This window comes from Pseudomonas sp. M5A4_2d (genome assembly GCF_053345295.1).
In genome coordinates, this window is sequence record NZ_JBKEZW010000006.1 from 1 (window position 1) to 57,671 (window position 57,671).

45 protein-coding genes and 1 pseudogene (1 of these 46 running past the window's edge) are annotated in these 57,671 nt (G+C 60.5%); 27 read left to right on the top strand and 19 right to left on the bottom strand.

Translation table 11 applies throughout. From position 1 onward, the window contains the following. Window positions 1–410 precede the first annotated feature (410 nt). Genes ACLBW8_RS15295 through ACLBW8_RS15310 form a run of 4 tightly spaced genes read left to right on the top strand, consistent with a single transcriptional unit; the run spans window position 411 to window position 5,073 of the window. Complete coding sequence (locus tag ACLBW8_RS15295) at window positions 411–884, top strand: MarR family winged helix-turn-helix transcriptional regulator (protein ID WP_053256909.1); 474 nt, start codon at window positions 411–413, stop codon at window positions 882–884. After that, window positions 881–2,332 carry an efflux transporter outer membrane subunit gene (locus ACLBW8_RS15300; protein ID WP_064452967.1) on the top strand — a complete coding sequence of 484 codons (1,452 nt, stop codon included), beginning with the start codon at window positions 881–883 and terminating at the stop codon, window positions 2,330–2,332. The genes ACLBW8_RS15295 and ACLBW8_RS15300 overlap by 4 nt, the downstream gene beginning before the upstream one ends. 15 nt (window positions 2,333–2,347) lie before the next feature. Continuing rightward, entirely contained in the window at window positions 2,348–3,544 is a 1,197-nt protein-coding gene (locus ACLBW8_RS15305; protein ID WP_064452966.1) for an efflux RND transporter periplasmic adaptor subunit, read from the top strand. Next, window positions 3,544–5,073, top strand: coding sequence for a DHA2 family efflux MFS transporter permease subunit (locus ACLBW8_RS15310; RefSeq protein WP_064452965.1), 1,530 nt, complete (start codon window positions 3,544–3,546; stop codon window positions 5,071–5,073). Before ACLBW8_RS15305 ends, ACLBW8_RS15310 begins: the two co-directional genes overlap by 1 nt. 156 nt (window positions 5,074–5,229) lie before the next feature. On the opposite strand, the gene lpxH is transcribed toward ACLBW8_RS15310, so the two are convergent. After that, window positions 5,230–5,979, bottom strand: a complete 750-nt coding sequence (lpxH, locus tag ACLBW8_RS15315; protein ID WP_064452964.1) for a UDP-2,3-diacylglucosamine diphosphatase — start codon at window positions 5,977–5,979, stop codon at window positions 5,230–5,232. Further along, on the bottom strand, window positions 5,976–6,479 hold the full coding sequence (locus ACLBW8_RS15320) for a peptidylprolyl isomerase (protein WP_043205556.1): 504 nt from the start codon (window positions 6,477–6,479) through the stop codon (window positions 5,976–5,978). The genes lpxH and ACLBW8_RS15320 overlap by 4 nt, the downstream gene beginning before the upstream one ends. 259 nt (window positions 6,480–6,738) lie before the next feature. On the opposite strand from ACLBW8_RS15320, the gene ACLBW8_RS15325 reads away from it, so the two are divergent. After that, window positions 6,739–8,439 (top strand): glutamine--tRNA ligase/YqeY domain fusion protein, encoded by a 1,701-nt coding sequence (locus tag ACLBW8_RS15325; protein ID WP_447805731.1) that lies wholly within the window; start codon window positions 6,739–6,741, stop codon window positions 8,437–8,439. 21 nt (window positions 8,440–8,460) lie between these two features. Beyond that, complete coding sequence (gene cysS / locus ACLBW8_RS15330; RefSeq protein ID WP_064452962.1) at window positions 8,461–9,849, top strand: cysteine--tRNA ligase; 1,389 nt, start codon at window positions 8,461–8,463, stop codon at window positions 9,847–9,849. Window positions 9,850–10,062: 213 nt separating this feature from the next. On the opposite strand, the gene ACLBW8_RS15335 is transcribed toward cysS, so the two are convergent. Next, window positions 10,063–10,398: a DUF6124 family protein gene (locus ACLBW8_RS15335; RefSeq protein WP_447805732.1), complete on the bottom strand. Its 336-nt coding sequence runs from the start codon at window positions 10,396–10,398 to the stop codon at window positions 10,063–10,065. Window positions 10,399–10,730: 332 nt separating this feature from the next. Beyond that, window positions 10,731–11,281 (bottom strand): annotated as a pseudogene (locus tag ACLBW8_RS15340) (dihydrofolate reductase family protein). 238 nt (window positions 11,282–11,519) lie between these two features. Here ACLBW8_RS15340 and ACLBW8_RS15345 point away from each other — a divergent pair. Beyond that, window positions 11,520–11,978, top strand: coding sequence for an HIT family protein (locus ACLBW8_RS15345; protein ID WP_447805733.1), 459 nt, complete (start codon window positions 11,520–11,522; stop codon window positions 11,976–11,978). Between the two features lie 481 nt (window positions 11,979–12,459). After that, window positions 12,460–16,020 (top strand): hypothetical protein, encoded by a 3,561-nt coding sequence (locus ACLBW8_RS15350; RefSeq protein ID WP_447805734.1) that lies wholly within the window; start codon window positions 12,460–12,462, stop codon window positions 16,018–16,020. A 27-nt stretch (window positions 16,021–16,047) separates the two neighbouring features. On the opposite strand, the gene ACLBW8_RS15355 is transcribed toward ACLBW8_RS15350, so the two are convergent. From ACLBW8_RS15355 to ACLBW8_RS15385, 7 genes are all read right to left on the bottom strand, one after another. Next, the gene (locus ACLBW8_RS15355) at window positions 16,048–16,392 is read right to left on the bottom strand and encodes a Na+/H+ antiporter subunit G (protein ID WP_447805735.1); all 345 of its coding nucleotides are present in this window, start codon (window positions 16,390–16,392) and stop codon (window positions 16,048–16,050) included. Further along, complete coding sequence (locus tag ACLBW8_RS15360; RefSeq protein ID WP_128587936.1) at window positions 16,389–16,667, bottom strand: K+/H+ antiporter subunit F; 279 nt, start codon at window positions 16,665–16,667, stop codon at window positions 16,389–16,391. Before ACLBW8_RS15360 ends, ACLBW8_RS15355 begins: the two co-directional genes overlap by 4 nt. Beyond that, the gene (locus ACLBW8_RS15365) at window positions 16,664–17,152 is read right to left on the bottom strand and encodes a Na+/H+ antiporter subunit E (protein WP_064452954.1); all 489 of its coding nucleotides are present in this window, start codon (window positions 17,150–17,152) and stop codon (window positions 16,664–16,666) included. The genes ACLBW8_RS15360 and ACLBW8_RS15365 overlap by 4 nt, the downstream gene beginning before the upstream one ends. After that, window positions 17,149–18,831 (bottom strand): monovalent cation/H+ antiporter subunit D, encoded by a 1,683-nt coding sequence (locus ACLBW8_RS15370; RefSeq protein ID WP_064452953.1) that lies wholly within the window; start codon window positions 18,829–18,831, stop codon window positions 17,149–17,151. The genes ACLBW8_RS15365 and ACLBW8_RS15370 overlap by 4 nt, the downstream gene beginning before the upstream one ends. Then, window positions 18,828–19,172, bottom strand: coding sequence for a Na+/H+ antiporter subunit C (locus ACLBW8_RS15375; RefSeq protein WP_007986256.1), 345 nt, complete (start codon window positions 19,170–19,172; stop codon window positions 18,828–18,830). The genes ACLBW8_RS15370 and ACLBW8_RS15375 overlap by 4 nt, the downstream gene beginning before the upstream one ends. Continuing rightward, complete coding sequence (locus ACLBW8_RS15380; RefSeq protein ID WP_447805736.1) at window positions 19,172–22,093, bottom strand: monovalent cation/H+ antiporter subunit A; 2,922 nt, start codon at window positions 22,091–22,093, stop codon at window positions 19,172–19,174. Before ACLBW8_RS15380 ends, ACLBW8_RS15375 begins: the two co-directional genes overlap by 1 nt. A 211-nt stretch (window positions 22,094–22,304) precedes the next feature. Continuing rightward, window positions 22,305–23,234 (bottom strand): DMT family transporter, encoded by a 930-nt coding sequence (locus ACLBW8_RS15385; protein WP_447805737.1) that lies wholly within the window; start codon window positions 23,232–23,234, stop codon window positions 22,305–22,307. Window positions 23,235–23,326: 92 nt separating this feature from the next. Between ACLBW8_RS15385 and ACLBW8_RS15390 the strand changes: the two genes are divergently transcribed. From ACLBW8_RS15390 to ACLBW8_RS15440, 11 genes are all read left to right on the top strand, one after another. Continuing rightward, window positions 23,327–23,890: a helix-turn-helix domain-containing protein gene (locus ACLBW8_RS15390; RefSeq protein WP_064452950.1), complete on the top strand. Its 564-nt coding sequence runs from the start codon at window positions 23,327–23,329 to the stop codon at window positions 23,888–23,890. 154 nt (window positions 23,891–24,044) lie between these two features. Continuing rightward, window positions 24,045–25,241 (top strand): SfnB family sulfur acquisition oxidoreductase, encoded by a 1,197-nt coding sequence (locus ACLBW8_RS15395; protein ID WP_447805738.1) that lies wholly within the window; start codon window positions 24,045–24,047, stop codon window positions 25,239–25,241. 12 nt (window positions 25,242–25,253) lie between these two features. Next, window positions 25,254–25,616, top strand: a complete 363-nt coding sequence (locus ACLBW8_RS15400; protein WP_447805739.1) for an acyl-CoA dehydrogenase — start codon at window positions 25,254–25,256, stop codon at window positions 25,614–25,616. After that, entirely contained in the window at window positions 25,616–27,031 is a 1,416-nt protein-coding gene (locus ACLBW8_RS15405) for an LLM class flavin-dependent oxidoreductase (RefSeq protein ID WP_447805740.1), read from the top strand. Before ACLBW8_RS15400 ends, ACLBW8_RS15405 begins: the two co-directional genes overlap by 1 nt. A 133-nt stretch (window positions 27,032–27,164) precedes the next feature. Then, on the top strand, window positions 27,165–28,076 hold the full coding sequence (locus ACLBW8_RS15410) for an AMP-binding protein (RefSeq protein ID WP_447805741.1): 912 nt from the start codon (window positions 27,165–27,167) through the stop codon (window positions 28,074–28,076). After that, window positions 28,073–28,843 (top strand): ABC transporter ATP-binding protein, encoded by a 771-nt coding sequence (locus tag ACLBW8_RS15415; protein ID WP_447805742.1) that lies wholly within the window; start codon window positions 28,073–28,075, stop codon window positions 28,841–28,843. Before ACLBW8_RS15410 ends, ACLBW8_RS15415 begins: the two co-directional genes overlap by 4 nt. Next, window positions 28,843–29,724, top strand: coding sequence for a branched-chain amino acid ABC transporter permease (locus ACLBW8_RS15420; RefSeq protein WP_064452944.1), 882 nt, complete (start codon window positions 28,843–28,845; stop codon window positions 29,722–29,724). Before ACLBW8_RS15415 ends, ACLBW8_RS15420 begins: the two co-directional genes overlap by 1 nt. Window positions 29,725–29,728: 4 nt before the next feature. Then, on the top strand, window positions 29,729–30,778 hold the full coding sequence (locus tag ACLBW8_RS15425) for a branched-chain amino acid ABC transporter permease (protein WP_064452943.1): 1,050 nt from the start codon (window positions 29,729–29,731) through the stop codon (window positions 30,776–30,778). 22 nt (window positions 30,779–30,800) lie between these two features. After that, window positions 30,801–32,141 carry an ABC transporter substrate-binding protein gene (locus ACLBW8_RS15430; protein ID WP_221295101.1) on the top strand — a complete coding sequence of 447 codons (1,341 nt, stop codon included), beginning with the start codon at window positions 30,801–30,803 and terminating at the stop codon, window positions 32,139–32,141. 3 nt (window positions 32,142–32,144) lie between these two features. Beyond that, window positions 32,145–32,912: an ABC transporter ATP-binding protein gene (locus tag ACLBW8_RS15435; protein WP_447805743.1), complete on the top strand. Its 768-nt coding sequence runs from the start codon at window positions 32,145–32,147 to the stop codon at window positions 32,910–32,912. 12 nt (window positions 32,913–32,924) lie between these two features. Then, window positions 32,925–34,319 (top strand): FAD/NAD(P)-binding protein, encoded by a 1,395-nt coding sequence (locus ACLBW8_RS15440; RefSeq protein ID WP_447805744.1) that lies wholly within the window; start codon window positions 32,925–32,927, stop codon window positions 34,317–34,319. Window positions 34,320–34,440: 121 nt separating this feature from the next. Here ACLBW8_RS15440 and ACLBW8_RS15445 read toward each other — a convergent pair whose 3' ends face one another. Genes ACLBW8_RS15445 through ACLBW8_RS15460 form a run of 4 tightly spaced genes read right to left on the bottom strand, consistent with a single transcriptional unit; the run spans window position 34,441 to window position 39,088 of the window. Beyond that, window positions 34,441–35,697, bottom strand: a complete 1,257-nt coding sequence (locus ACLBW8_RS15445; protein ID WP_447805745.1) for an efflux RND transporter periplasmic adaptor subunit — start codon at window positions 35,695–35,697, stop codon at window positions 34,441–34,443. Beyond that, entirely contained in the window at window positions 35,687–37,174 is a 1,488-nt protein-coding gene (locus ACLBW8_RS15450) for a TolC family protein (RefSeq protein ID WP_447805746.1), read from the bottom strand. The genes ACLBW8_RS15445 and ACLBW8_RS15450 overlap by 11 nt, the downstream gene beginning before the upstream one ends. After that, window positions 37,167–38,384 carry an ABC transporter permease gene (locus tag ACLBW8_RS15455; protein WP_064452937.1) on the bottom strand — a complete coding sequence of 406 codons (1,218 nt, stop codon included), beginning with the start codon at window positions 38,382–38,384 and terminating at the stop codon, window positions 37,167–37,169. Before ACLBW8_RS15455 ends, ACLBW8_RS15450 begins: the two co-directional genes overlap by 8 nt. After that, window positions 38,381–39,088: an ABC transporter ATP-binding protein gene (locus ACLBW8_RS15460; RefSeq protein ID WP_064452936.1), complete on the bottom strand. Its 708-nt coding sequence runs from the start codon at window positions 39,086–39,088 to the stop codon at window positions 38,381–38,383. Before ACLBW8_RS15460 ends, ACLBW8_RS15455 begins: the two co-directional genes overlap by 4 nt. Window positions 39,089–39,456: 368 nt before the next feature. On the opposite strand from ACLBW8_RS15460, the gene ACLBW8_RS15465 reads away from it, so the two are divergent. Beyond that, the gene (locus ACLBW8_RS15465; protein ID WP_128587953.1) at window positions 39,457–40,209 is read left to right on the top strand and encodes a TetR/AcrR family transcriptional regulator; all 753 of its coding nucleotides are present in this window, start codon (window positions 39,457–39,459) and stop codon (window positions 40,207–40,209) included. Between the two features lie 297 nt (window positions 40,210–40,506). Further along, window positions 40,507–44,622, top strand: a complete 4,116-nt coding sequence (locus ACLBW8_RS15470; RefSeq protein WP_447805747.1) for a YncE family protein — start codon at window positions 40,507–40,509, stop codon at window positions 44,620–44,622. Window positions 44,623–44,714: 92 nt separating this feature from the next. On the opposite strand, the gene ACLBW8_RS15475 is transcribed toward ACLBW8_RS15470, so the two are convergent. Together ACLBW8_RS15475 and ACLBW8_RS15480 are read right to left on the bottom strand one after the other, a co-directional pair. Further along, a complete protein-coding gene (locus ACLBW8_RS15475) occupies window positions 44,715–45,776 on the bottom strand; it encodes an FUSC family protein (protein WP_447805907.1) in 1,062 nt (353 codons plus the stop codon). A 158-nt stretch (window positions 45,777–45,934) separates the two neighbouring features. Next, window positions 45,935–47,551, bottom strand: coding sequence for an NADP-dependent glyceraldehyde-3-phosphate dehydrogenase (locus ACLBW8_RS15480; protein WP_447805748.1), 1,617 nt, complete (start codon window positions 47,549–47,551; stop codon window positions 45,935–45,937). Window positions 47,552–47,699: 148 nt separating this feature from the next. Here ACLBW8_RS15480 and ACLBW8_RS15485 point away from each other — a divergent pair, with 148 nt between their 5' ends. Next, a complete protein-coding gene (locus ACLBW8_RS15485; RefSeq protein ID WP_447805749.1) occupies window positions 47,700–48,575 on the top strand; it encodes a Dyp-type peroxidase in 876 nt (291 codons plus the stop codon). 1,009 nt (window positions 48,576–49,584) lie between these two features. Here ACLBW8_RS15485 and ACLBW8_RS15490 read toward each other — a convergent pair. Then, window positions 49,585–50,046: a winged helix-turn-helix domain-containing protein gene (locus ACLBW8_RS15490; protein ID WP_447805750.1), complete on the bottom strand. Its 462-nt coding sequence runs from the start codon at window positions 50,044–50,046 to the stop codon at window positions 49,585–49,587. A 70-nt stretch (window positions 50,047–50,116) separates the two neighbouring features. Further along, on the bottom strand, window positions 50,117–53,332 hold the full coding sequence (locus tag ACLBW8_RS15495; protein WP_447805751.1) for a type III effector HrpK domain-containing protein: 3,216 nt from the start codon (window positions 53,330–53,332) through the stop codon (window positions 50,117–50,119). A gap of 609 nt (window positions 53,333–53,941) precedes the next feature. On the opposite strand from ACLBW8_RS15495, the gene ACLBW8_RS15500 reads away from it, so the two are divergent. The 5 genes from ACLBW8_RS15500 to sctV form a co-directional block, all read left to right on the top strand. Further along, the gene (locus ACLBW8_RS15500) at window positions 53,942–54,103 is read left to right on the top strand and encodes a hypothetical protein (protein WP_016969018.1); all 162 of its coding nucleotides are present in this window, start codon (window positions 53,942–53,944) and stop codon (window positions 54,101–54,103) included. Between the two features lie 100 nt (window positions 54,104–54,203). Next, on the top strand, window positions 54,204–55,088 hold the full coding sequence (locus ACLBW8_RS15505) for a SctD/MshK family protein (protein ID WP_447805752.1): 885 nt from the start codon (window positions 54,204–54,206) through the stop codon (window positions 55,086–55,088). Window positions 55,089–55,227: 139 nt separating this feature from the next. Continuing rightward, a complete protein-coding gene (locus ACLBW8_RS15510) occupies window positions 55,228–55,584 on the top strand; it encodes a hypothetical protein (RefSeq protein WP_064452929.1) in 357 nt (118 codons plus the stop codon). Further along, window positions 55,584–55,919 (top strand): tetratricopeptide repeat protein, encoded by a 336-nt coding sequence (locus ACLBW8_RS15515; RefSeq protein ID WP_447805753.1) that lies wholly within the window; start codon window positions 55,584–55,586, stop codon window positions 55,917–55,919. The genes ACLBW8_RS15510 and ACLBW8_RS15515 overlap by 1 nt, the downstream gene beginning before the upstream one ends. Further along, window positions 55,916–57,671 carry the 5' portion of a type III secretion system export apparatus subunit SctV gene (sctV, locus tag ACLBW8_RS15520; RefSeq protein WP_447805754.1) on the top strand. 383 nt of this gene lie beyond the right edge of the window, so 1,756 of the gene's 2,139 nt are visible here — the first part of the coding sequence; the start codon lies at window positions 55,916–55,918; its stop codon lies beyond the right edge, outside the window. Before ACLBW8_RS15515 ends, sctV begins: the two co-directional genes overlap by 4 nt.

Sequence of the window (57,671 nt, forward strand, 5' to 3'; positions counted from 1 at the left end):
CGGTCCAAAGCCTTCGTTCTGGCACACCGAGCCTAGGCGAGGTGCCGAGTGGTGGGGCAAGAGCCCTTTGGTTACTTTGGGGCTTTTCCAAAGTGACCCGCCGTAAGGGCGGAACCTATTTCGGCCGTGACCCAAACAACGGATATGTACTCAGCGCGCCCCGCGACAACCACAGCACTCAACCCGTAAAAAATGTGTAGATACCAATGCTGCGATAGCGGTACATCAGTCGATGAATTATTGACTGACACGCCGCCATCCCAGGCAAGCCAGCTCCCACATGTGTTTGCATTGCAGCCCACCTGTCGTGAAATTAGCAAGCAAGCTAATAATTCCATTTGACATTCGCTGCCTAAGCAGTAACATCTTGTCATACATTCACTGCCTAGGCAGTAATAAGGTGACTTTCGATGACCCACTTCACCCCTGACAGCTTTCGCAACTGCCACCTCGGTTTGTTGCTGGGCCGGGCGGCGCTGCTCAAGGACCGCATTATCGACACCCACATGGAACCTCACGGCGTGACGGCCGCGCAGTTCAAGGTGTTGATCATCATTGCCCAGTTTGATGTGGATACCCCGGCCGAGCTGTGCCGCAACTTGTCGCTGGACAGCGGTTCCATGACCCGCATGCTCGATCGTCTGGAGCAAAAGGGCCTGCTGGCGCGCAAGCGTTCCGAACAGGACCGGCGCCAGGTGCAGCTGGTGCTCACCGAAGACGGCCAGCGCCTGGCCGACATGCTCCCGCACATCGGCGCCCAGTCAATGAATGAACTGGCCGGTGCCCTCGAGCCCGGTGAGTTGCAGACCCTGGAAGCCATCCTCACAAAAATTCTGGTAGCTGCCGGTGACGCCATCGTCATCCAGCGGGTAGGTAATAAATGAACACACGTGCACTTAGCCTGGTGCTGGTGGCGATGAGCATGGCCGGTTGCGCCAACTTCAGCGGCCTCGACACCCAAGGCCAACGCCTCGACGCCAACACCTTGCAAACCGGCAAATCCCTCAGCGGCGTGACCCTGTCCACTGCCGCATGGCCGAGTGCCGATTGGTGGAAAAGCCTGGGCGACCCACAGCTCGACGGCTTGATCCATGAAGCCCTGCAAAACAGCCCCGACATGCAGGTCGCCAGCGCCCGTGCCCACCAGGCACAAGCAGCTGCCTATGCCGCCGACGCGGCACGCATGCCGACCCTGGATGCCAGCGCTGGCGTGAGCCGTTCGCGCCTGGCCAAGGACCAGGACCCGCGCGGCGAGGGCGATGCCTACGCCACCGTGCGTAATATTGGCGCCAGCTTCAATTACAACTTCGACCTCTGGGGTGGCCAGCGCGCCGCCTGGGAAGCCGCCTTGGGCCAGGCGCGTGCCGCCGAAGTCGATCAACAAGCCGCACGCCTGACCTTGGCCGCCAACGTGGCCAAGGCCTACAGCGACCTGGGCCAGGCCCATATCGTGCGTGACCTGGCCAATGACGACCTCAAGCGTACCCGCCAGATGCTCGACTTGAGCAAGCGCCGCCTCAGCTCCGGCATCGACAGCCAGTACCAGTACCAACAGACCGAAAGCCTGGAAGCCAGCTCCCAGTCGCAATTGATCGATGCGGAAAAACAACTGCAAAGCGCCAAGATAGCCCTCGCCGTATTGCTCGGCAAAGGCCCGGACCGTGGCAGTGAGCTGGTGCGCCCGAACGTGTTGAAACCCAGCGTCGTTGCCGTGCCTTCAGTCTTGCCGGCCGAACTGCTCGGCCGTCGCCCGGACCTGATCGCCGCGCGCTGGCGGGTGGAGGCGGCGAGCAAGAACGTGGCCGCGAGCAAAACCCGTTTCTATCCCAACCTCAACCTGAGCGCGAGCGCCGGGGCCGAGTCGTTGTTGGGGGATGCGATGTTTGGCTCAGCCAGTCGTTTCTTCAGCATTGCGCCGACGATCTCGTTGCCGATCTTTGACGGTGGCCGCTTGCGTGCCGACCTGGATGCCCGCGACGCCGATTACGACCTGGCGGTGGCTCAGTACAACAAAACCCTGGTGCAAGCCTTGGGCGATATTGGTAACACCCTGATGCAGTTGCGCGAAACCGGGCGGCAGATCCAGGCACAGCAACATGCCGCGGACATTGCCCAGCAGTCTTACGACACCGGGGTGCAGCGTTACAGCTCAGGCATCGGTAATTACCTGGATGTGCTCAGCATCGAGCAGCAATTGCTGCAGGCCCAGCGTCAGCTGGCGACCCTGAATGCTGCGCAGATCGATCTGTCGATTCAATTGATGCAGGCCCTGGGTGGCGGGTTCAACGCCGATAACGTGGCCGCGACCACCCCAGCCACACGCACGGAATAATTTGAGGTATTTGTCATGGCCACTGCCGACAGCAACAACGTCACTGAAAAACCGGATAACAACCCACGCAAACGCAAAATCATGCTGATCGGCCTGGCGCTGATCGTCATCCTCGGCGTGCTGGGCGTGTGGGGTTGGTATGAGTTCTACGGTCGCTTCAACGAAAGCACCGACGACGCCTACGTGAATGGCAACGTGGTGGAAATCACCCCGCTGGTCACCGGCACGGTAGTCAGCATCGGCGCCGACGATGGCGACCTGGTCCACGAGGGCCAGGTGCTGATCAATTTTGACCCGAATGACGCCGCTGTCGGCCTGCAAAGTGCGCAGGCCAACCTGGCGCGCACCGTGCGTCAGGTGCGTGGCCTCTACAGCAACGTCGATGGCATGAAAGCCCAAGTGCTGGCCCAGCAGGCCAACGTGCAAAAGGCTCAGGACAACTACAATCGCCGTAAGAATCTGGCTGCCGGCGGCGCGATTTCCCAGGAAGAACTGTCCCATGCACGTGACGACCTGACCTCGGCGCAAAATGCCCTGGCCAACGTGCAGCAACAATTCAAGACCAGCAGCGCGCTGGTGGATGACACGGTGATTTCGTCCCACCCGGACGTGCAGGCTGCCGCCGCGCAGTTGCGTCAGGCTTACCTGACCAACGCTCGCAGCACCTTGATCGCCCCCGTCACCGGCTACGTTGCCAAGCGCACCGTGCAACTGGGCCAGCGCGTGCAGCCGGGGACTGCGTTGATGGCGGTGATCCCGCTGAACCAACTGTGGATCGACGCCAACTTCAAGGAAACCCAACTGCGCGATATGCGTATTGGGCAGCCGGTGGACATCGAGTCCGACATCTACGGCAGTGACGTGAAGTTCAGCGGCACCGTGGATAGCCTGGGCGCCGGTACCGGCAGCGCGTTCGCCCTGCTGCCGGCGCAAAACGCCACCGGTAACTGGATCAAGATCGTGCAACGGGTGCCCGTGCGTATCCATATCAACGCCGATGAGCTGGCCCAGCACCCGCTGCGGGTGGGCCTGAGCACCGTGGTCAACGTGGACCTGCACGATACGAGCGGCCCGGTACTGGCGCAACAGGCGCCGCAAAAGGCCTCGTTCACCACCAACGTGTATGACCGCCAACTGGCCGAAGCCGACGCCATGATCAGCCAACTGATCCATGACAACAGCCTCGCCGCACCCAAGGCTGTGCAACGCTGATGAGCAATAACGCCTCCTTCACGCCACCCAGCCTGTTGATGGCCACTATTGGCCTGTCGCTGGCGACCTTTATGCAGGTGCTCGACACCACCATCGCCAACGTGGCGTTGCCGACCATCTCCGGCAACCTGGGTGTGAGCTCGGAGCAGGGCACCTGGGTGATCACTTCGTTTGCGGTGAGCAACGCGATTGCCTTGCCGCTCACCGGCTGGCTGAGCCGGCGCTTTGGCGAGGTGAAGCTGTTTTTGTGGGCGACCATCCTCTTTGTGCTGGCGTCGTTCCTCTGTGGTATTTCCACTTCGATGCCCGAGCTGATTGGTTTTCGGGTGCTGCAAGGCCTGGTCGCGGGGCCGTTGTACCCGATGACCCAAACCTTGCTGATTGCGGTCTACCCGCCGGCCAGGCGCGGCATGGCCCTGGCGTTATTGGCGATGGTCACGGTGGTGGCGCCGATTGCCGGGCCGATCCTCGGCGGCTGGATCACCGACAGCTACAGCTGGCCCTGGATCTTCTTTATCAACGTGCCCATCGGCATCTTTGCGGTGATGGTGGTGCGTTCGCAACTGAAGAAGCGTCCGGTGGTGACCAGCTACCAGCCGATGGATTACGTCGGGTTGCTGAGCTTGATCGTCGGTGTCGGCGCCTTGCAGATCATCCTCGACAAGGGCAACGACCTGGACTGGTTCGAGTCCAACTTCATCATCATCGGTGCGGCGATCTCAGCCGTCGCCCTGGCGGTGTTCGTCATCTGGGAACTCACCGACAAACATCCGGTGGTCAACCTGCGGCTGTTTGCCTACCGCAACTTCCGCATCGGCACCATTGTGTTGGTGCTGGGGTATGCCGGGTTCTTCGGGATCAACCTGATCCTGCCCCAATGGCTGCAAACCCAAATGGGCTACACCGCCACCTGGGCAGGCCTGGCGGTGGCGCCGATCGGGATTCTGCCGGTACTGATGTCGCCGTTTGTGGGCAAATACGCGCACAAGTTCGACCTGCGCTTGCTGGCCGGCCTGGCATTTCTGGCGATTGGCTTGAGCTGCTTTATGCGGGCGGGCTTCACCAATGAGGTGGACTTCCAGCACATCGCCCTGGTGCAACTGTTCATGGGTATTGGTGTGGCACTGTTCTTTATGCCGACCTTGAGCATCTTGATGTCCGATTTGCCGCCGGCACAAATCGCCGATGGCGCGGGCCTTGCGACGTTCCTGCGGACCCTGGGCGGCAGTTTTGCGGCATCGCTGACCACCTGGATCTGGATTCGCCGCGCGGATCAGCACCATGCGTACATGAGCGAGAACATGACCACCTATGACTCGGCGACCCGCGACGCGCTGCAGGCGCTTGGCGGGGCAGGGCATAAGGCGTATGCGCAGTTGGACCAGATCCTCACCAGCCAGGCGTACATGATGTCCACCGTGGATTACTTCACGTTGCTGGGGTGGATGTTCATGGGCTTGATCGTGATTGTGTGGCTGGCGAAACCGCCGTTTGCGGCGAAGGCAGGGCCGGAGGCTTCCGGCCACTGATCTGTAAAGGTTGGAATGCAATCAAGTGTGGGAGCGGGCTTGCTCGCGAAGGCGGTGGTTCAGTCAGTATCTGTGTTGACTGGCACACCGCCTTCGCGAGCAAGCCCGCTCCCACATTTGGCTCTCTTTTCACAAGAGATCGGTGGTGTCGGGAGGTCAGGCGCCAGGCAACGCCAGTTGCGGATTGACGAAGTCAAACGCCGCCAACTGAAACCCTTGCTCATCCACCTGCAGGGCCCAGCCCTGCTTGTCCCAATCCCCCAGCACAATGCGCTTGGCCGCCTGGTCACCAATCTGCAACTTATGAATGGCGGGGCGGTGCGTATGGCCGTGGACCAGGGTGCGCACGCCGAACTGCTGCATCACCCGCGGCACTTCCTCGGGCGTCACATCGACAATGTCGTTGGCTTTCATGCGTACCTGGGCGCTGCTCTCGCTGCGCAGCTTGCGCGCCAGCTTGTGCCGGGTACGTAAGGGCAGGTGGCGCAGGATAAACAGCACAATCGGATTACGCAGGATGCGCCGCAGCTTCATATAGCCGACGTCGCGGGTGCAGAGGCTGTCGCCGTGCATCAACAGCACAGGCTCGCCATAGAACTGCACGACACTGGGGTCCTTGAGCAAGGTGGCGCCTGCCGCTTTGCAGAATGCCTTGCCGATCAGGAAGTCCCGGTTGCCATGCATGATAAAAATCGGGGTGCCACTGTCGCTCAGCTCACGCAGAGCCTCGCAAATCGAGCGCTGGAACGGAGTCATCCCATCGTCGCCAATCCAGGCTTCAAAGAAGTCCCCCAGAATGTACAACGCCTGGGCGCCACGGGCGCGGCCGTGGAGCAAATCCAGAAACGCCCGGGTGATGTCCGGACGCTCCTCTTCCAGATGCAAATCTGAAATCAGCAATATCACCCAACGATCTCGGCTTTCTCGACGATCACGTCTTCTACCGGAACATCCTGGTGACCGGCTTTACCGGTGGTTTGCACGCCTTTGATCTTGTCGACGACGTCCTGGCCTTCGGTCACTTTACCGAATACCGCGTAACCCCAACCCTGCACGTTCTTGCCGCTATGGTTCAGGAAGGCGTTGTCGGCCACGTTGATGAAGAACTGCGCGGAGGCCGAATGCGGCTCCATGGTACGGGCCATGGCGACGGTGTACTTGTCGTTGGAGAGGCCGTTGTCAGCTTCGTTCTGGATGCTTGGGCGCTTGTCTTTCTTTTCTTTCATGCCAGGCTCGAAACCGCCGCCCTGGACCATGAAGTTGCCGATCACACGGTGGAAAACGGTGTTTTCGTAGTGGCCGGCTTTAACGTATTCGATGAAGTTGGCGACGGTGATCGGCGCTTTCTCGGCGTTCAGCTCGATGACGATGTCACCGTGGTTGGTGGTCAGTTTGACTTGAGTCATGTTCACTACTCTTTTCAGGGAATTCGTGGGTTTGGACGCCGGGGCGTCTTACCTGTCTGGCTAAACGAGGGCCAAGGCGCGCAGTTTAGCGTGCCCGGCGGGAATTTCGAGGTGGTTTTTTATCGCCCCGGTCATTAAAAGAGGAATTAAACAGCAGTTTTTGGTCCCAGCCTGTCAGTGTCTTGACTGCTTCGGCTATTATGAGCCCTTTGTTTTATCTGGCCCCACCTGGCCACGAACCTGTCTGTTCAAGGATCCTATGAGCAAGCCCACTGTCGACCCTACCTCGAATTCCAAGGCCGGACCTGCCGTCCCGGTCAATTTCCTGCGCCCGATCATCCAGGCGGACCTGGATTCGGGCAAGCATACGCAGATCGTCACCCGTTTCCCGCCAGAGCCCAACGGCTACCTGCACATCGGTCACGCCAAGTCGATTTGTGTGAACTTCGGCCTGGCCCAGGAGTTCGGTGGCGTTACGCACCTGCGTTTCGACGACACCAACCCGGCCAAGGAAGACCAGGAATACATCGACGCCATCGAAAGCGACATCAAGTGGCTGGGCTTCGAATGGTCCGGTGAAGTGCGCTATGCATCCAAGTATTTCGACCAGTTGTTCGACTGGGCCGTCGAGTTGATCAAGGCCGGCAAGGCCTACGTTGACGACCTGACCCCCGAGCAAGCCAAAGAATACCGTGGAAGCCTGACCGAGCCTGGCAAGAACAGCCCGTTCCGCGACCGTTCGGTGGAAGAGAACCTGGACTGGTTCAACCGCATGCGCGCCGGTGAGTTCCCGGACGGCGCCCGCGTGCTGCGCGCCAAGATCGACATGGCCTCGCCGAACATGAACCTGCGCGACCCGATCATGTACCGCATTCGCCATGCCCACCATCACCAGACCGGTGACAAGTGGTGCATCTACCCGAACTACGACTTCACCCACGGCCAGTCGGACGCCATCGAAGGCATCACCCACTCCATTTGCACCCTGGAGTTCGAGAGCCACCGTCCACTGTACGAATGGTTCCTCGACAGCCTGCCGGTACCGGCGCACCCGCGTCAGTACGAATTCAGCCGCCTGAACCTGAACTACACCATCACCAGCAAGCGCAAGCTCAAGCAACTGGTCGATGAAAAGCACGTGCATGGCTGGGACGACCCGCGCATGTCGACCCTCTCGGGTTTCCGTCGTCGTGGCTACACCCCTGCGTCGATCCGCAATTTCTGCGACATGGTCGGCACCAACCGTTCTGACGGTGTGGTCGATTACGGCATGCTTGAGTTCAGCATCCGTCAGGATCTGGACGCGAACGCTCCGCGCGCCATGTGCGTGCTGCGTCCGTTGAAGGTGGTAATCACCAACTATCCGCAAGACCAGGTCGAAAACCTCGAACTGCCACGTCATCCGCAGAAAGAAGAACTGGGCGTGCGCAAGCTGCCGTTCGCTCGCGAAATCTACATCGACCGTGATGACTTCATGGAAGAGCCGCCAAAAGGCTACAAGCGCCTGGAGCCGAACGGCGAAGTGCGCCTGCGCGGCAGCTACGTGATCCGTGCCGACGAAGCCATCAAGGACGCCGATGGCAACATCGTCGAACTGCATTGCTCCTACGACCCGGAAACCCTGGGCAAGAACCCGGAAGGCCGCAAGGTCAAAGGCGTCGTGCACTGGGTGCCGGCCGCTGCGAGCATTGAATGCGAAGTGCGCCTGTACGATCGCCTGTTCCGTTCGGCCAACCCTGAGAAGGCCGAAGACAGCGCGAGTTTCCTCGACAACATCAACCCTGACTCGCTGCAAGTGCTTACAGGTTGTCGTGCCGAGCCATCGCTTGGCGACGCACAGCCGGAAGACCGTTTCCAGTTCGAGCGCGAAGGTTACTTCTGCGCGGATATCAAGGACTCGAAACCCGGTGCTCCGGTATTCAACCGTACCGTGACCTTGCGTGATTCGTGGGGCCAGTGATCAAGTCTTAAGGGATACGTCGTGCTAACGATCTACAACACACTCAGCAAAACCAAAGAAGTCTTCAAGCCGCTGGATGGCAACAAGGTGCGCATGTATGTGTGCGGCATGACCGTGTACGACTACTGCCACATCGGCCACGGCCGCAGCATGGTTGCCTTCGACCTGGTGACGCGCTGGTTGCGTTTCAGCGGCTATGACTTGACGTATGTGCGCAACATCACGGACATCGACGACAAGATCATCAACCGCGCCAACGAAAACGGCGAGTCGTTCGACGCGCTGACCGAGCGCATGATCGCTGCCATGCATGAGGACGAGGCACGCCTCAACATCCTCAAGCCGGACATGGAACCGCGCGCCACGGACCACATCCCCGGCATGCACGCGATGATCCAGACCCTGATCGACAAGGGTTACGCCTACGCCCCGGGCAATGGCGACGTGTATTACCGCGTCGCCAAGTTCATGGGCTACGGCAAGCTGTCGCGCAAGAAAATCGAAGACCTGCGCATCGGCGCGCGCATCGAAGTCGACGAAGCCAAGCAAGACCCGCTCGACTTCGTGCTGTGGAAAGGCACCAAGCCCGGCGAGCCGAGCTGGGAGTCGCCATGGGGCGCCGGACGTCCGGGCTGGCACATCGAATGCTCGGTGATGTCCACCTGCTGCCTGGGCGAGACCTTCGACATTCATGGCGGCGGCAGCGACCTCGAGTTCCCGCACCACGAAAACGAAATCGCCCAAAGCGAAGCGGCTACCGGCAAGACCTACGCCAACGCCTGGATGCACTGCGGCATGATCCGCATCAATGGCGAGAAGATGTCCAAGTCCTTGAACAACTTCTTCACCATTCGCGACGTGCTGGAAAAGTACCCTCCTGAGGTTGTGCGTTATTTGCTGGTGTCCAGCCACTACCGCAGCGCCATCAACTATTCGGAAGACAACCTCAAGGACGCCAAAGGCGCTCTGGAGCGTTTCTACCACGCGTTGAAAGGCCTGCCAGCCGTGGCGCCGGCTGGCGGCGAAGCATTCGTGGCACGGTTCACCGAAGTCATGAACGACGACTTCGGCACGCCGGAAGCCTGCGCGGTGTTGTTTGAGATGGTGCGGGAGATCAACCGCCTGCGCGAGACTGATCTCGACGCGGCGGCAGGGCTTGCTGCGCGCCTGAAAGAGCTGGCCAGCGTGCTGGGTGTTCTGCAGATGGAGGCCGACGACTTCCTGCAAGCCGGCGCCGAAGGGCGTGTGGATGCGGCTGAAGTGGACGCGTTGATTCAGGCGCGTTTGGCTGCCCGGGCTAATAAAGACTGGGCGGAATCCGACCGTATTCGTGACCAACTGACCGCGATGGGTGTGGTGTTGGAAGACGGCAAGGGCGGGACAACATGGCGGTTGGCCGATCAGGCCTGATCGGTAAACGCTGAATAAAAAACGCCCCGACTGGTTCGGGGCGTTTTTTTTGCCGGTGTTATTTCAGCGACCTACTCAACCCAAATGTCGGAGCGGGCTTGCTCGCGAATGCGGTGGATCAGTTAAAGATGTATCAACTGACACTCCGTCTTCGCGAGCAAGCCCGCTCCCACATTTTACCGTGCTCGCTCTGCATGCCCGCTGTTGTTGAATTTATCCCAGCGTTGGGCTGGAATTGAGGCTGAGTATTTTTTCCACCATCAACTGGATTCCCTCCAGCATCCGGCAAATTCCGAGCACCACGCTGCGGGGATTGCCGTCTACCTCAAACGCCAAATGGCTTGCCAGCGCTTGAACTGACGCAAGATCCTCCGAAGCATTGACCAGCAGCGTCTCGACGTCTAATCCTTCGCGCACGGTAAACACACCAGGGCTTTCAGCAGACGGCTCTGGTTTCTCGGAAGGATTCAGATAATGGTTAATTGCTCGATGAGCAGCAGCGTGAAACACGGTTGAATCTGACGGCGGGTTTGGACTGTCTTTAATCATGGCGAAGCGCCTAGAGTACTGGCGTCACCACCCATCGTTGCGAAACGTTATGTGGGTGGCAGCTGTACGCAGGTTCGCAGACCGGGACTCTAGGCACCCGGCATACCCGAAGGTATCCCGCGCACAGCCGCCATAACATCAGGCATAAAAAAGCGCCCGCTATCTTGAGGTGGACGCTGTGCGTCTAGAGTTTAACCGGGCTGCGAAACCCGGTCGCTGAATTTGCAGCGACCCCGGAAGATTAGGCAGCCATCTTCCGGGGGACAACCCTAAAAAGCTGTCGGAAACTTCCGAGTGTTGGCATGGCGGTTAACCGCATCGCTATCGGAGCGTCAGGCTGCTTCAACGACCCGATACGTACTCTGAACAAACCCATTCTGCGACACATACGTGTCGACATGGCGCAGTTCACGCTCACTGCCGATCTGGCTGAACAGGGGAACCCCTTTGCCCAACAGAACCGGAATACGGGTGATGATCAACTCATCGATCAGTCCTGCTTCAAGAAACGCCTGGATCGTTTGGCCCCCATCGATATACAGGTGTTTCATGCCGCGCTCGGCTAGCTGTTTGACGAGGGTGGTGACGTCTGCCGACATCACCTCAACCTTGCCCTGCACATGGATGGGTAGCGCTAATGATTGGTGCGAGAGGGCGATGACAGGCGTGCCTTTATAGGGCCACTCCGGGAAGGACACGACTTTTTCCAGGGTTTGCGGCCCATCACCAGCGCATCGACTGTGGCGATAAAACTGTCGTAGGTCAGGCCATTCAGTTGAGCGGTTTCGTACTCTGGCCGGTGCAGCCACTCGATATCACCGTCTGGCCGAGCGATGAAACCGTCGACGCTGGCCGCGATGAAGACGGAGCATTTGATATCCATTAAAAGTAAATCTCCTTGAACACATAGTCCTCTACAGTTTTGCACCAACCGCCCGTATCCCAAAGCCCGCAATACTCGCCAACTGCTCAACCGTCGCACCGCCTTTGCTGGCGATTCATACCGCTTAGGCGGCTTTTGTCGAGGAACTTTGTGGAAATACATTTTTTGACGCCCGCCGAATCATGGTTTTATAGGGCGGCGACGACCAAACTCATGAAGAAACCGGTGGATATCCAAGATGGATTGTATTTTTTGCAGCATTGTCCGAAGGGCCTCTCCCGCCCACATTCTGTGGGAGGACGAACACCATATGGCGTTCTTGTCGATTTTCCCCAACACGCCGGGTTTCAGTGTGGTGATCCCCAAGCAGCATTACGGCAGCTATGCGTTTGCGCAGTCAGATGCCGTGCTGGCTGATTTAGTCGTGGCGGCGAAGAAAACCGCGCTGCAGATTGATCGGGCGTTTCCTGACGTGGCGCGCACGGGGATGATGCTGGAAGGGTACGGCGTGGATCATCTGCACGCGAAGCTGTTCCCCATGCATGGCACGGGTCAGGACAGCGCATTCAAGCCCATCAGTTCCAAAGTGGATAAATTTTTTGAAGCCTATGAGGGCTATATCTCGTCCCACGATTTTGTGCGGGCAGATGATGCCGAATTGGCGCAGTTGGCGGCGCGCATCCGCTCGTTTGCTTAAGGATTATCTGGCGCTCTCCCCCCATCCAAATGTGGGGGCAGGCCTGAGAAATATAAAGAACGGTGAGGGGGCTTCGGTTGCCTGGATTTTTCAATGGGAGGATCAGAATTCTCCTATAGAGGGGGCGGTTTTTTTTTCCTAGTTTGGCTGCAACGGTTCTTAGGACGAGGACACTTTTCAGTGGCTCTGTTGCAGAGGATTGATTATGCCAATTTCCCTTATCCCGCACGCCAATTCTCAAAGTGGGCCTCCATCGCCCGCGGATAATTCACCTTTCACATTCACTTCATCCTCCGAGTCTGCCCAACCTGCACGCCCAAGCCTGGGCGGTTTTGCGCCGCCTGCACCGGCAGACGATCAAAAACAATTGCCCGTTTTCCCGCCCATCGAAACACGCGGAGGCCTGAGATCGCCCGGGCGATTCGGGCAACTTTCCGAGGGTACCGACCCTGTCGCTGTACGGCGCGAGAAACGCGCGCTTGTGCAGACGCCTGACAAACCTGCGCACAACACGTTGGGCCTGTTGGCGGGTCCGCACTCTCACTCCGCCGATGCAGATGAAACCCTTCAGGCGCAGTTAATTGCGCAGATGGGCAGTGTGCCGGATGCGCTGGTGACCGTGCCCGTGCGGTCGCTGATTTCTCAGCCGTTCGACATCTACAAGCGCGTGCTGAATCAGCCCGAGGTTTTAGCCTGGTTGAGGGGCAAGGGTTTTTCCCTGGACTCAGTGACGATCGGCAAAAACGCTGTATCGGGCCTTGTTACCCATAATGGCGTGACCTCTCGTCAGGCATACACCCTGCAAGACACCTCCGGTTGGTGGCAGGTATCGGCGCGTGTGATGCACGCGCTTGAGGCGTTAGACCCCACGCACCAGGGTGTGCCTTATGTCTCTATGAACAGCCAGCAAATTTCGCGGAATGTGGCGAGCTTGTTTTATGGCGTCAGTCCGCCACATACCGCCGAGCAAGCGAATGCGCTTGTGACAAGCCTGGAGGCAGGCTGGCCTGCGCTGTCTGCAGCGGAAACACACAATCACCCACTCCGGTCTGAATGGTCAACGCGTGCTATCAATGAGCTCGATGATCGAGAAAACCTCGCCGACGCGCTGGAACGCACGGCGCTGGGCGTTGCCGACAGTGGGCCATTATCGTTATCGGGTACCGAGTTTGAGGTCTCTCGAACAAACCCGTTGAAACGTGATGGTGAGGCCCGCACGCGCCTGGCCGAGCTGGTTGCACTCCCTGAGATGCAGGGTGTTCTGGCGGATCTGGAGCAAACCTTGCCGGACCAGGCGGTTCGTATCAGCGAAGGCCGTCTGCAAGTGCTGCAACCGACCCTGAATCAGTGGCTGGATGTACCTGTCAGTGATAGTTGGAGCCAGCCGTTGAAAGACGCATTAGCGGCGGTTGTCGCGTTGAGCGAGCAGACGGGTAACGCGCTCTACTCAGACGATCGCCACGATCTGCGGCAGGTCGCGAGGTCGATGGGCCTGGGTGCACTCGTTACCGCAGGGCAGGCTCGCGCCGCCGCCAAATGGTTGCGGACCCACTTCCCTCCGACTGCGCCCGTCGGCAATTATGCGAAGTTACTGCCTCAGGCGTGGGCTGCGGGCACCTTGTCGGCGAGCGACAAAACTACGTTGATTTCGCTGGCGACGGATCAAAAGTATGGCGCCAATACCATAGGGATCGCATGGGGGCGTCAGATCGTGACGCAAGTCGACCCGCAGGAAACAGCAGCCAGGGCAGACCAGATCTGGGACGAACTACTCAACACCCCGCAGGCCCAGCAGTGGGGTCGGGAACTCGCCCAGGCGTTGGGTTGGTATAAGGGGGAGGGTGATGACGATATCGATGCCGCGCAACGCAAAAGTCTGCTGACCGCCGCCATCATGCTCAGTGTCGAGCCTAATGTTCCCGCCGCCCAGGGAAGCGCCGCCGGTTATCAATTTTACACTCCGGCCAATATGGGCCGTGAGATGGGCGCTGTACGCAAAGACTTTGAAAAACACTTGATCGAGAAAAAAGGCGTGAGCGCACGTGCTGCGCCGTTGGTGGCTCATCTGTTCCTGGCACACGCCGCCCCGGAGTTTCTGGTGAAACCTGACCAGCAGGAGTCAACAAAGCTCCCTGAACCGCTACGTCTGTCTCCAGACAAAATACGCGTAGGCAGCCCGGCGTGGATGACGGTTAGCCTGGGCAGTGCATTGGCCGAAGTGTGGGGCGGTGCTGGAGCCAGTCGCGGCATGAGCCTGAATGAGCTTGGAGCACTGACCACCCTGGAAGCCGTCCAGCCGCAACAGCAAGCCCTGGCTATAGCACTGGGTGCAAAGCGGGTGCTCGATGTGGGAATCATGACCGGTACTGTGCCCCGGCGTAGCGACGGTAACTATACGCCCGGCGATTATCAGTTGGCTTCTGACGGCATTACTCGTCGTTCCGAGGCGGTCGAGCAATCCATAGTCACCCTGGGGACGGCACCGCCCACCCGTAGCAGCCTGGCAATCAAGGCGCTGAAACAAGCGTTCCCGGAGTTGACTGACAGTGAGATAGAAACAATCACAGTGAGAAAACCCGCCACTCAACACAGCCTCTCAGGTGTCGGCATTAATACGAAGTGGCCGACGTTGGTTGAGGCGTATGCAACGGGGGATCTTCATAAGAGTTGGTTTTCCTTCAGCCATCCTCGGATTACACAAGCGCAATTTGACGCCCGGATAAAGACACTTCCTCTTATTGCCAATCAGGTCAAGGGTGCCGTCGATCAATATCTGAGTGATGTCAAGGGGGCGATGCCCTCGCTTATGAAGATGAGTCTTGCAGACTTGCCGCTTGACGTTCGGCAGGCTATGGAATGGGGCGAGGTCCAGGTCTATAGGCTGCGTCGGGAAACCGGTGAAACGCAGCCCGAAGACGCCGGCAGGGGAAGTAAAGTCGCCGAGAATCGGGGTTGGCACGGGGTGCTGCTGCACAGCAAATACGAGGGAAAAAATCGGCTGCTCGAGTTTTTCCCCACGTCCGGGACGCTTATTGATCGCACGGCCAGTTTGGCGGGGAAAAGATGGAATATGAATGAGGGCGTCATCGAAGAAGAGACCGTGCCCAGATGGCGAAGTGGCACGAAGACACTTCGGTATTTGCGGGGCACTCAAGCACCTTTTGATTTCAACGCATACCTCACGGGGGAGGCGCCTCGTGACAATACCTCGTCGAAGGTCATCATTTCCAAAGTAGGGGCTTCCATGGCGGGGGCTGCGTCGAAAGGGTCGGGTGACAACCGCAATGAGTGGGTGCCTGACACCTTTGGCTCCGCCAAAAGCCAGGCGATTATCGACGTTATACTTTCGGGTAATTACATAGGCAACTATAGCGGGCATCGCCAGGCATTCATTGATCATGCGAATGCAGTGCTGCCCAGCGAAGATAACGTTCGGGGCTACGTCAATCGTCTGATGAGCAAAGAAAATGGTCGCGCGCTGGTGTCGATGATTTCGTTCATCGGCCCATTGGTTGACATCTATGAGGGCAATATCAAGGACGGCTTGAAAGGCTTGGCAATTGATACGTTGCTGTTTATTGGCGCGGGAGGATTACAGGCCACCCGCAAAGCATGGAACGCGATCAGGTTTGCATCACGGCTGAACAAGCAGGCATTTCGTGTCTCTGTTCTCAAGGAAGGCACTGCATTGCTGCGTGGGATATTTAATCCGAGTGAAGGCTTTTTTGGTCTGCCGAACCAGCCGAGTCGACTGGGAGATTTTCTAAGACGTGCGCGCAAGGGCGTTCCCGTCAGGATCGGGATGGGGGTGTACGTACCCGTTGATCTTTTCGCAAAGGCTCGCTTTACCAATGATGCTGCTCCCACCGTATCCGAGATGCTCAAGAAGGCGAACGCCAAGCCGATGACGCCCGTACAGGGCACGGTTAACCAGGTAACGCTGAAGGCCATCAAGGAGCAGGAAAAATGGTATGCGATCGATCCCGATAACGGTGTGCCGTTCGGCTCGCCCCTTCAAGGCTTTACCCCTCAAACCCCCTAGTGCCGACGGGCTGATGGAGTCGCTCGGCTAATTGGCTCGGCGACTACTCACCTCGGCGGGCACATCATCGCCGGCCATGCGCTTACGGAACAGCGCCGTCCTCGCCAATAGCAGCGTGGTCACCGGCACCGTGATCGACAACAAAATCGGAATCAACCACCCGTGCAATACCGGCCCGGACTTGAGTACCGAAAAGTAGATAATCGACGCCAACGCCACACACCACGCGCCCAGCGTCGAGGCCAGCGCGGGTGGGTGCATGCGCTGGAAAAAGTCCTTCATGCGCAGCAACCCGATTGCGCCGATCAACGCAAACAGGCTGCTCAGCACCAGCAATAGCGCCACGCTCACTTCAACCCATAACGGCATCATTCAATCACCTCGCCACGCAGCAGGAATTTGGCCAGGGCGAACGACCCGACAAAGCCAAACAGCGCAATCAGCAGCGCCGCTTCAAAGTAGGTGTCACTGGCATAGCGAATGCCGAGCACCAGCATCATCAGCATCGCCAGGATGTACAGATAATCCAGCGCCAGGACCCGGTCCTGCGCGGAAGGGCCTTTGAACAGGCGTAACAGCGTCAGCACCATCGCCAGGGAAAACAGGAACAGGCTGAACAGGATCGCATTGGAGAGCAGGGCGCTCATTCGAAGATCTCCATCAGGGGCCGCTCGTAGGCGTGTTTGAAGTGCTGGATAAACTGCGCTTCGTCATCCAGGTCGAACACGTGGATCAGCAAAATACTGCGGTCCAGCGCCAGTTCCGACCAGACGGTGCCGGGCGTGACGCTGGTGATCATCGACAGCACGGCCAGACCGTTGGCGTCGCGCAGGTCCAGCGAGATTTTCACAAACCGCGAGCGCGGTGGCCGCGAGCCGCAGACCAACACGCCCCATGCCACATGCAGATTGGAAACGATCACGTCGCGCCCCACCCGAAAAAACAGGCGGATGATCACGCCTGGGCGGCGGATGCGGATCGGCAACGGGCGCAGCGGTGCCATCAGCAGCGGCGCGAGAAAACCCAGCAGCGCGCCCAGCAACAGGTTGCCGGGGCTGATCGACAAGTTCAGCACCAGCCACAACACCCACAACGCCAGCGACAACCACGGGGCAGGCAACAGACGCTTCATGGCTGCACCTCCAACGCCGCGGTTTTGGCTTCAGGGCTCGGTATCGGACGCGTCGCCATCACCGCCATCACATAGTGTTCCGGGTTGTTCAGGCTCTCGGCGGTGGCTTGGGTGTAGCGCATCAACGGTTCGGCCTTGAAGGTCAGAATGATGCTCAGGCCGAGCAGGAAGAAGATCGGCAAGCACTCGTAGCGACGCAGCAGGGGCGATGGACGCTCTTCCGGGGTCCAGAAGCGCTGGATGCCCAGGCGGGCGAAGGCGATCAGCGAAGCCAGGCCGGACAGGATCAGGAGCGCCACCAGGCCCCAGGCGGCCGGCCGGATCGGTTCATCCACCGCGTTACCCAGGCCCATTGGGTTGACCAGCGCACTCAACAAGCTGAGCTTGCCGATAAACCCGGACAACGGCGGCATGCCGATAATCAGCAGCGCACAGGCGACAAAGCTCAAGCCGAGGAAGGCCATGGTCCAGGGAATCACCTGGCCGACCACGGCTTTCTGCTCATCGTCCAGGTTCACGCCGGGACGCGGATGCAGAGATTCCATGGCTTTGGGCAGGGCATCGATTTCTTCATCCAACGGCAGGTCATTGGCCGAGCGCGAACGCTCGATCAACTCAGCCAGCAGGAACAGCGCGCTCAAGGCCAGGGTTGAGCTGACCAGATAGAACAACGCGCCGGCGGTCAGGCTTGGCTGGGCAAAACCCACGGCCGACAACAGGATTCCGGCCGACACCAGAATGCTCAAACTCGCCATGCGCTCAAGCCGTTGCGCTGCCAACATCGCCAGCGCCGCGCAGATAATGGTCGCCATGCCGCCGTACACCAGCCAGTCGCCCCCAAACAGCGCCGAAGCACCAGCCTGGCCGGAGAACAGCAGGGTCCACAGGCGCAGCACGGTATACACGCCAACTTTGGTCATGATCGCAAACATCGCCGCCACCGGTGCGCTGGCCGAGGAATAGGCGGGCGCCAACCAGAAGTTCAACGGCCACATGCCGGCTTTAGCCAGGAATGCCGTCGCCAGAATCGCCGCACCTGCATGCAACAGGCCGCGATCCGCCTCCGGCACCAGCGGGATTTTCAGTGCCAGGTCAGCAAAGTTCAGCGTGCCGGTCACGCCGTAGATCATCGCCGCGCCAATCAGGAACAGCGACGACGCCAGCAGGTTGATCGCGATGTAATGCAACCCCGACGACACCCGCGCGCGGCCCGAGCCGTGCAACATCAAGCCGTAGGACGCGGCCAGCAGCACCTCGAAAAACACGAACAGGTTGAACAAATCCGCCGTGAGAAAGGCGCCGTACAGGCCCATCATCTGGATCTGGAACAGCGCATGAAAACTGGTACCGGCACGGTCCCAGCGGGCCATGGCGAACAGCAGCGCACTCACGCCGATAATGCCGGTGAGCACCAGCATCAATGCCGAGAGTTGATCCACCACCAGTACGATGCCGAACGGCACCTGCCAGTTGCCCGGCAGGTACACGCCGATTGAGCCCGGGCCGCCTTGTTGCGTCCAGTACAGCAGCAGAATGGCAATGCCCAGGCCGACAATGCTGGAGAACAGGTTGATTTTTGCCTTCAGCGGGCGACGTTTTTCGCCCAACATCAGCATCAGTGCGGCCGTCAGCAGTGGCAGCAGGATCGGCGCGACGATCATTTGGTTGACCCAATTCATTCCTTGGGCTCCCGGCCGTCCACATGGTCCGTACCGGTCAGGCCCCGGGAAGCCAGCAGCACCACCAGGAACAAGGCGGTCATGGCGAAGCTGATCACGATCGCCGTCAGCACCAGGGCTTGTGGCAGGGGATCGGTGTAGTGCAGCAGGTCTTGCGGCACGCCGTCCTTGATGATCGGCTCCTTGCCGATAAACAGGCTGCCCATGCTGAAAATGAACAGGTTGACCCCGTACGACAGCAGGCACAGGCCCATCACCACCTGGAACGTCCGTGGTCGCAGGATCAACCAGACGCCGGAGGCCGCCAGGACTCCAATGGCAATTGCGATGACTTCTTCCATCAGGCGGCTCCTTCCGTTGCGGCAACGGCTTTCGCCTGGTTGCTCGGTTTATGGGCCCGCACGGATTGGTGACCGAGGGCGGTGAGCATCAACAGCGTCGAACCGACGACCATGGCGTACACGCCGATGTCGAAGAACAGTGCGCTGGCAATATGGATATCGCCCAGCACCGGCAGGCTGAAATGCCAGGTGTGGGTCGTGAGGAAGGGGTACCCGGCAAACAATGCGCCAAGCCCGGTCAATGTTGCAGAGAGCAGGCCGAAGCCCATCCAGCGCATCGGCCGCAGGCTCATCTGTGCCTCGACCCACTGGGTGCCGGCCACCATGTATTGAAGGATAAACGCCACCGACATCACCAGGCCTGCGACGAACCCGCCACCCGGCTGGTTGTGGCCGCGCATAAACAGATAGAACGACACCACCAGCGCAATCGGCAGCAGCAGGCGCACGAGCACCGCCGGCACCATCATGAAGCCCAGGGCGGTGTCGCTGGCCTGGCGCGGGTTGACCAGGTCGGTGGCCACGTCCGGCGCCAACTGGCGCTGTTGTGCGGGCAGTTGCATGCTTTCTTTCGAGGGGCGGAACCGACGCAGCAGGGCATAGACCGTCAGCGCCACGGCGCCGAGTACGGTGATTTCGCCCAGGGTGTCGAAGCCACGGAAGTCCACCAGCATCACGTTCACCACATTGCTGCCGCCGCCTTCGGGAAGGGCGCGGCTGAGGTAGAACGAGGAGATGTCGTTGGGCGTCTGGCGGGTCAGCATCGCGTAGGACAACAGCGCCATGCCGCCGCCCACCACGGTGGACAGCAGGAAGTCACGCAGGCGACGGATGCGTGCCTTGCGCAGCGAACTGGGCAATGGCGACACCTCTTCGATGCGTCGTGGCAGCCAGCGCAGGCCCAGCAGGATCAGCACGGTGGTCACCACTTCGACCACCAGCTGCGTGAGCGCCAGGTCCGGCGCCGAGAACCACACGAAGGTGATGCACGTCATCATGCCGCACACGCTGACCATGGTCAGGGCTGCCAGCCGGTGATACTTGGCTTGCCAGGCGGCGCCCAAAGCGCAAGCGATTGCCAGCAGCCATAGGGTGACGAATACGACGGAACCCGGGATCTTCGGCCGGTCGCCCCAGCTGAGGCCACTGTTGAGCATTGGGATCAGCCCGGCCACCACCGCCGCCAATACCAGCAGGAATAGCTGGGTCTGCAGGCGCTTGGTGCTGATGCGTTTTTCGATTTTGCGCACGCCGCGCATCATCACTACCAGGCTGCGCTCGAACATGCGCTTGCCGTTGAAGTAGCTGATGACGGGCGGGTACTTGAAGCGACCGCGCTTGAGTTGCTTGCGCAGCAGCAGGTACAGCACCACGCCGCCGGACATGGCCACCAGGCTCATGATCATCGGTGCATTCCAGCCGTGCCAGATGGCCAGGCTGTACTCGGGCAGTACACCGCCGACAACCGGCAGTGCGGCGGCGGCGAGGATCGAACCGACTACCTGAGCCGGGAAAATCCCCACCAGCAGGCACGTGAATACCAGCAACTCAACCGGTGCGCGCATCCAGCGCGGCGGTTCATGAGGCGTGTGGGGCAGGTCGGTTGCGGGCGGGCCGAAGAACACGTCGACTGTGAAGCGCAGCGCATACGCCACGCTGAAGGTGCCGGCAATGGTCGCGATCATCGGCAGCGCGATTTCCACCCAGGCGGTCGATGAAACAAACACGGTTTCGGCGAAGAACATTTCTTTGGACAGGAAGCCATTGAGCAACGGCACGCCGGCCATGGATGCGCTGGCCACCATTGCCAGGGTCGCGGTAAACGGGATCAGCCGCACCAGGCCACTGAGCTTGCGGATATCCCGCGTGCCGCTTTCATGGTCGATGATGCCCGCCGCCATGAACAGCGAGGCCTTGAAGGTAGCGTGGTTGAGGATATGGAACACCGCAGCGACGGCGGCCAGCGGGCTGTTGAGGCCCAGCAGCAGGGTGATCAGCCCGAGGTGGCTGATGGTGGAATAGGCCAGCAGGCCCTTGAGGTCATTCTGAAACATGGCGCAGTAAGCGCCGAGGAGAAGGGTGATCGCGCCGGCGCCGCCGACGATCCAGAACCATTCTTCGCTGCCGGACAGCGACGGCCACAGGCGGGCCAGCAGGAACACGCCGGCCTTCACCATCGTCGCCGAGTGCAAATAGGCAGAAACCGGAGTCGGTGCCGCCATCGCGTGGGGCAGCCAGAAGTGGAAGGGGAACTGGGCGCTTTTGCTCAAGGCGCCGATCAGCACCAGGGCCAGCATCACCGGGTACAGCGAGTGCGCACGAATCTGATCGCCCGCCGCCAGCACCTGGTCCAGGTCATAGCTGCCGACGATATGCCCCAGCAGCATCACGCCGGCCAGCAGGCACAAACCGCCCGCGCCGGTGACCATCAAGGCCATATAAGCCCCGCGCCTGGCGTCGGCGCGGTGGTGCCAGTAGCCGATCAGCAGGAACGAGAACAGGCTGGTCAGTTCCCAGAAGAACACGATCTGGATCAGGTTGCCGGAAATCACCAGGCCGAGCATGGCGCCCATAAAGGCCAGGAAAAATGCGAAGAAACGCGGCACCGGGTCGTCCGGCGACATGTAGTAGCGCGCATACAGCGACACCAGCGTGCCGATACCCAGCACCAGCATCGAGAACAGCCAGGCAAACCCGTCCATGCGCAACACGAAGTTCAGCCCAAGGCTGGGCAACCACATGAATTCTTCGCGGATCACGCCACCGTGGGCGATCTGGGGGTAGAGCAGGGCGACTTGAATAGTGCCGACCAAGGCCACAAGGCCGGCCAGCAGGGATTCGGTGTTACGTGCATTATGCGGCAGCAAGGCCGCCAGACAGCTGCCGATAAAAGGCAGCAGCAGTAGAACTATCAGGGACATAGGCTTCTAATCTGCGGGAGTTTGGGATGCATCATACGTGCCGCTTTCTCGATCACCAAACGGCAAGGTGTGGCAGGATCCTACAAGGTAGGCCGAAAACCCCGGTTTAGCATTGTTTCAGGTGAACCCATTCCAGCAAGCGACACCCTACACTGTGGGAGCCGGGCTTGCCCGCGATGGCGATCTGACAGCCACCACCAGCAGTCTGACCCTACCCTTGCTGTTCCTGTTCCCTTTCATCGCGTAGTTCGAGCGCCTTCTGCCCCTTCGTCTTCAACTCACTCACAATCACGGCCGCCACAATCAACGCCGCCCCGACCATCGCAATCGGCGGGAAGCGCTCACCGGCAATTCGCCCGATCACGCCTGCCCACACCGGTTCACCGGCATAGATCAGGGTGGCGCGTGTCGGCGATACACTTTGCTGCGCCCAGTTCATGGCGACCTGGATCACTGCACTGGTCAAACCCAGGCCCACGGCGCTGAACAGCAGCAGCCAGGAGAACCCGGGCAAGGCTTCACCCATCGGCACCACCATCAAAAACGACAACAGCGATGCCGTGGCCAATTGCACGACGGTCACCCGACGCACATCCACCTGCCCGGCAAACGCGCTGATCAGAATGATTTCGGCCGCCACTGCCACGGCGCAGATTAACGTGGCAATTTCGCCAGGGCTGAAGTTCAGCGAGGCGCCGGCCGGGCCGGTGAGCAGCATCAACCCGGTAAACGCCAGCATGATGCCGATGGCCGGCATCAGCCCCGGCCGGCGCCCCAGCACCAGCCACTGCAGCAGTGGGACAAACGGCACATACAGCGCAGTAATGAATGCCGATTGGCTGCTCGGAATGGTCTGTAACCCGATGGTTTGCATGCCGTAGCCGAACATGATCGACGTGCCAATGAAGGCGCCGGCTTTCAATTCAAACAGGGTCAGGCCGCGCAGGGTGCGCAATGAAAAGAAGCCCACCACGATGGCCGCCGCTGCAAATCGCAGGCCGACAAAAAACATCGGGCCGCTGACGGTCATGGCGTGTTGCACGAGCAAAAACGTGCCGCCCCAAATCATGGTGATGACCACCAGGATGCATTCGGCTTTGCTGAAACGGTTGAAACGTGTGGAAACGTTCGGGGCAGTCATGGCGGCTCGGTCTTGCAAGGGAAAGGCACGGACCGCACAATGCGCCGCACGCTGGGCAGTATACTGCGCACACCTACCTATTGAGCAATATAGTGCACAAAGAAAATCCACAACGGGCCTCGGTCCTGCAACACGTCAGCCAGAACGTTCGTCGTCTGCGGCATGCTGCCGACTTGAGCCAAACCGCGCTATCGGAGAAGTCCGGGGTCAGCCGACGCATGCTGGTGGCTATCGAGGCGGGCGAGAAAAACGTCAGCCTGTCCACTCTGGACCGTGTGGCCGAAGCGTTGGACGTGGCCTTCAGCGACCTGATCCAGGCCCCGGATGCGGGTGACCACAGCCGCATCAACGAGCTGGCCTGGGCCGGTGACATTCCCGGCAGTAAAGCCGTATTGCTGGCCAAAGCCACCGCCCGCCGCGAAGTGGAATTGTGGGAGATGCGCCTGGAACCAGGTGATCGTTACAACCCTGAGCCAGACCCGGAAGGCTGGAGCGTGCAGCTGTTCGTCTTCGAAGGCCGCCTGACGCTGATTCTGGATGGCGAAGAACAGCACGTCGCCGCCGGCGAGTTCTACATGTTCGCCAGCCGTCAGGCCCACGGCTATCGCAATGACGGTGAGGTGGCCGTGCGCTTTGTGCGCAACGTGGTGATCTAACTGTTTACCAGGCAACAGTAGATGCACACTTTGCTGGTTTGACGCGTGGTCAATCGCCGTGTTTTACCAGCAACTCACTGATTTTATTGCTGATTAAATTCAGGCACGACTCCTGCAATCACCTAGGTATCTCATCGGAGCCTGGAGTCGGCCCATGTCAGCCCATCCTCAACACCCTGCCCATATCATCCGCTCGGATGCCGAAGCCATTGAGGTCGCCACTCGGTTGGCCGCCCGCTTTGCCGTCGACGCCAGCGTGCGCGACCGCGAGAGGCGCCTGCCCGTCGACGAGCTTGACGAATTTTCTGCCAGCGGCCTGTGGGGTATCACCATTCCCAAGGCCTACGGCGGCGCCGAGGTGTCCTATGTAACCGTGGCCGAGGTGATCAAGTTGATATCCGCCGCCGACCCGTCCCTGGGGCAAATCCCGCAAAATCACCTGGGCGTGGTGGACATCCTGCTGCAAACCGCCAGCGAGGAACAAAAGCGTCACTACTTCGGCAAGGTCCTGGCGGGCTACCGATTCGGCAACGCCTTCTCTGAGGCCAAGAGCAAAAACGCCGGCACGTTTGACACCCAGATCCGTTTCGAGGGCGACACCGCGCAAATCAACGGCGAAAAGTTTTACTGCACCGGCGCGCTGTTCGCCCATCTCGTGCCCACCGTCGGCAACGACGAAAACGGCCAGGCCTTCATTGCGTTCGTCGAACGTGATGCGCCGGGCCTCACGGTCGTCGACAGCTGGGACGGCTTCGGCCAGCGCACCACTGCCAGTGGCGGCGTGACGCTGGATGGCGTCAGTGTGCCGCTGAGTGCGGTCATCCCCGCACACCTGGCCTTCGACCAACCCACCGCCAACGGCCCGATCTCGCAGATTATCCAGGCAGCCGTCGATACCGGTATCGCCCTGGGCGCGCTGGAACAGGCGAAATCGTATGCGCGCCAGGCACGCCCGTGGATCGACAGCCAGCAGGATCACGGCTGGCAAGACCCGTTCACGATTGCGGCCATTGGCGACCTGGAGTGGCGCGTGCACGGCACCGAAGCCATCCTCGCCAAAGCCGGCAAGGCGGTTGACCTGGCCCTGGCCGAGCCGAATGCAGACACCGTGGCCAACGCCTCGCTGGTGGTCGCCCAGGCCAAAGTCCTGTCGGCTGAAACCGCTTTGCTCGCCAGCAGCAAACTCTTCGAACTGGCCGGCACCCGCTCGGTCACGGGCAAGCACAACCTCGATCGCTTCTGGCGCAACGCGCGCACCCACACCCTGCACGACCCGGCACGCTGGAAATACCACTTGATCGGCAACTTTGTGCTCAACGGCGTGAAGCCTGCACGCCACGCCTGGAACTGAGGAGCCTGACCCATGACCGCACTCAACGAAGCACTGAGCCACACACTGAACCACCCACTGCATCAGGCGCGCCAACTGTTGGAGAACAGTCGGCGCTTTGTCCAGGCCAGCGATGACCCCTATGTGATCAGCCGCTTCGGCGATGTACAGATTCGCATCGACGTGGCCGCCGCGCTGCTGGAACGCGCCGACACCCATCCCAGCCCCGTGGCCTTGACCGAAGCGCAAATCGCCGCCGCCGAAGCCCTCATTGCTGCCAGCAATGCTGAATTCGAACTGACCGGCCAACGCACCGCGCTGCCGTCGACCCTCGACGACCCGCTGCGCCGCAAATACCAGGCTGTCGGCAACTACCACCTCAACGGAGTGCTTTGATGTCCCGTGAAATCCGTTTGAATGCCTTCGACATGAACTGTGTCGGCCACCAATCCCCCGGCTTGTGGGCGCATCCGCGTGACCGCTCGTGGCAGTACAAGGACCTGGAATATTGGACCGATCTGGCGAAAATCCTTGAACGCGGCAAATTCGACGGGCTGTTTATCGCCGACGTGCTGGGCATCTACGACGTGTACAACGGCAACGGTGACGCGGCGATTCGCCAGGCCGCGCAAGTGCCGGTCAACGATCCCTTGTCGCTGATTGCGCCGATGGCCCTGGTCACCGAACACCTGGGCTTTGGCCTCACCGCATCGTTGTCCTTCGAGCATCCGTACCCGTTTGCCCGCAGGCTTTCCACCCTTGATCACCTGACCAAGGGCCGCGTTGGCTGGAACATTGTCACGTCGTACCTGGAAAGCGGCGCCAAGAACCTCGGCCAGAAAGCCCAGACCGAACACGACGCGCGCTATGACTATGCCGAGGAATACCTGGAAGTTTGCTACAAACTCTGGGAAGGCAGTTGGGAAGAGGGCGCCGTACTGCGTGACCGCGAACGGCGGATTTTCAGCGACCCGAGCAAGATCCACGAGATCCGCCACGTTGGCAAACACTTCCAGGTGCCCGGTATTCACCTGTGCGAGCCATCGCCGCAGCGCACGCCGGTGCTCTACCAGGCCGGTGCGTCCAGCCGTGGCAAGCAGTTCGCCGCCGAACAGGCCGAGTGCGTGTTCGTCGCCGCGCCATCCAAGGTGCTGCTGAAAAAGACCGTCGCCGACATCCGCCGCCGCGCCGCTGAGGCGGGGCGTGATCCGAAGAAAATCCTGATCTTCAACTTGCAGACGGTGATCGTCGGCGAGACCGACGCCAAGGCGAAAGCCAAGTTCGAGGAGTACAAATCCTACGTCAGTTACGAAGGTGCAATGGCGCTGATCTCCGGCTGGACCGGCATTGATTTCAGCCAGTTCAAACCGGATGAGCCGCTCAAGCATGTGCACACCAATGCCATTCAATCGGCCGTGGAAGCCTTCTCCACGGCGGACCCGAACAAGGTCTGGACACCCAACGAGCTGGCCGATTGGGTTGGCATTGGCGGCTTTGGCCCGCTGTTTGTCGGTGGCCCCGAGACCGTGGCTGACCTGTTGCAGGAGTGGGTCGAAGAGACCGATGTGGACGGCTTCAACCTGGCCTACGCGCTGACCCACGAAACCTTTATCGACGCCGTGGACTTGCTGGTGCCGGAGTTGCAAAAACGCGGCGTGTACAAGACCGAATACGCCCAGGGCACCTTGCGCGAAAAGCTGTTCGGCGAGGGCGCGCGGCTGGCGTCGAACCATCCGGGTGCCGGCTATCGCGATTTGTCGGGTTCACACAAAACCACTGTGGGAGCGGGCTTGCTCGCGAATGCGGACTGACATTCAACATCAATGTTGACTGAACCGGCGCTTTCGCGAGCAAGCCCGCTCCCACAGGTTGATCTTCATTGTTTGATCTAATTCAGCCAGCGGACCACCGCACGCTTAACCACCCAATAGGAGTATTACCCCTATGAGCGTGTACGAACTCAAACGTCCGCAGGTGCTGGAATGGCCCGCTGAACGGCTCGACCATTTACCCAGAGCCCAGGCGCAATTGCACCACTGGGCGCAGATTACCCCGCTGCACATCGCCTTGCGGCACAAGCGCCAGGGCCAGTGGTATGCGTGGCGCTGGATCGATGCCTTGCGCGATGTGGAGCGCCTGGCCGACGGCCTGCGCCAGCAGGGTTTCGGTGAGCAATCGCGGCTGGCCCTCAGCGGTGCTTTCGAGCCCAACCTGTTGCTGTTGGCGCTGGCCGCACAGTCCATCGGCGGGCACGTATTGACCCTGGCCGATGACTTGGAGCCCGAAGCCCTGTACCAGCAGCTATGGCGCATTCATCCCACTCATTCTTATGCGCAGGGGCGTCAGCAGGTGCGGCATTGGCAGTCCGCCAACCTGTTGGATTTTAACCAACTGCTCGGCCCGGTAGACCCGGCGCAACATCTGCATCGCTGGTGGCAATCAAGCGGTGAAACCGTGTTGTGGAGTGAGGAGGGCACTCACTGGCAAGGCGGCCTGAAGGAGGTCCTGGAGCAATGGCTGAACAGCGGCCACGGCCTGGCATTTCCGGAAAGCCTCGCCTCGGCCCGGCGCGATTGCAGCGAGGTCGCGCCGACCGGCCTGCTGCTGTCGCCCGAGCGCTTGCAGCACGTGGCTGACGCTATCGAGCGTCGCCTCGCGCCCCCCGGCACCTGGCGTCGACGCCTGTGCGATTGGGCCATTGCGCACCCGCAAAGTGGCTTGCGGCGCCTGATCAAAAACCGCGTGCGCAAACTGCTGGGCTTCCAGCGCCTGGCTTACATCTGGCAGCCACCCAGCACGCAAAAGCCCCACAACGACCCAGCATGGCTGGCTGAATTCAAACGGGACATCGCATGAGCCAGGCCATTCTCCAGGTGCGGGATATCTCGCTGTCGTTCAAAGGGGTCAAGGCGATCAATGCCTTGTCCTTCGAGGTGCAGCGCGGCGAAATCTGTGCGCTGATCGGCCCCAATGGCGCCGGCAAAAGTTCGTTGCTCAACGTGCTTAACGGCGTGTATCGCTTTGACGCTGGTGAAATCGTTTTTGAGCAACACCACTTCCACCGCATCGACCCGTTGGGCGCCGCGCGTCGCGGCATCGGCCGCACGTTCCAGAACAACGCGCTGTTCAAGAAGATGAGCGTGCTCGACAACATCCTCACCGGCCTGTCGCGGCATATGCGCACCACCTTTATTGAACAAGCCCTCGACTTGCCGCGCGCGCGTCGAGAGGCCGAAGCGTTTCGCCTGCGTGCTCAAGGCATTCTCGAATTCCTCGAACTGCAAGCCCATCGCGATGTGCTGGTGGGCAACCTGTCCTATGGCCTGCAAAAGCGCGTAGAGCTTGGCCGCGCGTTAATCGCCGGCCCCAGCCTGTTGCTGCTGGATGAGCCCATGGCCGGGATGAATGCCGAGGAAAAACAGGAAATGGCCCGCTTCGTCGCCGACGTGAACCGCGACCTGGGCACCACCGTGGTGTTGATCGAACACGACATGGGCGTGGTCATGGGCTTGTCCGACCATGTGGTGGTGCTCGACTACGGGCGCAAGGTGGGCGACGGCACGCCCGCCCAAGTACAGGCCAACCCGGATGTGATCGCGGCTTATCTGGGAGTCACACACTGATGACCTTCTTCTTCGAAACCCTGCTCGGCGGCCTGCTCGCCGGCACCCTGTATTCGCTGGTCGCCATCGGCTTCGTGCTGATCTACAAGGCCAGCGGCGTGTTCAACTTCGCCCAGGGCTCGATGCTGCTGTTTGCCGCCCTGACCTTTGTCAGCCTGCATGACCAGGGTGTGCCGTTTGCCCTGGCGTTGTTGCTGACGGTGATTGTGATGATCGTTGGCGCCTTGCTCATCGAGCGTCTGGTATTGCGGCCGCTGGTCAATCGCTCGCAGATCACCCTGTTTATGGCCACCTTGGGCCTGTCGTTCATTATCGAAGGCCTGGCCCAGGGCGTGATGGGCTCGCAGGTGCGCGCGCTGGATTTGGGCATCGACGATGTGCCGCTGTTTGTCGGGCCGCTGATGCTCAGCCAGTTCGACCTGATCGCCGCGGCAGCCGCCGTGGTGCTGGTGACCGTGCTGGCACTGCTGTTCAACAAGACGCGCATCGGTGTGTCGCTGCGTGCGGTGGCGGATGACACCACAGCGGCGCTGTCCATCGGCATCAACCTCAACCGCATCTGGCAGATCGTCTGGGCGGTGGCCGGCATTGTCGGCCTGGTGGCGGGCCTGTTGTGGGGCGCGCGCCAGGGCGTGCAGTTTTCCCTGTCGCTGGTGGTGCTCAAGGCCCTGCCGGTATTGATCATCGGTGGCTTCACCTCGATCGGCGGGGCGATCGTCGGCGGGCTGATTGTCGGCGCGGCGGAGAACCTCGCCGAGGTGTATATCGGCCCGCTGATCGGCGGCGGCATCACGCCATGGTTCGCCTATGTATTGGCCCTGGCCTTCCTGTATATCCGTCCCGCCGGCCTGTTCGGCGAGCGCGCCATCGAGCGAGTCTGAAACCATGTCGATTCCCGTTGCTCAACAAACTGCGCCGTTGCTGTTGATTCAGCGGCGTGTGCCCTGGGGCCTTATCGGCCTGTTCGTGCTGGCCTTTATCGTGGTGCCGCTGTGGGGCAATGATTATTGGCTGAATGCGATCCTGATTCCATTTTTGGTGTTGTCACTGGCCGGGCTGGGCTTGAACCTCTTGACCGGCTACACCGGGCAAACCTCGGTGGGCGCGGCCGGGTTCATGGCCGTTGGTGCGTTTGCCACCTACGGCTTTCTGCTGCGCCTGCCGGAGTTGGGCTTGCCGGTGGCGCTGCTCGGTGGCGGGATCATCAGTGCATTAGTGGGGTTGGTATTTGGCCTGCCCAGCTCGCGGATCAAGGGCTTCTACTTGATGGTCACGACGCTGACGGCGCAATTCTTCCTGGAATGGCTGTTCGTCAAATTCCCCTGGTTCTACAACTACGGTTCCTCCGGCACCATTTCCGCGCCAAAACTCGCACTGTTCGGCCATGACCTCAATACGCCGCTGGGCCGCTACCTGCTGACCCTGGTCACGGTGCTGCTGCTGACCTGGACCGCCGTCAACCTGGTCCGCAGCCAGGTCGGCCGCAACTGGATGGCGATTCGCGACATGGACACCGCCGCCGCCGTGGTCGGCATCCCGGTAGTGCGCTACAAGCGCTTGGCCTTCGCCGTCAGTTCGTTCTATCTCGGCATTGCCGGCGCGCTGTGGGCTTTCGCCTACCTGGGCACCGCCAGCGCGAGCAGCTTCGACATCAACCGCTCGTTCCAGATCCTGTTCATCATCATTATCGGTGGCATGGGCAGCATCGCCGGCAACTTCGTGGGCGCGGCCTTTATCAGTCTGCTGCCGATCTTTCTCAGCCATGCCGGGCAGGCGTTGTTCGGTGGTTCGGTGGACGCGGGGCAGTTGCAGAACCTGCAGAAAATCATCTTTGGCGTGTTGATTATCGTGTTCCTGATCAAGGAACCCGAAGGGTTGATCCGCCTGCTGCACAACCTGCGTGACCGTCTGCGGCAGTGGCCGCTGCGCTTCTAACATTCCCTCAAGAGCATCCAATATGCGTGCAACCTTCAAACGTTCTCTGGTCGGCGCGGCCTTCGCACTGGCTGCCCTGGCCGGTGCGGTACCCCAGGCAGTGGCGTCGCCCGACCAGCAATTTATCCCGTTAGCTACCTATCGTGTGGGCGCCTACGCGTCCAGTGGCGTGCAAGTGTGGGCCGGGATGATCGATTACCTGCGCTATATCAATGAGGTCGAAGGCGGCATCAACGGCGTCAAATTGGTGTGGCAGGAATGCGAGACCGAATGGACGGCGGAGAAGGGCATCGAGTGCTACGAGCGCTTCAAGAATGGCCTGGATGGCGCGCCGGTTGCGGTCTATCAGCCTAATGGAGCACCGGCCGCTTATGCCCTGAGCGAGCGGGCGGAGGTGGACAAGATCCCGCTGATTACCCTTGGCTACGGACGCACCGAAGCCACCGACGGCACGGTGTTCCCGTATAACTTTCCGGTGATGCTGACCTTCTACAGCGAAGCGTCGACCCTGGTGAACTACATCGCCCAACGCGAGGGTGGCTTCGACAAACTCAAGGGCAAGAAGATCGCCACGGTGTATCACGACTCGGCCTACGGGCGTGAAACCCTCGGCCCGTTGAAACTGTTGGCTGAGAAATACGGCTTTGAAAATATCCAGATTCCGGTGGCCGACCCCGGCAACGAACAGTCGGCGCAGTGGCGTCAGGTACGCCAGGCCAACCCGGACTGGGTGTTCCTGCGCACCTGGGGTGTGTCGACCCCGGTGGCGGTGAAAACCGCTGCGCGTTTCGGCTTCCCGGTGGACCACATCATCGGCGATATCTGGGCCAGTTCCAGCGAAGACGTGTTGCCCGCAGGCGCCGCGGCCAAAGGTTACCTGGCGCTCACGCCATACCCGGCCGGTGCCGATTTCGAGATCCACAAACGCCTCAAGCAGTCCGTCCTCGACAAGGGGCACAGCGACCTCAAAGACCTGAAAAACTTCGGCAGCGTCTACTACAACTCGGGTCTGGTAAACGCCGCCGTGGCCGTGGAAGCGATTCGCACCGCCCAGGCCAGGTTCGGCAAGCGCCCATTGAATGGTGAAGAAGGTCGCTGGGGCCTGGAGCACTTGAACATCGATGACGCGCGTCTCAAAGCCATGGGCTACCTGGGCCTGATGCAGAACCTCAAACTGTCGTGCCGCGACCACGAAGGTGGCGGCTCGGCGCGGGTGCAACAGTGGGACGGTGCCAACTGGACGCTGATCAGCGACTGGATCGCCGCCGACCGTGCATTGCTGCGCCCGTTGATCGATGAAAAGTCCGCCGCGTTCGCCAAGGAAAAAGGCCTGACGCCGCGCACCTGCACGGGGGACGAATAAGCCATGAGTCAGCCCGCCGCTGAACCCGCGCACCCGTCGCTGCTGACGGTCAACGACATCGAAGTGATCTACGACGGCGCGATCCTGGCGGTCGCCGGGGTCTCATTGACGGTGCCCAAGGGCGCCATCGTTGCCTTGCTCGGCGCCAATGGCGCCGGCAAGAGCACCACGCTCAAGGCGATTTCAGGGCTGGTGCGTGCCGAGCGGGCCGAAGTCAGCCGCGGCATGATCGAGTATGCCGGCCGCGATCTGGCCGGCATCGACCCCAGCCATCGCGTGCGCCAGGGCATGGTCCACGTGTTGGAAGGCCGGCATGTGTTCGGCCAATTGACCGTGGAAGACAACCTGCGCAGCGGCGGCTTTGTGCGGCGCCTGAGCCGCAAAGACATGGAACACGACCTGGAACGCCTCTACGCCTGGTTCCCCCGACTCAAGACCAAGCGCCATACCCGCGCCGGGCTGACCTCTGGCGGTGAGCAGCAGATGGTTGCCATCGGCAGGGCATTGATGACACGCCCCACGTTGGTGCTGCTCGACGAGCCGTCCATGGGGTTGGCGCCGATGATCGTGCAGGAGATTTTCGAGATCATCGCGCAGCTCAACCGCGAGCAGCAGGTGAGCTTTCTGATCGCCGAGCAAAACATCAACGTCGCGCTTAACTATGCGTCCCAGGGCTACGTGCTGGATACTGGGCGCGTGGTCTTGAGTGGCAGCGCCACAGAGTTGCTGGCGCGGGGCGATTTGCATGATATTTATCTGGGTAAACAGTAAGGGCGAATGTGCATGACTGAATCCATCCGCAACGCTGATGTGCTGATCATCGGTGGCGGTCTGAGCGGCACGATGTTGGCGGTGCAACTGCTGCGCTTGCCCGGGCAGCGGCACATCCTGGTAATCGAACCGCGTGCCGAGCTTGGCCGTGGCGAGGCCTACAGCGCCGTCGAATTGGGCCACACCCTCAATGGTAACGCCGCGCGCATGAGTGTCGACCCGGACAACGCGGATGACCTGGCGCAATGGCTCACCGGCTACCTTGACGCCGGTGGTTGGCCGCAGGCGCACCAGCAGCCTGTGCCGATCAGTGAGCTGTTCCCGCCACGCGGGATTTTTGGTTTGTACGCGCAGCAGAGGTTGGCGGAGGCTACGGCGCTGTCAGCGTCCACGGTCGAGCACATCCGTGCCGAGGTAGTCGACCTGATCGTGGACGAAACCTCCACACGCTTGACCCTCGATAACGGCCAGCAACTGCGCGGCGCCTACGCAGTGTTGGCCACCGGTATGTTCCCGGCGGCGCGCACACCACAGACCGAGTCCAGCGGCTTGAACGCAGCGGCGGTGGACCCGTGGGACGTCCAGGCCATGACCCGGATCGACCCGCAATCGACGGTGCTGATTATAGGTTCCGGGCTGACCATGGTGGATGCCGTGGTATCCCTGGAGCAGGCCGGTCATCGTGGGCCGATCGAGATTTTCTCGCGCCACGGCTTGTTGCCCCATGTGCGCCGACAGCCGCCGAGCTGGGAAGATTTTCTCGCCGCTGACCCCAGCCTGCGCAGCCCTCGGCAATTGCTGCGCGAGGTGCGGCGCCAATGCCGCATCGCGCAGGCCCAGGGCATCGACTGGCAGGCGCCGCTGGACACGGTTCGCGCGCATATCGGGCGCCTGTGGAGCCAGGCTGGCGAGCGCGAGAAACGCCAGTTCGTGCGCCATGTACGGCCCTGGTGGGAAAGCCATCACCATCGCTCGCCGCCGTTGAGTGCGCAGTTGGTGGCGCGATTGCAGGAGGAAGGGCGACTACGCATTCAGGCGGCGTCGTTCAAGGGCCTGGTCGCGTCCGATGACGCAGTGACGATCAACGTGCGTCGTCGGGGCGAGCAGTTGGTTACTCAGGTGTCGGGCGCGGCACTGATCAATTCCAGCGGCATTGAATACGATTGGCGCCGCGTGGCCCGGCCGTTGCCGCAGCAGTTGCTCAAGCGCGGGTTGATCCAGCCCGGGCCGCTCGCGCTGGGGATTGCGGCGGAGGTGTCGGGCGCCGTTGTCGATGCCGAAGGCAAGGTCAGCCAGCGACTGTTCGCCATGGGCCCGCCGTTGCGCGGGATGTGGTGGGAGAGCACGGCGGTGACTGATGTGGCGATTCAGGCCAAGGCGCTGGCGGCAAGGTTGACGCAACACTAACTGTGGGAGCTGGCTTGCCTGCGATAGCGGTGGGTCAGCTAGAAATGTGTCAACTGATACACCGCCATCGCAGGCAAGCCAGCTCCCACATTTTTGATCTCCACTGATCTTGAGAGTGTATTCAACTTCCTGCTTTTACGAACCCAGGCTTGAGCCCAAACACTTCAACCCCTTGGGCCGTCGACTGCCCGGTCGTCACCTTCACCCGCTCCACCGGCTTATCCATCGCCGCCCGATACTCCACGGTCATGTCATCGCGGTTAATGGCCTGGCTCGGCACCACGATCGCCTGCTCATTGTTGTAAGTCACAATGGTCAAGCGTGCGCTCATCCCCAGCCGCACCCGTTGCAACTGCTGGGCGGTGAGCTTGGGAATCGACAATGTCACCGGAAACTGCGCGCTGCCCTGGCTATCGCTGGCAATCGCCAGGCCGCTGACCACACTGACGGACCCGGTCAGCCGCTCACCGTCGAACCCATCGCCCATCACCTCTACCGCCTGGCCCTGGTGCAATTGGTTGATGTCCAACTCCGACACCCTGGCGACAATTTTCAGCCGCTCGATGTTGGCCAGGCCGAACAGCACCTGCCCCTGGCTCACCTTGCTGCCGGCCTGGACCGGCGCGTTGTTATTACCGCCACTTTGAGGTGAATTATTATTGCCGGGGGCGGGCACCACGATGCCGGAGAAAGGCGCCTTGACCTCCTTGCCATCGAGCAACGTGTGCAGCGCGTCGTACTTCACCGTGGCGTTGATCAGTTCCATATCAGCGATTTGCCTGTATTCGCCCTGGCCCTGCGCCTGTGCCTGCTGCAAATCGCTGCGTGCAGAGGCGAGGTCCAGTTGCTGCTGTTGGGTCTGTTGCTTGAGGTCATCCAGTTCGTTGCGCGGGATGATGCCGCGCTTGAACAGGTTTTCACTCTCGGTGAGTTTGCGCTGGGTGTTACCGGCGGTCATTTCGGCGGTGCGCAGGCTGCGACGCGCGCGGCTGACGGCGGGGCTGCTGTCCCAGTCCTGCATCTCTTGCACGGTGCGCCGGGCCTTGAGCTGGGCGGACAAGGCATCGCGCAGTTGCACTTCAAGGGTGGCCGGGTCCATGCGCAGCAGCACCTGGCCGGCTTCGACCCGTTGGCCCTGTTCCACCAGGTTGGCCAGCACGTTACCGTCGAACGGCGCGGTAAGGGTGAGGGTGGTGTCGGGTTCGATCTTGCCCACCAGACCAATCTGATGCACCAGCGAGTCAGGCTTCACGGCCAGCCATTGTTCGGCTGTGTTCGTCTGCCCGGCATCGCTGCGGTGGCTGAGCGCGGTCACGCCGGCGCCTGTCAGCAGCACGATCAACGCAGCGCCCAGCAGGCGTTTTTTATTAGTAGTCATTGAGGGCGATTTCCCAACTTTCCAGGGTCATGCCCAGTGTCAGGTCGAACTGGGTCTGGGCGTTCAAATAAGCGATCAGCGCGTTGAGCTGCGCGTTCTCGGCATTGCGCAGGTCGGCCTCGAAACTCAGCACCTGGAAGTTGGTGGAGCGCCCGGCGCTGAGTTTCTCCCGCTCGATCTCGATCTTGCGTCGTGACAGTTCCACGGCACGCTGGGAGATTTCATATTGGCGCCAGCGGGTGCCAAGGTCACGCACCACGTCGTTGACGTTGCGCTCCAGCTCCTGGCGCGCATCGGCGATGCGGATCTCCTGATCCTCCACATTCACCCGTGCTCGCACCTCGGCCTGGCGCGTGCTGATGTCGCCGATCGGGATCTGCACCTGAACACCGGCGTAGCTATTCCAGGTGCGGTTATTGCTGTTGCCATTGTCGATGTTGCTGTTGCTGTAGGCATCGCGTACCTGGTTGGCCCCGGCCACCAGATCCACTTGCCAGCGTCCGGAATCCTTGGCGATGACCAGGTTGAGGTCGGCCTGCTGGCTACCGAGCAGGGCGGCGAGGTACTCCGGCTGCTGGGTTTGCGCGAGGTTGAAGGCCTGGCGCTTGTCGATGATCATTGGCTTGGCTTCCAGGGCCTCACTGGCGCGGATCGGCGTCGACAGGTCCAGGGCCAGCAGGCGCAATAAGGCCAGGCGGCTGGTGTCCAGCTGGTTGCGGGCTTCTTCCACACCGAGTTGCTGAGTCGCGATATCGGCTTCGGTCTGCACGATTTCGAACTCGGCCATGCGCCCCGCGCTGATCAGCGCCTTGTTCACTTCCAGCAGGGTGTTGGAGCGTTTCAGGGCATCCTGGACGATGCTCAACTGCTCCTGGGCGCGCAGCAATTCACGGTAAGTGGCGATGATCTGGCTGATGGTCTGCGCCACGGTGGCCTTGAGGTTCAGGCGGTTGGCCTGCTCCGACAGGCGCGACAGGCGCAGCGGCGCGGTGGTGGCGTCCCAACCTGCGCCGCGCATCAGCGGCTGGATGAGCGCCAGGTCCAGGCCATCGCTGCGGTAGCGGCCAGCGCGGTCGGCGGTGTTCAGTTGTTGGGTCCAGGCCATGCTCAGCCGGGTGCCGTACTCGCCGAGCAAGGTTGCATTCGGGGCCAGGTTGGCGTTGCGCGAATTATCGATGGAGCCGCGACTTTGGCGGTAATAACTGTTGAGGGTGAGCTTGGGGTTGAACGTATCTTCGGCCACCCGCAGGTCGAACTTCTGCGCCACCCGTTGCAGGTAGGCACTGCGAATCGCCGGGTTGTTGCGCAAGCCCAGGTACACCGCATCGCCCAGGGTCATCGTGGTGACCTGCGCGTTCAGCGACACGCTTCGATCGTAACCACTGCGGGTGGTGCTGGGGGCGGACGGGTTGATGACCACGTCGGCGGCCATGCCCGGCAGGCTCACCAGCACGAGCAGGCCTAGCCATTTATTCATCACGCAAGGCCTCCACCGGCTGCAGCCGCGAGGCCGAGACCGCCGGGTAGATGCCAAAGAACAAGCCCACCAGCAGCGTGCTGCCGACCCCCAGCGGCAGGGCGGCGGCAGCCAGCGCAAACTGCCAGCCCGACAGCCAGGCGTAGAGCCAGGCGGCTGTCATGCCCAGCACCGCGCCGCACAATGCGCCGACCGCCGTCAGGGTGACGGCCTCCAGCAGGAACAGGTTGCGGATATCACGCTGGCGCGCACCTAGGGCCATGCGAATGCCGATTTCACGGCGACGCTCCGAGACATTCATCAGCATCACGTTCATCACCCCGACACCGCCGCCCACCAGGGAGATGGCGCCCAGGGCCAGCAACAAGTAGGCGAACGTGCGGCTTTGCCGGGTCATGCCATCGATCATTTGTTGGGGCACCTGGATGTCGACATCGTGGTCGGTGAGCTGGCTTTTCAGTGCGACGGCGGCGTCGCGGGCGATGCGTTCCATATCCTGCCCGGGCGTGGCGCGGATGATCACATTGCTGATTTGCGGGGTCGGGTAGATGCGGCGCATGCCTTCGGCGGGGATGAACAGGGATTCGTTGGCTTGCACCGGCATCAGCATGGCCCGGGGTTGGTTGTGCAGGATGCCCACCACCAGGAACAGGTAATCGTTGATGCGCACGCGGTCGCCCAGCTTCAGCGGGTCGCCCGGTTTACTCAGGGCCTGGGCGATCTGGTCGCCGACCACGCCGTAGGTTTCGCCGGCGTCGAAGCCGGATAGAAAACGCCCCTCACGTACCGCCAGGCGCATGGCGTCCTTGATGTCCGGCGTGGTGCCGACAAAGTTGGCGCTGATCGTGCGGCCGTGGAACACGATGGGCCCGCCGAACACACTGAGCGCGCCGATATGGGCGATGCCCGGCACCGATTGGCGCACGGCTTCAAGGTCAAGGCTGGCGCGCATCGGTGCATTGCTGTTGCCTTTGGGCGGGAACTGGGCGACCAGGGTGTCGGTGCCCATGTCCTTGAAAATCATCGCGGCATCCACCGCCGCGTTGTGGCCGATATTGATCAACGCCACCACCGATGAACTGCCGATCACGATGCCCAGCAGCGCCAGGATTGAGCGTTTGCCCAGGGTGCGCAGGCTGACGAACGCTTCATGCAGCAGTTGGCTGAGGCTCTGTTCGACCCGCAGGCTGCTCTCTACCCGCAGGCTCATAGGCGCTCGGCCTCATGCACCACGCCGTTGCGTACCAGAATCTTGCGTTCCAGGCGCTCGGCGATATGCGGGTCATGGGTGACGATGATCAGCGTCACCTGCTGTTCGCGGTTGAGGGCCAGCAGCACGTCCATGATCTCCTGGGCGGTGGTGCTGTCGAGGTTGCCGGTGGGTTCGTCGGCAAGGATCACCGACGGCTTGCCGACCAGGGCGCGAGCAATTGCCACGCGCTGGCGCTGGCCACCGGAGAGGTCGGCAGGGCGATGGTGGGCGCGTTCGGCCAGGCCGACTTGCTCGAGCATGCGCAGTGCCTGCTCCACTGATTCATGGCGCGACACGCCGCGGTAACTGAGAGGCAGGGCGACATTGTCCAGCGCACTGAGGCGCGGCAGCAGGTTGAAGCTCTGGAACACAAAACCGATCTGCTGGTTGCGGATCGCGGCCAGTTCATCGGGCGTCGCGCTGAAAATATCGTGACCGGCAAAGTGATACCGGCCGCAATTGGGCAGGTCCAGCAGGCCGAGGATATTGAGCAGGGTGCTTTTGCCGGAACCGGAGGCACCGAGAATGCCGCAGCTGTCGCCGCTGGCGATGGACAGGCACACATCATTAAGAATGGACAGGTGTTGCCCGGCGAGCTGATAGCTTTTGCCGATGCCTTGCAGGGAGATCAAGCCTGGGTGCGCGGGGGTATCTGTCATCATGACTACGCCTGCAGTCTCGACGGTGCTGTCATACCCCCGGTAAATCCTTGTAACAAGTTCGGGAGCTGCCTGGTACGCGTCACGGACTGGTTTTGTTTCTTGTTTTTAAAATATTGTTTGAATGTTGTTTGAATAGTAACCGCGTTCAATCCGCTTCGCCAGCGATGGATGTAGAGCGGTTTCATCCTTTGAAACGCTTTTTCTGTGGCTCGGTTCAGGCGGTCACGAGTGCCTTCGGCTATCTTCAGAAAGCCCGGTTATACAGGCTTTTATAGGGATAAGGCGTGTCACTGCTTGCTTTCGAAAGGCCGCCCCGGTATAAAAAATCAAATTATTTTTTAAAACAATATTTCCCCCGTGGAACTCCTATGGTCGCGAAGAAACTCAGCGCTCCAAACGTTACCAAGACTCGACTGCTGGATGCGACAGAGGCTCTTTTCATCAAATACGGTTATGACGCCGTTCTGCTGCGGCAGATTACCGAGCGCGCGCAGGTGAACCTGGCCGCCGTGAACTATCACTTCGGGGACAAGGATTCCCTGATGAAAACCCTGCTGATGCAGCGCCTGGAGCCGCTCAACGAGCAGCGCCTGGAATTGCTTGCCCGGTGCGAAGCTGAAGCCAGCGGCCCGCTCGATTGCGACACCTTGCTTGGGGTGCTGTTTGCCCCGGCCATGGGCCTGGAGCGCAGTGACCCGGCCAGCGGGGAAGGGCGGTCGTTCATTCGTTTCCTGGGGCGGGTCTACAGCGACACGTCGCCGTTTATCCAGGAATACCTCAAGGTGCATTACCAGCCGGTGTTCCAGCGTTTCTTCGAAGCGTTTGCCCTGGCGCTGCCGGACCTGCCACGCAACGAGCTGGGCGTGCGCCTGCAATTTGCCCTCAAGGCCATTTCCGGGGTGATGGCGGGGACGGAACTGCGGCTGCTGATGAATTCCATGAGCCTGGGCCGCCCCGCCACGGATGCTGAAGTGATGGCCAAGTTGATCACTTTGGTGTCGGCCGCGATTCGCGTACCGCAGCAAAGCCCCGAAGCTGAAACCGCGTTGGCCAAGGTGCTGGATACCCAGCGGGCCATTCGTGAACAAGCGGCTGCGCCTGCCAGCAAGGCCGTGCGTTAACGCTCAAATCCCAGGCAAAAAAAGCCCGCTGGGGCGGCGGGCTTGATGTGCAACGTTTGTAACGGATGAGGCTTCACCCTACGGCTTCGGATGTGAATAAAGCGTGAAAAATATGTAAGAAAAAGACTGGGTGGCGAGAGATCTATAATCCCCTTTTTGTCTGTCGGATTTTTCCTTTAAGCCATACCGTTCGTCGCCACTGTCATTTCTGACAGCTAGACTCCAATAGGTCCTCAGGCGCTTGATCTGCCTTGCCCCGCGCGATTTATGGCGCATTAACCGAGCAAGGTGATAAAAATGGCCAGCCAACCCGATGATAATATTGACTACGATCTTGATCCGCCCATTTCGTATTTTCCTGCGGTCCAGTTCGATCCCGAGGTCACCGATACCCCGCCAACATACCCCGAAACCGCCGTTTGGGGCATGGGTATCCGTCATGCATCTCCCGCCAAGTTCTCCTTTAGGGCATGGCCCGCAGGTGGCCTCGCTGACAATTACTCCATCTACATTCATGACCCGGAAAACTCCGCCGCTTCGGACGTCGTCAAAGACATTACCTCGAACGCTTACTACCTGACGGTCAATAAGTTGCCGGAGGGCGAAGTCGAGATGTTCGGTCGGGTTGTGCGCGCCGATAACTTGCAGGAGAGCCGCTCGATCACGCAGACCATCCTGATCAAAACCACCAACCCCGGTGGTCGAGATCGTGAGGTCGCCAAGAAGTGGCACAGTGGGTTGAATATGTCGATTGAAGGCCTGCCCAGTGGCTCGTCCCTTAACAAGGACAATACTGCAGACGGAATCTGGTGCTTGATTTCCAAGTATCTGTATATTCGCAAAAACGACACCATTACCGTCAAATATGACGGAATCTCCGTCGAACATATTGTTAGCCCCGAAGAAGCCGCTGGGCCTGGGCCGATCCGGGTGTTTATCAGCCCGCAAGTCATTGCCAGCGGCAGTCAGAGTGGTGTGATAGAGGTCGTATTTACGGTTAGAGATGTGGTATGGAACGTCCCTGAAGGTGAATGGGTGCATTCCAAACGCTACAAACTGATCTCGGAACTGGACGCCGGCCTCCCAATCCCAATCTTTCTGGTAGATGGCGAGGAGTTTGATGAACTGGATCTTGACCTCCATAGCCAGTCCACGTTGGAGGTGATGGTTGCGCCGCCCCGCAAGTCGCCGAAACCCGACCCACTGAATCAGGTCACTGTCGTTTTGACGCTTTTCCCGGAAAAAGCTCAAAGCCAGACTGTGCGATTGACGCCTGTTACCGACAGGAACTTGGGTAACGAGACGATTACTCTCAGCTACGACCTCTTCACTTCGCTGGCAAAGGGGCGGTTCAAGGTGGCGTTCGAGTCGCATACCTCCGCTGGGGTGCTGCTGGGGACATCAGGCAGTAACTCGATCAGCGTGGGGGGCCTGCCGGTATCGATGCCGGCGGTGACGGTCAGCCCGATTGAAGCGGGCCTTATCCCGCTGGATACCGACATCACCGTAACAATTCCTACCTACCAGCCCCATGATGAAAGCTTGCTGGAAACCCTGGTGATCGAAACCAGTGACGGCAGAACGCACTATACCCAGTTGCAACCGGCAGGCGTTCAGGGCGGCACCCGGCGTGTGTCCAAAGAGACTCTGAAAGACTTTGAGGGCCAAGGTGCCTTCCAGATTTACTACATCACCGACGACGGCGAAGGTACTTCAGCGTCGGTCCACGAATCATCGAAGCTGGAAGTCCAGTTGGGTGATCGTGTGGCCGTGCTGGATGCGCCGATTGTTCAGGGCTCCCGTGGTAATAATATCGACCCTGCCGACGTGGTAGATCCTGAGATTCAGATGTTGTTTCCCTATTCAGGCACGGTCGTGGGCGATCTGCTGTATTGGAGTGTGATCGGCAGGGGCGTGCAGGGCTCTGCCAGCGGCACCATCAAGATTAACCAGGCGTATGCAGGGGACGTCTTGCCGTCTGTGTTTTTTCCGGTTGACCGTAAAGTCGTGGACAACAATATCAACGCCAGCATCTCTGTCAGCTACACCGTGGTGCGTCCGGGCCAACCTCAGCAGGTCTTTCGCTCCCAGGTGCTTAACCTCACCGTTGGCCAGGAAGTGAATCTGGAGCCGCTCAAGATTCTGGAGGCTGATAAGTATCAGGACCAACTCAACCCCAAAGACGTGCTCAAAGGTGCCACTGTAGAGGTGGCGTTCCAGCCGATGCGTGCCGATGATCAGATCTTTGTCGAATGGCTGGGGGCTTTCGGCGTCAGTAGCATCACGGTGCAGGTGGCCGGCGATCCGAAAACCAACAAGGTCTATGCCACGATCCCTCCCGAAGTCATTTCCAAGGGCATTCGCCAGAGCGGCAACAGCATCAACGTGCGGTACTACTTCACTCGCGGGCAATTCACGTACACGTCCGATACCTTGGTTATCAAGCTGCTGCCTCCTGAAAAGCTGCCGGCGCCGATCATCGATGGGGCCGGCGAGACGCTGTTGCCAATCTATCAGTTGAATGATGAGACCCTCACCCGCGTACAGACGTGGGATCTGATGCAAAAAGGCCAATTTGTATGGATGACCTACGAGGGCACCTTTAAAGATGGGACGCGCTATGTCGAGCAAACCTACACGGCCAAAGAACTCACGGTAGACGATGTCGCCAAGGGCATTTCCCAATTAACACCGGTGGGCAATCTGCGTGAGCTCAAGGATGGTACTCTGCTGACCATTCGCTTTTGGGTCAGCTTTGCGCAAATACCCGAGAAGAACACGGCGCTCTTGTTTGGGGTAGCCGAATATATTGTTCAAGCGCTGCCGGCCACCCTGCCGGCGCCTAGCTTCGCCAACAAGCCAGGGGCCCAGTTGTCCATTTACCCGTTGGACTATGAGCAAACAGCTTTTGTGGCGGTGGCCTACCCAAACATGGCCACTAACCAGAAAATCGCCCTGGAATGGCTCTATCCAGATGGTACTGTGGCCACGATTGCTGCGCAGGACGGGGTGACAGAGGGGCGCGTCGATTTCACCATCAGTGCAAAAATTATCGCGGCGAGTGTGGGTAAGGTCATCACGTTGCGTTACAAGGTGACGACGGGGACCACGACGACCCCGTCAGAATCCCAGGAACTGACGGTGCAAACTATCCGCACAACGGATTTGCCGCAGGCGTTGATTAACGGGGTTGCCGAAGGTGGGGTGTTGGACCTGAAGAACTTCACCAGCGACGGGAAGTTGGCACTGCCCAAGTGGCGTTTGAGTGTAGAAGGCCAGAAGGCATGGATAACCCTGCGCAGTGAGGGGGTAGAGCCTCTGAGTGTATGGACTGCCTATCCAATCAACGCGGTTGAAGCGGAGAACGGGTTAACGGACGTCCCGGTACTGAAAAGTTGGCTGACGGCATTGTCGGACGGCCGGGAAGTTATTGTGACCGTCAGCGTCGCGTTTGATGGAGCTAGCGTTAAAGAAAATGCGGTGCTGTTTGGGCAAACTCGCTATACCGTCAGGCGCTCGATGACGCTGGTGGCGACTCTTGCGGTGGGGCAATCTCCCACCAGAGTGGTTATAAGCCCAGACGGTGCGCGGGCGTATGTGAGCAATACCGATAGCAACACGGTCTCGGTTATTAATACGGCCACTCATAAAGTTGTCGATACCCTGCGTGGCTTTAATGCGCCTTTGGGCATGGTCATGCACCCAGACGGTTCTCGTCTCTATGTGAGTAACTTCAGAGGGAACTCAGTCACCGCAATTAATACCGCAACTCAGGCAGCTGTCTGGGTGTCCAGCGGCGGCGGCTACAGCATAGTGCTCAATCCAGCAGGTGATCGCTTGTACGCACCCGCCTACCTGGGTCTTGCGAAGCCTACGCTGTATGTTTCGGACGCGGCTACCGGAAAAGCCATTACTAGTTCGATCATTCCGGACCCTCAAAGTAAAAACACGGTGGGGGTGGCGACTAATGCAGATGGTAGTCGGGTTTATATGGGTACTGAAATTGGGGTTCATGTCTTCAATGCGGTGAGCAATACATGGACTGGTGTTTTGATTCCAGGCCAAAATAGTTGTATTGGGATGGCCCTCAATCCACGTAACTTGGACCAGCCTGTTATATATGCGAGCTTGTTGTCTAATGAAAATGTCGCAGCCATTGACCTTCGTGATAACTCGATCCGTCAACGAATCCCAGCAAAGGCTTACGATATTGCATTCAATCCTAAAGTCGATCGGGCTTATTTTGTCTCTTCGGGGGGGGTGCTATCAGTGATTGATACGAATACAGGGCTGGTGGTCGATGCCATTAGTGAGTCTAAAGCATTCTGGTCGGGGGTTGCTGTTTCCCCTGATGGTTTGACGCTGTATGTCGTGTCTAAATTGAAAAATAGCTTGTTGGTCTACAGTATTTGAGCCTGCCTTGAAACAGGCCGCAAACTAGAGGCTGAGGTGTAGCCGTGGACAGCTCTACTTAACCGTAGACTGTCCATTTTTCTGTAATCCACTCAAATCTTCCAATGGCTAGCCGTCCTGGCCAACCGCTGACGCATCACGTCGACATTCCCCGCCAACTGCAACGTCAACAACCGATACCCATCCAGCGCACTCTGCACCGGCGCCTCCAGTGCGCTTTCATCCGGCACCTGCGTGGCCGGCCGATCAAGCCGTTCGGTGAACCCGGACTTCAACGCCCGCGCTATTCCCACCAGTTGCACGCGTATCTGTCGGTGTTCGGCTTTCAGCATCACCTGCATACGTGCCATCGCCTGCTCATCCCGAGGGTCGGGCCGGGTATTGCCCAGAATTTCCAGGGTGCTGATGCACATGCGCAAATGCCGCTGGATCGCGTCCAGCTCGGTCATGGAGATCCGGACTTCCTTGGACACCGACGGCATCAGCGAGCGCAGTTGCAGCATCGCCGCATTCAGGCGGTTGAGCAGTTTGAGGTGTTCATCATCGGTGACCGACTGGCCGCTGATGATCCGGCTATAAATCTGGGCGCAGTCGCGTAACGCACTGGCCAGGTTGTAGCGCCACGAGTACACGGCGTACAGCGGCAAGGCGAACGAAAACGCCAGGGCCAGCACAATGCCGATCAGGATATCGACGGTGCGCCACAGGCCATCCGAGATTGGATTGTCCCCGTGGCCGGCGACGATAAACACCGTGATCGCTGACAGCAGAGCGATGTAACCGCCCTTGCCGATGGCGTGGTAGGAAAAGAACCCGCACACCACCGACATCAACAAATAGGTCAACAGCGGTTGGCCGAAATACGCCTGTTGCACCACCAGCAGCAAGCCCACGCTGGCGCCGATCAAGGTGCCGTAGGCGCGCTCCACGGCTTTTTTGCCGATATTGCCGTGGTGCTGCAAGCCGCCGATGACGATCAGCATGGTCACCGAGGCCCATTCACCGTGGGGCAGGTTGATGCCGGTGGTAAGGAGGATCGTCGCCAGCAAGCCGATGGACACGCGTACCGCGTGAATCAGCTTGGCATGGCGATAGCGACGGTACGGGTCCAGCAAGGGGCGCAACAAGCGCCGAGCGAACACGGGTAAATGCAGGTTCATCGGTATTAAAGTGGCCTTAGTAGTCAGGGCGAACGCGGCCTAAAGTGTGGGAGCGGGCTTGCTCGCGAATGCGCTGGATCAGTCAAAGATGTTTCGACTGACACTCCGCTTTCGCGAGCAAGCCCGCTCCCACATTTTGAACTGCGCCATCTTTAGAAAATGTAATCAGTGGTCAAGAAACTTGAGTCGCGGTTGCGCAAAATATCGCTGACCAGCGCCTTGTTGCTCTCCTGAAACTTGGTCGCTACCAGCGTGCGGATCGAGAACACGCGCAGCGCGTCATGCACAGACAACGTGCCTTCGGCCGAGTTCTTGCGCCCATTGAACGGGAAGGTGTCCGGCCCGCGCTGGCACTGGGCGTTGATATTGATACGACCGACCTGGTTGGCAAAGGTGTCCACCAGCCGCCCGACTGCCACGGCGTTAGTGCCGAAAATACTCAGTTGCTGACCGAAGTCCGAGTCCAGCACGTAGTCAATCACCGTCTCCAGGTCACGGTAAGGCACGATCGGCACCACCGGGCCGAACTGTTCCTCGTGGTACACGCGCATCTGCGGGTTCACCGGGTACAGCACTGCCGGGTAGAAGAACGAACCGCGACTGGCGCCGCCATCGGCATTCATCACCTTGGCGCCGTGCTGCGCCGCATCGGCCACCAGTGCGTTGAGGTAGTCGACCTTGCCCACTTCCGGCAGTGGGGTCAGTGAAACGCCGTCTTCCCACGGCATGCCAGGCTTTAGCGTCGCAAGCTTGGTGTTGAATTTCTCAATGAAGCTATCGACCACATCTTCATGCACAAACAGGATTTTCAGCGCGGTGCAGCGCTGGCCGTTGAATGACAAAGAGCCGGTGACCGCCTCATTGACCGCATTGTCCAGGTCGACCTCTGGCAATACGATGCCGGGGTTTTTCGCATCCAGGCCCAATGCCGCGCGCAAGCGGTGCGGTTTGGGGTGCAGTTTTTTCAAATCGCTGGCGGCCTTGTTGGTGCCGATAAACGCAAAGATATCGATCTTGCCGCTGGCCATCAGCGCGCTGACGGTTTCGCGACCACTGCCGTAGATCACATTGATCACCCCGGCCGGGAAGCTGTCGCGGAACGCCTCCAGCAATGGGCGAATCAACAGCACGCCGAGCTTGGCCGGCTTGAATACTACGGTATTGCCCATGATCAACGCCGGGATCAGCGTGGTAAAAGTCTCGTTCAGCGGGTAGTTATAAGGCCCCATGCACAGCGCCACGCCCAGCGGCACGCGGCGGATTTGCCCGAGGGTGTCCTGTTCCAGTTCGAAGCGGCTGGAGCGGCGGTCAAGCTCCTTGAGGGCGTTGATGGTGTCGGTGATGTAGTCGCAGGTACGGTCGAATTCTTTCTGCGAGTCCTTGAGGTTCTTGCCAATCTCCCACATCAGCAGCTTGACCACTGCATCACGCTGTTCGCGCATGCGGCGCAAAAACGCTTCCACATGCTGGATACGTTCAGCCACACGCATCGTCGGCCATTCACCTTGGCCACGGTCATAGGCGCGCACGGCGGCGTCCAGGGCGGTGAGGGCGGTGTCGGCATCCAGCAGCGGCGTGCTCCCGATATGCACCCGCTCATCGCCCAATTGCACCGGGCTGAGCACCTGGGCCAGCGGACCGTTCCACACCTGCAACTGGCCGTCGACCAGGTAATCACGCTGTTCAATGGGCGCCCCCAGGCGAAATTGCTCGGGAATCTCGGCAGTGGAGGCGGGAAACAGCTGGGCGAGCAGGTTACTGGTGGTCATGTTGCTACCCCTGGAATAGTTGCAAAACATGACTAGAGAGTCGCCCAACAACCGGCTCTATGGCAAGGCTTGTGCGCTTTCTTGTGCGCACCGCTGTGTGTGCCGCGCTCGTCGGAGTAAACTGCGCGCCTTTATTGAAGGAGTTCACATGAGTCAGTACCAGCCGGGCATTCTTGCCGCACCGGTGCCATTGCAGGCACGCCATCTGTTTTTTGCCGTGGATTCCCTGGAGGCTGTGCCCGCTGCGTTGGACGCGCTGGTGCAGTTGACGGATTCGGCCGCAGTGGTTGGTTTTGGTGAGCCGCTGGTAACCGCTCTGGGCACTCGGGTTGAAGGGTTGCGCGCCTTTCCCGCCGTCAGCGGCCCGGGTGCGCATAACCCGTCCACTCAGCAGGCGCTGTGGGTGTGGCTGCATGGCGTGGATCGCGGTGAACTGCTGTTGCGCAGCCGCACCTTTGAAAAAGCCCTGGCCCCGGCGTTTCGCCTGGTCCAGATGACCGAGGGCTTCCGCTACAAGACCGGTTTCGATTTGACCGATTACGAAGACGGCACCGAAAACCCCCACGACGACGCAGCCGTTGACGCCGCCATGACCGACAGCGGCGCCAGCTTCGCCGCCATCCAGCAATGGCAGCACGACCTCGATGGCTTCGCCGCCTTGCCGGCCCAGGAGCGTGACCACATCATCGGCCGCCGCCATGGCGATAACGAAGAGCTGGACGACGCCCCCGAATCCGCCCACACCAAGCGCACCGCCCAGGAGAGCTTCACCCCGGAAGCCTTCGTGGTCCGCCGCTCGATGCCGTGGGCCGAGAACGGCCAGGCGGGGCTGATGTTCCTTGCGTTTGGCCATTCCTTTGAGGCGTTTGAAGCGCAATTGCGGCGCATGAGTGGGCTGGAGGATGGGATTGTGGATGGCTTGTATCGCATCAGTACGCCGTTGACCGGTGGCTACTACTGGTGCCCGCCGCTCAAGGACGGGCATCTGGACCTGAGTGCACTCGCCGTTACAGCGCAAGGCTAAACACTGTGGGACAACTTTCTTCACCCGCCATCCGTCACCGCCATCGCAGGCAAGCCAGCTCCCACACTTATTTGTGTCTGACCTGAATTCTGCGCCCGCCGCAGTTCCAATGTGGGAGCCGGGCTTGCCCGCGATGGCGGTTTATAAGTAACAGCCAGGCTGACTGACCCACCGCCATCGCAGGCAAGCCAGCTCCCACACTTACTTGTGTCTGACCTGAATTCTGCGCCCTCCGCAGTTCAAATGTGGGAGCCGGGCTTGCCCGCGATGGCGGTGTATCAGTAACAGCCAGGCCGACTGACCCACCGCCATCGCAGGCAAGCCAGCTCCCACACTTATTTGTGTCTGACCTGAATTCTGCGCCCGCCGCAGTTCAAATGTGGGAGCCGGGCTTGCCCGCGATGGCGGTGTATCAATAACAGTCAGACTGACTGACCCACCGCCATCGCAGGCAAGCCAGCTCCCACACTTATTTGTGTCTGACCTGAATTCTGCGTCTGCCGCAGTTCAACTGTGGGAGCCGGGCTTGCCCGCGATAGCGGTGTATCAGTAACAGCCAGGCTGACTGACCCACCACCATCACAGGCAAGCCAGCTCCCACACTTATTTGTGTCTGACCTGAATTCTGCGCCCGTCGCAGTTCAAATGTGGGAGCCGGGCTTGCCCGCGATGGCGGTGTATCAGCAACAGCCAGGCCGACTGACCCACCGCCATCGCAGGCGAGCCAGCTCCCAAAGTTATTTGTGTCTGACCTGAATCCTGCGCCTGCCGCAGTCCAAATGTGGGAGCCGGGCTTGCCCGCGATGGCGGTGTATTAGTAACAGCCAGGCTGACTGACCCACCGCCATCGCAGGCAAGCCTGCTCCCACAGTTGACCTGGGTGGCTGATTGATTTAGGTCGATCACGTCATACATCCGCCGCTCACCGCCACCGCCCAAAGGCTTGGGTTGTCGCCACCGACGTGAACCATCAAGGGCCTGTTTTTTCCGACGGCATCACCCGGCCCGATCAGCTGTTCTGCAGGCTTATCTGAGCAAACTGCGGCATCATCCCGGCACCTTGGCAGTGTCGGCAGCCATAGACCCCGAGTACGACGGGCTCCTTCGCCACGTCGACGTGCGCACGTTGGACCCAGGTGGGGGCGACAAAGCGGTAACCCTGGCCGGGCGCCGTGGCGATGTAGACAGATTCGTCGTCGCCGAGGGTGCGGCGCAGGGTCTTGATCTGTGTGCGCAGGTTGCATTCCTCCACCACCGTTTTCGGCCAGGCGATACCGAGCAATCGGTTTTTTTCCAGCAGTTCCCCAGGCCGTGAGGCGAGGGCGATCAGCAGGGTCAGGGCGCGGCTGCCCAGCGCCACGGGTTGCCCGTGCTTGAGCAGCAGATGACGTTGGGGCAGCAGTTGGAACGGGCCGAAGTGGATCTCGAACGAGGCGTCATCGGTGAGGTGGCTGCGAGTCGAATACGTCATGTCTTTTACCTTTATGCGTGGGAATCACAGCTCGGCGTGGCTCCTTTTCACCCCGAGCTGCCGGGAAGGGTCAGGTGTTGATGGCAGGGATCGGGTCTGCCGGGTAATCGCCCTCCATGGTCGGGCCGCCGGTCAAGCCGTATTGCTGCAGCACCGGGGCCAGCTGCCCGTAAAATGCGTCTTGCGCCTTGCCGTGGGCATCGGCCAGCGCGAACGGCAAAAACGCACTGCCGATACCGCCGAGAATCGCCGTGGCGCCGCCGAGAATGCCGCTGAGGGTGCCCGCCACCGCGCCGATTTCCGTGGCGCCATACAAACCGGCACCGGCTTCCACCAGGCCCGCCACGGCTGCGCCCGTGCCGAGTACACCGGTGGCGACCGAAAAACTGCCGGTGAGGTAATCACCTTTTTTCAGCGAGTCGACACCGCCGATAATCCCGATTACGCCGCCGATGATGCCGCCCGCCGACCCGATGATCTTGCCCGCCGCGCCGATATTGGCGATCTGCTGCGGTGACAGCGGGCCCTTGCCCACCGGCACCTTGCCGGGGAAATCGCCGAGGGTGCCGCCGTCCGGGCGGTTGACCCACGTGATGCCATAGCCGGCTTCCTTGGCGTATTTGGTACCGCCTTCGAGCAACAGCCCGGCAAATTGCAAGCCGGCCGACACGCGGTTGGCATCCGCCACCGGGGTGGTGCTGCCGCTGGCCGAACGCGCCATCAGCACGCCGCTCATCAACACCGCACTGCCGATGTGCAGCAGGCCCTGTTTGAATGCCGGGCTGACATCGCCGAACTTCATGCCTTCGATGGCTTTCGGCAAGGCGTCGGCGATCTTGTTGCCCTGGCGGCCGATGTCCCATACCGAACGCAGCATCGAGACCACTTGCGCCGGGTCAATTTTGCCGCCGTCGGAGGTCACGAACATCTGCGGATCTTTTTGCTGGGCATCGTTGATCGCGGCGGTGACTTTGGCTTCGTCAAAGTTGCCGTTGCCATCGCCGAGCGTGACGTTAAGCGTATCGGTGGTGGCGCCACCGAGCAGCGCATCGCTGAGGTTTTCGTTGAAGTTGACCTGCAAGGTCGCCGCCTCATCCGCCGTCGCCTTGTCACCGAGGAACGCCTGGGCCGACGCGGTGCTTGCGGCGAAACTGCTGGCTGCGACGGTCGGGTCCATGCCGGCGGCCACGGCGTCGGTGAAGGCTTTGCCGGTCACCAGTTCGTTCTTGTAGTAGCTTTGGATCGCGTCGCTTTGCCCGGCGTTGGCGGCGACTTTGGTCAAGTCGACATGGCCATTGCCGCCCAGCGCCAGGTTGGCGATGGTCGCGTCGTTGGCAGCGTTTTGCAGGCCCATGCCCATGTCGATCTGCTTGCCGTTCTGGTCCTTGGCGTTGAGGTTATCGTTGAGGTTTTTGCCCGACTCAATGCCATCGGCAAAGTAATTTTGCATGGCGACTTTCAGGGTCGGATCGCTGCCGACGATATCGCTCAGCGCAGGGCCACGGTTGTTCTGCAGGAACGCCTGGACGTCCGGGTCCGCCGACAGGGTCTCAATGCCGCTTTGCAGCTGCGCCTTGATCTTGTCTTCGTTGGGGTTCAGGCCGTAGTGAGGCGAGGTGTACTTGTCCATCAAGCCTGCGTTGGGCACATAGTCGCTGACCAACAGGCGCGTCTGCGCATCGCTCAGTTGCACCAGCACCGCGGCTTTCTGTGCGCCCGTGTAGTTTTGCGGGTTGGCCAGGATGTCGGCGGTCAGCGTGGAGGTGTCCACACCGGCCACGGCATCGCGGGTGGCGGCGCTGTCAAGGAAGGTCAGGGTGTCGCTGTCGGTTTTCGGCGCCTGTTTTTCCAGCCAGGCACCGATATTGTCGCGGGTGCCAACGGCGTCTGATTTGCCGGTGGCCGGGTTGTCACCGCCGGTTTCGAGGGCGTGGAACATGCCGGGTTTCGACCACAGGGCGGCGGCACCCGTCAGCTCGTTGCTCAGGGCCGAATCGCTGCCCAGTGCCTCGAGGTTGTCGGGGCGAATCATGCCGTCGTTGCTGCGCTGTTGATCGCCCGGGCGCATGGCGGTGCCGGAGCTGGCCACCAGGCTTTCGTTAGCCATCACGATGGCGGCGGACTTGGCGTTGGCTTTGGCCAGGTCGCCTGGATGGCTGCCCATGAATGTGCCATAGGCTTTCGACGCGGCACCGATGTCGCTCTTGGTGTTGCTGATGAAGTGGTCGACGTCGGCGTGGGTGATGACATTGTCGGCTTTACCGCGACCGCCGCTGTCCAGTGCCGCCATCAGGTTTGGGCTGCTGGCTACGTACTTGAGTACCGCCTGGGCTTCGGGTGGCAAGGTGGTGGGCGGGTTGGCGAAGTCGATGGGCGCACCGTGCAGGCCCCACGCGTCCCAATTCTGCGAGAGCAATTGCGCGGCGGCGCGGGGGCGGTTCAGGTCCAGTTCTTCTTTGGTGGGCGTGCCGCTGGTGTTGCCGGTGAGGGTGTCCCAGTCCCTGGCGCCGGACACACCGAACGACGAGTTGTCGATCCACGAGGTGTCTGCAGCACCCGCCGCGCCGGTGGTCCCGGCGTACAACTTGGCCATCTGGTCATAGAGCGCGGGGGTAATGTCCTGGGACACGATCACCTTGTCGCCGGAGGCGGTGTTATAGCGAATCAGGCCGGGCCCGACTTCTTCGGGAGGGCCGACGTTGGCGGCCGGGTCCAGGGTCTCGTTGGGGCTGGCCAAACGGTAGCCTTCAGCCTGGCTGGCATTGATTGCAAACAGCTTGGCCGAGTCGCCGCTGACCTGGGCGAACAGCCCCGGGGTTTCTTTCTGGCTGACCACAATCTTGTCGCCGGAAGTGGTTTCGTAGCGGATCAGCCCGGGGCCCAGTTCCGTCGTGCTGCCGATCGCCTTGTAGTTGCCCAGGCCTGGCGCCACGGTGCTGGCGTCGGCCTCGATGTAGCCGGCCGCTTTGCTCGCGGCGAGGTTCTTGTCCAGGTTCGAATCGCTCTGCTGGGCGTTGTACTGGTCAACCAGCGTCTGGTAGAGACGCGGGTTATCGCTTTGCTTGAGGGTGACCGGCTTGTCGCTGCCCAGCGGTGTGTAGGTGATGCTGTTGTTCGCCGGTGCCTGCACATTCTGATAGGGCAGGGGAATCGACGGGCCACGGATTTTGGAGGGGTCGAAGGCAGGTTGGTTGACGGCCGTGAACAGCGCGGTTTCGAATTTTTTCTGGGGGCCGTCCGTGCCCTTGCTTTCGGCCGGATCAAGGCCACTCGGAATCGCAGTCATAGAACACCTGGAAGTTGTTTCATATATTAAAGCCCACGCACTAAGGCTTTCGGCTATTAGTGCAACTGTACTAATTACGCGCACATCACTAGTTGTTCGCGGGCATTGAAGGTCGCTCACGCCGAGCTATCAAACGCGATGAGCAAGTCGCTTTTGTTACAAATGGAAATATCTGCGAAGTTGGGCAAAAGGCTAGTAGTGAAAAATGTGAAGTCGATACGAAAAAAATGCAGATGCCGTGATGAACCGCTCGTTTATAGGGTGGGAAAGAGCGGCTTAGTGTTCAGCCATATTCGAGTTCAGGTGCGCAATCCCCTGTAAACAGGGGGTATTGGCGGTGTTTGGGCTTTTCGTTAAAAGTTCCACGGCGAAACGGGGATGAGTTTTTCTCAACGCCAGGTTGAGCCAAACCGTTCACACCCGGTATCTGAAACGTTTCACAAGCTTTCACAGCGAAGGCGTTTTGATCGTGAGTAGTATGGCCCCCATGCAAACCAACGACGGTTCGAAAGCTCACTGTCTGACGTTTTGGGCGTTCATCCGGTTTGCATACTTTCAGCGTGCTGATGCGCAACTGAATAACTTCCCTATCACTGCAAGGAGATGAACATGGCTGATGTCCCACCAGTAAAAGCAGGCGGCGCCGACGACGCTATCGCGAAGATGGAAGCGACCTTCAACATGGCTATCGAAAAGTCGGCAAAAATCACTGAAATCAGCACCGCCAAAAAAGCGGAACTCGACGCCACCAAACAGCGTCCGCAGAACTGATTCGCCAAACGGGCGGCGCCGGCGCTGCCCGTTTACTTCTGGCCCGTATTTATCCTGATTCTTGACCCCGTTGCACATGCTCAAGGGGGCAAACCCGAAAATGACAGCCTTGATTTCCATGGGCCCGGTCGCCGGTATTGGCGTACCGACCCTGACGGTGACCAGCGGTTTGCACCAGGGCAGTTCCCTGGTGCTCGACCAGCCTGTCTACACCCTCGGCGCGGACCTCGCGGCCGACCTGGTACTCAGCGACCCCGCAATTGCCGGCCTGCACCTGCGCCTGCGTTTTGAAGGCGGCCAGGTCGCGATTGAAGCGTTGGGTGGCGACGTGATGCTCGGCGCGAATGTGCGCATTCCCCAGGGCAGCGGCCATCGCGCGCGACTGCCTTTGCACCTGCGTATCGGCACTGTAGGCGTGAGCCTGGCATTGCCTGAAGGGGCTGAAAAACCTGCGCACGCGCCCCGCACATTTGCGCCCTGGATTGTCGCAACCGCCTTGCTGTTTCTCTGTGCCGCAGCGCTGGCGTTTCGCAATGACTCGCCGCAGGCGCCCCCGGCAGCAGTCGTCGACGTTCCGGTGGTGCAAGCACCGTCTCACGAACAGGCCAAGGCCTGGCTGGAGCAGCAACTGCAAGCGGCGCATCTGGATGCGGTGAAGGTCAGCAGCAGCAATGGCCAACTGAGTGCCATCGGCAATTTCGAACAGTCACAAAAACCGCAATGGCTGGCGCTGCAACAAGCCTTCGACCAGCGTTATGGCCAGCAGATCGTCCTCAACCCCCGCGTCGCAGTGCGTGCCGATGCTGCGCGGCCGCGGGTGCGGCTCCAGGCCGTATGGTTCGGCACTAATCCCTATGTGATCAATGACAGCGGCAAACGCCTGTACCCCGGCGCAGCGCTCGCGGACAACTGGGTGCTGGAGCGCATCGAGAACAACCAAGTGATTCTCGCCCGTGGCGAGGAGCGCTTTACCTTCACCTTATGAGTCGATCTATGGAATGCACGCACTCCAACTATGGGCGCTGGCTTGCCTGCGATGGCGTCGGTACAGCCCGCCTGGGTGCGGGTTGGCCGACCGACATCCCCACCCTTGACGATGCCCCATTCCTGACACAGGCCCACGCATGAAAGTCGAACCCCGCCCGTTGATTCCCAGTGATGTGCGCAGCGCGCCGGTCGAGGCCGTTCGCGCGGTCAATTCACGCCAGGCCACCGCCTTCGAAGCGGTGCTCAAGACTCGCAAAACCCAGACCCGGCGCTCCCTGCGCGGTGACCTCGAAGCACTCACCAGCGCCGCCGGTGTTGATTCGTTGCTGTTCGGCAGCGCCCGTTCCCTGGAGTTGCTGGAACACGTGATGGAACACCTGCTGCCGACGCTGGACGCGGAGCCTGCAATTAAAGCGCTGGCCCACGACCTGATCCGTGAAGAGATCGACATGCGCCGCAACCTCGAACAGCAACGCTCGGAGGTACATGCCTGATGGCCCGCGATAACGACGACGCCGTGCAACTGCTCAAGGGCATTGGCGAGCTTTACCGGCGCAATGGCCAGTCCCAACGTGCGTTGGTGATGTTGCTGATTGCGGTCAGTGTCGCGCCCCATGACGGCGTGTTGCTGCGTTCGCTGGTGCTGGCGTTTACCGACAGCGGCGACGCCACCCGCGCGCTGGGTGCGCTCGACCGCCTGGTGGAGCTGGAAGGTGAGTCTGCCAGCCTGTTGCTGCTGCGTGCTCGCGCGCTGTGGTACGGCGAGCGCAAGGACGAAGCACGTCAGTGTTTCAAACGCTACCTGGCCGCACGCAGGGCCGGCGCATGAGTGCACTTAACCGCCTGAACACCCTGGCGCGCATGGCGGCGCAGCGCACAGACGTGATCATCGTCGCGTTCATGCTGATGGCGATTGTGATGATGATCATCCCGCTGCCCACCTACCTGGTGGACATGCTGATCGGCCTCAATATTGCCCTGAGCATCCTGATTCTCATTGTTGCGTTCTACATCGGCCACTCCGTGGAATTTTCTGCGCTGCCGCCGTTGATCCTGCTCAGCACACTGTTTCGCTTGTCGTTGTCCATCACCACCACCCGCTTGATCCTGCTGCACGGCGATGCCGGGCATATCGTCAAGGCTTTCGGTGACTTTGTGATCGCAGGCCAGGTGGTGGTCGGTATGGTGGTGTTCCTGATCATTACCGTGGCGCAGTTCGTGGTCATCACCAAGGGCGCCGAGCGTGTGGCGGAAGTGGCCGCGCGTTTCACTCTGGACGCCATGCCCGGCAAACAGATGAGCATCGACAACGACCTGCGCAATGGCGATATCGACCAGGCCGAAGCCCGTCGCCGGCGCTCGCGCCTGGAGCGTGAAAGCCAGATGTTCGGCGCGATGGACGGCGCCATGAAGTTCGTCAAAGGCGATGCCATCGCCGGCCTGGTGATTCTTGCGGTCAACCTGCTGGGTGGCATGCTGATCGGCATGATCGAACGCGACATGCCGTTCGGCGTGGCGGTGCACACCTATTCGCTGCTGACGGTGGGTGACGGCCTGATCGCACAGATTCCGGCGCTGTTGATTTCCGTGGCGGCAGGCACCGTGGTCACCCGCGTCAACAGCGACGGTGAAGCCGGTGACCTGGGCAGTGAAATCATCAAACAGCTCGGCGCCAGCTACCGTGCACTGGGCCTGACCGCGTTGATCATGATTGGCGTCAGCCTGTTGCCGGGCTTTCCCACCTGGGTGTTTCTCGGGTTGTCCGCAGCCTTTGGCGGTGCGGCGTTCGTGATGTATCGCCGGCATACCCGCCAGCCCCAAGGCGAGTTGGAAGCGTTGGTCGAGACGCCGGAACCGCTGCTCGAAGCCCAGGCCGAACTGGACGACAACCTGCTCCCCGAGACCCGCGTGCTGCTGACCCTCGGCAGTGGCGTGTCCCAGAGCGCGCCCCGCCAGTTGCTGCGCCAGCGTGTCGAAGCGCTGTGCCACGACCTGCGCACCGACCTCGGCGTGGATGTGCCGGTGCCGGGCATCTACATGGAGGCCAAGGCCACGCCCGGCAGTTACCGCGTATCCCTGGAAGGTGTGCCGGTGAGCGAAGGTGAACTGCCGATCAACTGCCTGCTGTTGCAGGACGATCCGGTGCATGTGCAACTGCTGGACATCGTCACCGTGCAAGCCGATTCGCCGCTTAACGGTCGCAGCGCCCATTGGATCGAGCGCCAGCACGAAGAGACCTTGCGCAACGCCGGCATTGGTTTCCTGCTGCCCGATGAAGTGTTGCGCGGTGTACTGGAACGCAGCCTGCGCCGGTATGCCGCCGACTTCCTCGGCATCCAGGAAACCCGTCTGTTGCTGGAGCGCACCGAAGCCACTTACGGCGAACTGGTGAAAGAAGCGTTGCGCCTGGTGCCGTTGCAGCGGGTTGCCGAAACCTTGCGGCTGTTGGTCGGTGAAGGCGTGTCGATACGCAACCAGCGCGCCTTGCTCGAAGCCATGGTGGAGTGGGGCGCGCGCGAAACCGACGCCGGGCGCCTGGCCGAACACTTGCGTGCGGCATTGGCACGCCAGATCAGCCATC

Bases quoted from the DNA above. Each gene is read 5' to 3' on its own strand.
- ACLBW8_RS15295 (WP_053256909.1), top strand. From the start codon at position 411: ATGACCCACTTCACCCCTGACAGCTTTCGCAACTGCCACCTCGGTTTG.
- ACLBW8_RS15300 (WP_064452967.1), top strand. From the start codon at position 881: ATGAACACACGTGCACTTAGCCTGGTGCTGGTGGCGATGAGCATGGCC.
- ACLBW8_RS15305 (WP_064452966.1), top strand. From the start codon at position 2,348: ATGGCCACTGCCGACAGCAACAACGTCACTGAAAAACCGGATAACAAC.
- ACLBW8_RS15310 (WP_064452965.1), top strand. From the start codon at position 3,544: ATGAGCAATAACGCCTCCTTCACGCCACCCAGCCTGTTGATGGCCACT.
- ACLBW8_RS15320 (WP_043205556.1), bottom strand. From the start codon at position 6,479: ATGACTCAAGTCAAACTGACCACCAACCACGGTGACATCGTCATCGAG.
- ACLBW8_RS15325 (WP_447805731.1), top strand. From the start codon at position 6,739: ATGAGCAAGCCCACTGTCGACCCTACCTCGAATTCCAAGGCCGGACCT.
- ACLBW8_RS15335 (WP_447805732.1), bottom strand. From the start codon at position 10,398: ATGATTAAAGACAGTCCAAACCCGCCGTCAGATTCAACCGTGTTTCAC.
- ACLBW8_RS15345 (WP_447805733.1), top strand. From the start codon at position 11,520: ATGGATTGTATTTTTTGCAGCATTGTCCGAAGGGCCTCTCCCGCCCAC.
- ACLBW8_RS15355 (WP_447805735.1), bottom strand. From the start codon at position 16,392: ATGATGCCGTTATGGGTTGAAGTGAGCGTGGCGCTATTGCTGGTGCTG.
- ACLBW8_RS15360 (WP_128587936.1), bottom strand. From the start codon at position 16,667: ATGAGCGCCCTGCTCTCCAATGCGATCCTGTTCAGCCTGTTCCTGTTT.
- ACLBW8_RS15365 (WP_064452954.1), bottom strand. From the start codon at position 17,152: ATGAAGCGTCTGTTGCCTGCCCCGTGGTTGTCGCTGGCGTTGTGGGTG.
- ACLBW8_RS15370 (WP_064452953.1), bottom strand. From the start codon at position 18,831: ATGAATTGGGTCAACCAAATGATCGTCGCGCCGATCCTGCTGCCACTG.
- ACLBW8_RS15375 (WP_007986256.1), bottom strand. From the start codon at position 19,172: ATGGAAGAAGTCATCGCAATTGCCATTGGAGTCCTGGCGGCCTCCGGC.
- ACLBW8_RS15380 (WP_447805736.1), bottom strand. From the start codon at position 22,093: ATGTCCCTGATAGTTCTACTGCTGCTGCCTTTTATCGGCAGCTGTCTG.
- ACLBW8_RS15385 (WP_447805737.1), bottom strand. From the start codon at position 23,234: ATGACTGCCCCGAACGTTTCCACACGTTTCAACCGTTTCAGCAAAGCC.
- ACLBW8_RS15395 (WP_447805738.1), top strand. From the start codon at position 24,045: ATGTCAGCCCATCCTCAACACCCTGCCCATATCATCCGCTCGGATGCC.
- ACLBW8_RS15400 (WP_447805739.1), top strand. From the start codon at position 25,254: ATGACCGCACTCAACGAAGCACTGAGCCACACACTGAACCACCCACTG.
- ACLBW8_RS15405 (WP_447805740.1), top strand. From the start codon at position 25,616: ATGTCCCGTGAAATCCGTTTGAATGCCTTCGACATGAACTGTGTCGGC.
- ACLBW8_RS15410 (WP_447805741.1), top strand. From the start codon at position 27,165: ATGAGCGTGTACGAACTCAAACGTCCGCAGGTGCTGGAATGGCCCGCT.
- ACLBW8_RS15415 (WP_447805742.1), top strand. From the start codon at position 28,073: ATGAGCCAGGCCATTCTCCAGGTGCGGGATATCTCGCTGTCGTTCAAA.
- ACLBW8_RS15420 (WP_064452944.1), top strand. From the start codon at position 28,843: ATGACCTTCTTCTTCGAAACCCTGCTCGGCGGCCTGCTCGCCGGCACC.
- ACLBW8_RS15425 (WP_064452943.1), top strand. From the start codon at position 29,729: ATGTCGATTCCCGTTGCTCAACAAACTGCGCCGTTGCTGTTGATTCAG.
- ACLBW8_RS15430 (WP_221295101.1), top strand. From the start codon at position 30,801: ATGCGTGCAACCTTCAAACGTTCTCTGGTCGGCGCGGCCTTCGCACTG.
- ACLBW8_RS15435 (WP_447805743.1), top strand. From the start codon at position 32,145: ATGAGTCAGCCCGCCGCTGAACCCGCGCACCCGTCGCTGCTGACGGTC.
- ACLBW8_RS15440 (WP_447805744.1), top strand. From the start codon at position 32,925: ATGACTGAATCCATCCGCAACGCTGATGTGCTGATCATCGGTGGCGGT.
- ACLBW8_RS15445 (WP_447805745.1), bottom strand. From the start codon at position 35,697: ATGACTACTAATAAAAAACGCCTGCTGGGCGCTGCGTTGATCGTGCTG.
- ACLBW8_RS15450 (WP_447805746.1), bottom strand. From the start codon at position 37,174: ATGAATAAATGGCTAGGCCTGCTCGTGCTGGTGAGCCTGCCGGGCATG.
- ACLBW8_RS15455 (WP_064452937.1), bottom strand. From the start codon at position 38,384: ATGAGCCTGCGGGTAGAGAGCAGCCTGCGGGTCGAACAGAGCCTCAGC.
- ACLBW8_RS15460 (WP_064452936.1), bottom strand. From the start codon at position 39,088: ATGATGACAGATACCCCCGCGCACCCAGGCTTGATCTCCCTGCAAGGC.
- ACLBW8_RS15465 (WP_128587953.1), top strand. From the start codon at position 39,457: ATGGTCGCGAAGAAACTCAGCGCTCCAAACGTTACCAAGACTCGACTG.
- ACLBW8_RS15470 (WP_447805747.1), top strand. From the start codon at position 40,507: ATGGCCAGCCAACCCGATGATAATATTGACTACGATCTTGATCCGCCC.
- ACLBW8_RS15480 (WP_447805748.1), bottom strand. From the start codon at position 47,551: ATGACCACCAGTAACCTGCTCGCCCAGCTGTTTCCCGCCTCCACTGCC.
- ACLBW8_RS15485 (WP_447805749.1), top strand. From the start codon at position 47,700: ATGAGTCAGTACCAGCCGGGCATTCTTGCCGCACCGGTGCCATTGCAG.
- ACLBW8_RS15490 (WP_447805750.1), bottom strand. From the start codon at position 50,046: ATGACGTATTCGACTCGCAGCCACCTCACCGATGACGCCTCGTTCGAG.
- ACLBW8_RS15495 (WP_447805751.1), bottom strand. From the start codon at position 53,332: ATGACTGCGATTCCGAGTGGCCTTGATCCGGCCGAAAGCAAGGGCACG.
- ACLBW8_RS15500 (WP_016969018.1), top strand. From the start codon at position 53,942: ATGGCTGATGTCCCACCAGTAAAAGCAGGCGGCGCCGACGACGCTATC.
- ACLBW8_RS15505 (WP_447805752.1), top strand. From the start codon at position 54,204: ATGACAGCCTTGATTTCCATGGGCCCGGTCGCCGGTATTGGCGTACCG.
- ACLBW8_RS15510 (WP_064452929.1), top strand. From the start codon at position 55,228: ATGAAAGTCGAACCCCGCCCGTTGATTCCCAGTGATGTGCGCAGCGCG.
- ACLBW8_RS15515 (WP_447805753.1), top strand. From the start codon at position 55,584: ATGGCCCGCGATAACGACGACGCCGTGCAACTGCTCAAGGGCATTGGC.